Origin of the sequence: Nesterenkonia sedimenti (assembly GCF_012641515.1) — a bacterium.
Lineage (GTDB): Bacteria > Actinomycetota > Actinomycetes > Actinomycetales > Micrococcaceae > Nesterenkonia > Nesterenkonia sedimenti.
In genome coordinates this window covers 1-49,651 of sequence record NZ_JABAHY010000017.1, presented here as the reverse complement: position 1 = coordinate 49,651, position 49,651 = coordinate 1, and the positions used below count along the sequence as shown (strand labels likewise).

49 protein-coding genes, 1 tRNA gene and 1 rRNA gene are annotated in these 49,651 nt (G+C 63.8%); 27 read left to right on the top strand and 24 right to left on the bottom strand.

The annotated features are described in order from the left end of the window. Positions 1–404: 404 nt before the first annotated feature. From HGQ17_RS13180 to HGQ17_RS13135, 10 genes are all read right to left on the bottom strand, one after another. Positions 405–1,637 (bottom strand): acyl-CoA dehydrogenase family protein, encoded by a 1,233-nt coding sequence (locus HGQ17_RS13180; protein ID WP_168888411.1) that lies wholly within the window; start codon positions 1,635–1,637, stop codon positions 405–407. A gap of 61 nt (positions 1,638–1,698) precedes the next feature. Continuing rightward, on the bottom strand, positions 1,699–2,484 hold the full coding sequence (locus HGQ17_RS13175; RefSeq protein WP_168888410.1) for an SDR family oxidoreductase: 786 nt from the start codon (positions 2,482–2,484) through the stop codon (positions 1,699–1,701). Then, positions 2,481–3,305, bottom strand: a complete 825-nt coding sequence (locus HGQ17_RS13170; RefSeq protein ID WP_168888409.1) for an enoyl-CoA hydratase-related protein — start codon at positions 3,303–3,305, stop codon at positions 2,481–2,483. Before HGQ17_RS13170 ends, HGQ17_RS13175 begins: the two co-directional genes overlap by 4 nt. Further along, positions 3,302–4,504, bottom strand: coding sequence for an acetyl-CoA C-acyltransferase (locus tag HGQ17_RS13165; protein WP_168888408.1), 1,203 nt, complete (start codon positions 4,502–4,504; stop codon positions 3,302–3,304). The genes HGQ17_RS13170 and HGQ17_RS13165 overlap by 4 nt, the downstream gene beginning before the upstream one ends. Positions 4,505–4,599: 95 nt before the next feature. Then, the gene (locus HGQ17_RS13160) at positions 4,600–5,604 is read right to left on the bottom strand and encodes an NADP-dependent oxidoreductase (RefSeq protein WP_168888407.1); all 1,005 of its coding nucleotides are present in this window, start codon (positions 5,602–5,604) and stop codon (positions 4,600–4,602) included. A 72-nt stretch (positions 5,605–5,676) separates the two neighbouring features. After that, a complete protein-coding gene (locus HGQ17_RS13155; RefSeq protein WP_138253987.1) occupies positions 5,677–6,384 on the bottom strand; it encodes an ABC transporter ATP-binding protein in 708 nt (235 codons plus the stop codon). Between the two features lie 2 nt (positions 6,385–6,386). After that, a complete protein-coding gene (locus tag HGQ17_RS13150; RefSeq protein ID WP_168888406.1) occupies positions 6,387–7,202 on the bottom strand; it encodes an ABC transporter ATP-binding protein in 816 nt (271 codons plus the stop codon). Then, entirely contained in the window at positions 7,202–8,242 is a 1,041-nt protein-coding gene (locus HGQ17_RS13145) for a branched-chain amino acid ABC transporter permease (RefSeq protein ID WP_168888405.1), read from the bottom strand. Before HGQ17_RS13145 ends, HGQ17_RS13150 begins: the two co-directional genes overlap by 1 nt. Further along, entirely contained in the window at positions 8,239–9,105 is an 867-nt protein-coding gene (locus tag HGQ17_RS13140; protein WP_168888404.1) for a branched-chain amino acid ABC transporter permease, read from the bottom strand. Before HGQ17_RS13140 ends, HGQ17_RS13145 begins: the two co-directional genes overlap by 4 nt. A 62-nt stretch (positions 9,106–9,167) precedes the next feature. Next, positions 9,168–10,364 (bottom strand): ABC transporter substrate-binding protein, encoded by a 1,197-nt coding sequence (locus HGQ17_RS13135; RefSeq protein WP_168888403.1) that lies wholly within the window; start codon positions 10,362–10,364, stop codon positions 9,168–9,170. 148 nt (positions 10,365–10,512) lie between these two features. Between HGQ17_RS13135 and HGQ17_RS13130 the strand changes: the two genes are divergently transcribed. Then, on the top strand, positions 10,513–11,472 hold the full coding sequence (locus HGQ17_RS13130; protein WP_168888402.1) for a phosphotriesterase family protein: 960 nt from the start codon (positions 10,513–10,515) through the stop codon (positions 11,470–11,472). A gap of 79 nt (positions 11,473–11,551) precedes the next feature. Here the strand turns inward: HGQ17_RS13130 and HGQ17_RS13125 are convergent, their stop codons facing one another. Then, complete coding sequence (locus tag HGQ17_RS13125; protein WP_168888401.1) at positions 11,552–12,430, bottom strand: CGNR zinc finger domain-containing protein; 879 nt, start codon at positions 12,428–12,430, stop codon at positions 11,552–11,554. Positions 12,431–12,485: 55 nt separating this feature from the next. After that, a complete protein-coding gene (locus HGQ17_RS13120; RefSeq protein WP_168888400.1) occupies positions 12,486–13,001 on the bottom strand; it encodes an SRPBCC family protein in 516 nt (171 codons plus the stop codon). An 80-nt stretch (positions 13,002–13,081) separates the two neighbouring features. Here HGQ17_RS13120 and HGQ17_RS13115 point away from each other — a divergent pair, with 80 nt between their 5' ends. From HGQ17_RS13115 to HGQ17_RS13100, 4 genes are all read left to right on the top strand, one after another. Further along, a complete protein-coding gene (locus HGQ17_RS13115; protein WP_168888399.1) occupies positions 13,082–14,380 on the top strand; it encodes a hypothetical protein in 1,299 nt (432 codons plus the stop codon). 125 nt (positions 14,381–14,505) lie between these two features. After that, complete coding sequence (locus tag HGQ17_RS13110; protein ID WP_168888398.1) at positions 14,506–14,979, top strand: YbaK/EbsC family protein; 474 nt, start codon at positions 14,506–14,508, stop codon at positions 14,977–14,979. Between the two features lie 10 nt (positions 14,980–14,989). After that, a complete protein-coding gene (locus tag HGQ17_RS13105) occupies positions 14,990–15,544 on the top strand; it encodes a hypothetical protein (protein ID WP_168888397.1) in 555 nt (184 codons plus the stop codon). Beyond that, on the top strand, positions 15,541–16,146 hold the full coding sequence (locus HGQ17_RS13100) for a class I SAM-dependent methyltransferase (protein WP_168888396.1): 606 nt from the start codon (positions 15,541–15,543) through the stop codon (positions 16,144–16,146). The genes HGQ17_RS13105 and HGQ17_RS13100 overlap by 4 nt, the downstream gene beginning before the upstream one ends. A 21-nt stretch (positions 16,147–16,167) precedes the next feature. On the opposite strand, the gene HGQ17_RS13095 is transcribed toward HGQ17_RS13100, so the two are convergent. Continuing rightward, a complete protein-coding gene (locus HGQ17_RS13095; protein ID WP_168888395.1) occupies positions 16,168–16,785 on the bottom strand; it encodes a GNAT family N-acetyltransferase in 618 nt (205 codons plus the stop codon). A 109-nt stretch (positions 16,786–16,894) separates the two neighbouring features. On the opposite strand from HGQ17_RS13095, the gene HGQ17_RS13090 reads away from it, so the two are divergent. Then, positions 16,895–16,968, top strand: a tRNA-Gly gene (locus HGQ17_RS13090). 24 nt (positions 16,969–16,992) lie between these two features. Here the strand turns inward: HGQ17_RS13090 and HGQ17_RS13085 are convergent. Continuing rightward, positions 16,993–17,649 carry a hypothetical protein gene (locus HGQ17_RS13085; protein ID WP_168888394.1) on the bottom strand — a complete coding sequence of 219 codons (657 nt, stop codon included), beginning with the start codon at positions 17,647–17,649 and terminating at the stop codon, positions 16,993–16,995. 367 nt (positions 17,650–18,016) lie between these two features. Here HGQ17_RS13085 and thiO point away from each other — a divergent pair, with 367 nt between their 5' ends. From thiO to HGQ17_RS13050, 7 genes are all read left to right on the top strand, one after another. Further along, positions 18,017–19,405, top strand: coding sequence for a glycine oxidase ThiO (thiO, locus tag HGQ17_RS13080; RefSeq protein WP_324615292.1), 1,389 nt, complete (start codon positions 18,017–18,019; stop codon positions 19,403–19,405). Between the two features lie 51 nt (positions 19,406–19,456). Further along, entirely contained in the window at positions 19,457–19,696 is a 240-nt protein-coding gene (gene thiS, locus HGQ17_RS13075) for a sulfur carrier protein ThiS (protein ID WP_168888392.1), read from the top strand. Position 19,697: 1 nt separating this feature from the next. Next, a complete protein-coding gene (locus HGQ17_RS13070) occupies positions 19,698–20,483 on the top strand; it encodes a thiazole synthase (protein WP_407670806.1) in 786 nt (261 codons plus the stop codon). 124 nt (positions 20,484–20,607) lie between these two features. After that, positions 20,608–21,873, top strand: coding sequence for a molybdopterin-synthase adenylyltransferase MoeB (gene moeB / locus HGQ17_RS15105; RefSeq protein ID WP_211090668.1), 1,266 nt, complete (start codon positions 20,608–20,610; stop codon positions 21,871–21,873). Positions 21,874–21,877: 4 nt separating this feature from the next. Further along, positions 21,878–22,897, top strand: a complete 1,020-nt coding sequence (locus HGQ17_RS13060) for a carbohydrate kinase family protein (RefSeq protein ID WP_324615290.1) — start codon at positions 21,878–21,880, stop codon at positions 22,895–22,897. Positions 22,898–22,948: 51 nt separating this feature from the next. Continuing rightward, complete coding sequence (locus HGQ17_RS13055) at positions 22,949–23,893, top strand: Cof-type HAD-IIB family hydrolase (protein ID WP_168888390.1); 945 nt, start codon at positions 22,949–22,951, stop codon at positions 23,891–23,893. Continuing rightward, positions 23,890–24,915, top strand: a complete 1,026-nt coding sequence (locus HGQ17_RS13050; protein ID WP_324615289.1) for a glycerophosphodiester phosphodiesterase — start codon at positions 23,890–23,892, stop codon at positions 24,913–24,915. The genes HGQ17_RS13055 and HGQ17_RS13050 overlap by 4 nt, the downstream gene beginning before the upstream one ends. A 26-nt stretch (positions 24,916–24,941) precedes the next feature. Here HGQ17_RS13050 and HGQ17_RS13045 read toward each other — a convergent pair whose 3' ends face one another. From HGQ17_RS13045 to HGQ17_RS13035, 3 genes are all read right to left on the bottom strand, one after another. After that, positions 24,942–25,340: a hypothetical protein gene (locus HGQ17_RS13045; protein WP_168888389.1), complete on the bottom strand. Its 399-nt coding sequence runs from the start codon at positions 25,338–25,340 to the stop codon at positions 24,942–24,944. After that, complete coding sequence (locus tag HGQ17_RS13040) at positions 25,315–25,572, bottom strand: Clp protease N-terminal domain-containing protein (RefSeq protein WP_168888388.1); 258 nt, start codon at positions 25,570–25,572, stop codon at positions 25,315–25,317. Before HGQ17_RS13040 ends, HGQ17_RS13045 begins: the two co-directional genes overlap by 26 nt. Positions 25,573–25,890: 318 nt before the next feature. Next, the gene (locus HGQ17_RS13035; RefSeq protein WP_168888387.1) at positions 25,891–26,373 is read right to left on the bottom strand and encodes a VOC family protein; all 483 of its coding nucleotides are present in this window, start codon (positions 26,371–26,373) and stop codon (positions 25,891–25,893) included. A gap of 55 nt (positions 26,374–26,428) precedes the next feature. Between HGQ17_RS13035 and HGQ17_RS13030 the strand changes: the two genes are divergently transcribed. Both HGQ17_RS13030 and HGQ17_RS13025 read left to right on the top strand, forming a co-directional pair. After that, positions 26,429–26,923: an NUDIX hydrolase gene (locus HGQ17_RS13030; protein WP_168888386.1), complete on the top strand. Its 495-nt coding sequence runs from the start codon at positions 26,429–26,431 to the stop codon at positions 26,921–26,923. Between the two features lie 89 nt (positions 26,924–27,012). Continuing rightward, complete coding sequence (locus HGQ17_RS13025; protein ID WP_168888385.1) at positions 27,013–27,294, top strand: PLDc N-terminal domain-containing protein; 282 nt, start codon at positions 27,013–27,015, stop codon at positions 27,292–27,294. Between the two features lie 3 nt (positions 27,295–27,297). Here the strand turns inward: HGQ17_RS13025 and HGQ17_RS15770 are convergent, their stop codons facing one another. Then, the gene (locus tag HGQ17_RS15770) at positions 27,298–28,827 is read right to left on the bottom strand and encodes an ABC transporter ATP-binding protein (protein ID WP_324615288.1); all 1,530 of its coding nucleotides are present in this window, start codon (positions 28,825–28,827) and stop codon (positions 27,298–27,300) included. Positions 28,828–28,959: 132 nt separating this feature from the next. On the opposite strand from HGQ17_RS15770, the gene HGQ17_RS13015 reads away from it, so the two are divergent. From HGQ17_RS13015 to HGQ17_RS15765, 4 genes are all read left to right on the top strand, one after another. Continuing rightward, positions 28,960–30,372 (top strand): histidine kinase, encoded by a 1,413-nt coding sequence (locus HGQ17_RS13015; RefSeq protein WP_168888384.1) that lies wholly within the window; start codon positions 28,960–28,962, stop codon positions 30,370–30,372. Continuing rightward, on the top strand, positions 30,329–31,039 hold the full coding sequence (locus tag HGQ17_RS13010; protein ID WP_168888383.1) for a response regulator: 711 nt from the start codon (positions 30,329–30,331) through the stop codon (positions 31,037–31,039). Before HGQ17_RS13015 ends, HGQ17_RS13010 begins: the two co-directional genes overlap by 44 nt. A 102-nt stretch (positions 31,040–31,141) precedes the next feature. Further along, a complete protein-coding gene (locus HGQ17_RS13005; protein WP_168888382.1) occupies positions 31,142–31,915 on the top strand; it encodes an ABC transporter ATP-binding protein in 774 nt (257 codons plus the stop codon). Beyond that, the gene (locus HGQ17_RS15765) at positions 31,912–34,659 is read left to right on the top strand and encodes an ABC transporter permease (RefSeq protein ID WP_168888381.1); all 2,748 of its coding nucleotides are present in this window, start codon (positions 31,912–31,914) and stop codon (positions 34,657–34,659) included. Before HGQ17_RS13005 ends, HGQ17_RS15765 begins: the two co-directional genes overlap by 4 nt. A gap of 102 nt (positions 34,660–34,761) precedes the next feature. Here HGQ17_RS15765 and HGQ17_RS12995 read toward each other — a convergent pair whose 3' ends face one another. The 3 genes from HGQ17_RS12995 to HGQ17_RS12985 are packed head-to-tail and all read right to left on the bottom strand — an operon-like array spanning position 34,762 to position 37,885. After that, on the bottom strand, positions 34,762–35,568 hold the full coding sequence (locus tag HGQ17_RS12995; RefSeq protein WP_168888380.1) for a carbohydrate ABC transporter permease: 807 nt from the start codon (positions 35,566–35,568) through the stop codon (positions 34,762–34,764). Further along, entirely contained in the window at positions 35,565–36,506 is a 942-nt protein-coding gene (locus HGQ17_RS12990) for a carbohydrate ABC transporter permease (RefSeq protein ID WP_168888412.1), read from the bottom strand. The genes HGQ17_RS12995 and HGQ17_RS12990 overlap by 4 nt, the downstream gene beginning before the upstream one ends. Next, positions 36,506–37,885, bottom strand: a complete 1,380-nt coding sequence (locus tag HGQ17_RS12985; RefSeq protein WP_168888379.1) for an ABC transporter substrate-binding protein — start codon at positions 37,883–37,885, stop codon at positions 36,506–36,508. The genes HGQ17_RS12990 and HGQ17_RS12985 overlap by 1 nt, the downstream gene beginning before the upstream one ends. A gap of 125 nt (positions 37,886–38,010) precedes the next feature. Here HGQ17_RS12985 and HGQ17_RS12980 point away from each other — a divergent pair, with 125 nt between their 5' ends. Further along, positions 38,011–38,943 (top strand): sugar-binding transcriptional regulator, encoded by a 933-nt coding sequence (locus HGQ17_RS12980; RefSeq protein ID WP_168888378.1) that lies wholly within the window; start codon positions 38,011–38,013, stop codon positions 38,941–38,943. Between the two features lie 224 nt (positions 38,944–39,167). Continuing rightward, positions 39,168–40,667, top strand: coding sequence for a mannitol dehydrogenase family protein (locus HGQ17_RS12975; RefSeq protein ID WP_168888377.1), 1,500 nt, complete (start codon positions 39,168–39,170; stop codon positions 40,665–40,667). A gap of 180 nt (positions 40,668–40,847) precedes the next feature. On the opposite strand, the gene HGQ17_RS12970 is transcribed toward HGQ17_RS12975, so the two are convergent. The 3 genes from HGQ17_RS12970 to HGQ17_RS12960 all read right to left on the bottom strand — a co-directional run bounded on the left by HGQ17_RS12970 (position 40,848) and on the right by HGQ17_RS12960 (position 43,141). Further along, positions 40,848–41,024, bottom strand: a complete 177-nt coding sequence (locus HGQ17_RS12970; protein WP_168888376.1) for a hypothetical protein — start codon at positions 41,022–41,024, stop codon at positions 40,848–40,850. 154 nt (positions 41,025–41,178) lie between these two features. After that, on the bottom strand, positions 41,179–42,321 hold the full coding sequence (locus HGQ17_RS12965) for an ABC transporter ATP-binding protein (protein WP_168888375.1): 1,143 nt from the start codon (positions 42,319–42,321) through the stop codon (positions 41,179–41,181). A gap of 256 nt (positions 42,322–42,577) precedes the next feature. Continuing rightward, entirely contained in the window at positions 42,578–43,141 is a 564-nt protein-coding gene (locus HGQ17_RS12960) for a hypothetical protein (protein WP_168888374.1), read from the bottom strand. 189 nt (positions 43,142–43,330) lie between these two features. Here HGQ17_RS12960 and HGQ17_RS12955 point away from each other — a divergent pair, with 189 nt between their 5' ends. The 6 genes from HGQ17_RS12955 to HGQ17_RS12930 form a co-directional block, all read left to right on the top strand. Further along, on the top strand, positions 43,331–43,834 hold the full coding sequence (locus HGQ17_RS12955; RefSeq protein WP_168888373.1) for a CarD family transcriptional regulator: 504 nt from the start codon (positions 43,331–43,333) through the stop codon (positions 43,832–43,834). 42 nt (positions 43,835–43,876) lie between these two features. Continuing rightward, positions 43,877–45,217: a 2-C-methyl-D-erythritol 2,4-cyclodiphosphate synthase gene (gene ispF / locus HGQ17_RS12950; RefSeq protein WP_168888372.1), complete on the top strand. Its 1,341-nt coding sequence runs from the start codon at positions 43,877–43,879 to the stop codon at positions 45,215–45,217. A 29-nt stretch (positions 45,218–45,246) separates the two neighbouring features. Next, a complete protein-coding gene (gene cysS, locus HGQ17_RS12945) occupies positions 45,247–46,692 on the top strand; it encodes a cysteine--tRNA ligase (protein ID WP_168888371.1) in 1,446 nt (481 codons plus the stop codon). Then, entirely contained in the window at positions 46,692–47,690 is a 999-nt protein-coding gene (rlmB, locus tag HGQ17_RS12940) for a 23S rRNA (guanosine(2251)-2'-O)-methyltransferase RlmB (protein ID WP_168888370.1), read from the top strand. The genes cysS and rlmB overlap by 1 nt, the downstream gene beginning before the upstream one ends. Further along, the gene (locus HGQ17_RS12935; protein ID WP_168888369.1) at positions 47,687–49,183 is read left to right on the top strand and encodes a maltokinase N-terminal cap-like domain-containing protein; all 1,497 of its coding nucleotides are present in this window, start codon (positions 47,687–47,689) and stop codon (positions 49,181–49,183) included. Before rlmB ends, HGQ17_RS12935 begins: the two co-directional genes overlap by 4 nt. Positions 49,184–49,583: 400 nt before the next feature. Then, a 16S ribosomal RNA gene (locus tag HGQ17_RS12930) occupies positions 49,584–49,651 on the top strand; the annotation flags it as partial.

The window sequence follows — 49,651 nt, the reverse complement described above, 5'->3', positions numbered from 1 at the left end:
CACAAGCACCACCCACCAGACCGGGATCGATCGGATCACCCACCAGGCCAGCCCAGCGGGGTGGAGGACGAAGTCTGGTTCCACGAACTCGACGAACCGGGTGCCTACGACGTGGTGGCCACTGGCTGGGATGTTGGCCCACCACCTGACTGGGCGGTAGACGACGCTGCCTAACCCCAACCTGCCCACCCTCCACCGCTCGGCTCCCCCTCAACTGAGCCGGGGATGGAGGAAGGCAGTGGTGGCCGGACGTGCCACAAGAACTTCACTACCTGGCCCCGGAAACGGACTGGCCGCTGTAGCTTGAAAATTCCATAGTGACCCCGCTGCGAAGCCCGTGGAATGTAAATCGAGGACGGGGCGAACCCAGATGGATTGCCCCGCCCTCGTTGTGGTTGGTTGTTCTAGCCCGCGGCTACGAGGTTGTGCATCCGCTTCAGTTCCATCCTGGCGATACTGCGCTTATGGACCTCATCTGGACCATCGGCCAGGCGGAGGGTGCGCTGGTGGGCGTAGAAGCTGGCCAGCGGGAAGTCGTCGGTGACCCCACCACCACCATGGACCTGAATGGCACGGTCGATGATCTTCAGGGCCATCTGCGGAGCCGCCACCTTAATAGCCGCTATCTCAGTGCGGGCCTCACGGTTGCCGACAGTGTCCATCAGCCAGGCCGTCTTCAGCACCAGAAGCCGAGTCATCTCAATCTCGATCCGAGCCTCGGCGATCCAGTCCTGAATATTGGCCCGGTCGGCCACTGGAGCACCGAAGGTCTCCCGCTCCTGGGCCCGGCGGATCATCAGATCCAGGGAACGCTCCGCCATACCGATCGAGCGCATGCAGTGATGGATCCGCCCAGGACCCAGGCGGGCCTGACTGATCATGAAGCCTTCACCTTCACCGGCCAGGAGGTCCTTGGAGGGAACCCGGACATCCTCAAAGATGATCTCGGCATGACCCTCACGGTCCATATAGCCGAAGACCGGCAGACCACGGACAATCGTGACACCCGGTGCATCAATCGGCACCACCATCATCGACTGCTGACGGTGCGTCGAAGCCTCGGGGTCGGTCTTACCCATCACGATCAGGACCTTGGCATGCGGGTGCAGGGCATTCGAGGCGAACCACTTGCGCCCATTGAGCACATACTCATCGCCGTCTTTGACCATCTGCAGCTGTACATTCGTGGCATCCGAGCTGGCCACAGCCGGTTCGGTCATACAGAAGGCCGAGGCGATCTCCCCATCAAGCAGCGGCTTGAGCCAGCGCTCCTTATGCTCCTGGGTTCCGAAGAGCTCCAGGACCTCCATATTCCCGGTATCCGGGGCATTGCAGTTCGTGGCCTCCGGGGCCAGATGTGGACTGCGCCCCATAATCTCAGCCAGCGGAGCATAGTCCAGATTGCTCAGCCCCGGGCTGCCCCATTCGGCGTTCTCATGGGGGTGGAAGAGATTCCACAGACCCCGGCTTCGGGCCTCGACCTTCAGCTCCTCCAGAACCGGCGGCTGCACATTCGGGGAATCGGCCTCAGCCATCTGGGCGGCATAAGTCGCCTCGGCCGGATACACATGCTCGTCCATAAAGGACAGCAGCTTCTCCTGGTAGTCCTTGCAGCGGTCAGAAAGCTCAAAATCCATGACGGTTCCTTATAGATTGAGGGTGCCTAAGTCGTACTCCCATGGGCCGGCTCGACTTCGATCAGACCAATGAATCCTGGTAGCGGCGCATACCCGCCAACCAGCGTTCGTAATCGGAGCTCTTACGCCGCCAAAACTCATGGACCTCCTGATGAGGCAGGACCAGGAACTCATTCTTGGCCACGGCATCAAGGGCCGAGGCGGCGACGTCGTCGGGCTCCAAAACCTTCCCGGCGTCAGTGACTGCCCGGGTAGCAGTGGAGGGGCCGCGCAGCATATTCGTATTGACCCCCATGGGGCACAGGCAGCTGACCCCAATGCCGCGGGAACCATAAGTGACCGAAAGCCACTCGGAGAACGCCACGGCCGCATGTTTGGAGACCGCATAGGTGGCTGAGCCGATCTGGGTCAGCAGTCCCGCAGCCGAGGCAGTGGAGAGGAAATGCCCCGAACCGCGCTCCAGCCACTGCGGGACCAAAAGCCTGGCAGCACGAACATGGGCCAGAACATTCACATCCAAAGCCTGCTGCCACTGCTGATCAGTGGCCTCCAGACCGAGCCCACCGCCGACTCCGGCATTGGCGGCATAGAGATCCACCGGACCGAAACGCTGCTCCGCCAGATCCAAACAGGCCTGAATATGCTCAGACTCCACCGCATCCCCGGCCAGAGCCACGGCACTGTCCGGACGGATCGCATTGAGCTCATCGGCCCGCTGCCGCACAGCCTCCTCAGTGAGGTCCGTGAGCACCACACTGCTGCCGCGGGCATGCAAGGCCTTGGCCAATGCTGCACCGATTCCACCGGCAGCACCGGTGACCACTGCGACCGCGCCCTCGAAATTCATGATGAGGTTCCCTCATGCCAACCGGGTTTGAAGGTGGGGGTCTGCTTCTGGACGAAGGCACTGATCGCGTCCTTATGATCCTGGGTCAGACCAGTCTCCTTATGGCGGGCGACCTCCGGGCCCATGGCATCCTCCAAAGTGGAATGCGGAGCCTGCAGGAGGTTCTGCTTCATCGCACCCAATGCCGCCGAAGGCCCATGCGCCAGCTGGATGGCCAGTTCCACTGCCCGGTCGCTGAGCTGATCCTCCTCGACCAGAGTGTTGACCAGGCCCAGCTGCAGGCACTCCTCACCGCGCACCCGCGGGGAGAGGTACATCAGTTCGCGAGCCTTGGCCGGGCCCACCAACTGGTGAAGCAGCCAGGCGACCCCAAAGTCCCCACCGAGTCCGACTCCGGCGAAAGCGGTGGCGAACAGGGTGCGGGGGCTGCCGATCCGTAGGTCCGCGGCCAGGGCGAAACCCATACCGGCACCGGCAACCGCCCCGGGAAGGGCAGCCACAACCGGTTTCGGGAAGCGGTAGAGGCGACCCACAGTGGCCAACTGCCGGTCCAGCTGCTGCTGTTCGGCCTCCTTGTCCACAGTGTCACCACCGCCGCCTTCGCCGCCGCGGGCCTCAAACTCCTGGACGTCCCCGCCGGAGCAGAAAGCCCCACCGGCACCGGTGAGCAGCACCGCACCGACAGCGGAGTCAGCCTCCATATCGGTCAGGGCCTGGCTGAGCCCATCCACCATGGCAGGGGAGAGGGCATTGCGGCGATCCGGCCGGTTCAGGGTGATCGTGCCTACGCCCTGATCAACGCTGGTGAGGATATCGCTCATGAGTTCACCTCGAACAGGGCTGCAGCACCCATGCCTCCACCGATGCACATGGTGACCACCACATAGCGGGCACCACGACGGCGACCCTCGATCAGAGCGTGACCGGTCAGGCGGGCGCCGGTCATGCCATAGGGGTGGCCGATGGAGATACCGCCACCGTTGACGTTATAGAGTTCGGGGTCGATGCCGAGCTTGTCCCGGCAGTAGACCGCCTGAGAGGCGAAAGCCTCATTGAGCTCCCAGAGGCCGATATCGCCGATCTCCAGGTTGTGCTGCTTGAGCAGCTTCGGGATGGCGAAGACCGGGCCGATACCCATCTCATCGGGTTTGCAGCCGGCCACTGCCATCCCGCGGTAGGTGCCCAGCGGGGTCAGGCCACGCTCAGCGGCAGCCTCAGCGCTCATCAGCACCGAAGCGGAGGCGCCGTCGGAGAGCTGGGAGGCGTTACCTGCGGTGATCGTGGACTTCGCGGTGACATCACCATCGGGCAGCACCGGGTTCAGGCCAGTCAGGGACTCCAGTGTGGTGGAAGGCCGGTTGCCCTCATCCTTGCTGAGGGTGACCTCCTCCTGGTGAGTTTCGCCGGTCTCCTTGTCCAGAACCAGTTTCGTGCTGGGCAGCGGGACGATCTCGTCGTCGAACTTGCCCTGCTGCTGAGCCTCGGCCGTGCGCTGCTGGGAGGAGAGCGCGTACTCATCCTGCTGATCACGGCTGACCCCATAGCGCTCAGCGACCACCTCAGCGGTATGCAGCATGGGCATGTAGAGGTCCGGCACGTTCTCCACCAGCCACGGATCCTTCAGCCGGTGAGTGTTCATCTTCTCGTTCTGCACCAGGGAGATGGACTCCACACCACCGCCGATGGCGACCTCCATGCCATCGTGGATGATCTGCTTGGCAGCAGTGGCAATGGCCATCAGGCCCGAGGCGCACTGCCGGTCCACCGACATGCCGGCCACTGAATCCGGCAGGCCTGCTCGCAGTGCTGCCTGACGTGCGATATTCGATCCGGTGGAGCCCTGCTGAAGGGCCGCCCCCAGCACCACGTCGTCGACCTCCGCGCCATCAATCCCGGCGCGGGAGACTGCATGGGAGATCGCGTGTCCGGCCAGCTCCTGGGCCTGGGTGTCGTTGAACGCCCCCCGGTACGCTTTGCCGATGGGGGTCCGAGCGGTGGATACGATGACTGCCTCTCTCACGGTGAGGCTCCTCTCCTAGGTAGAACGTCCTGGTAGAACGAATCGAATGTGGGCGATGCTGCGGGGTCAGGGCCTGGTCTCAAGCCGCTGCAGCTTCAGACCTTCAGGACCAGTTTTCCGGTATTGACCCCTTTGAAAAGCCCCTGCAGCGCCTCGTTGAAGGCGGTGACCCCGCCCTCGAGAACTGTCTCACGAGCAGTCAGGGTGCCGTTGGAAATATGCTCACCGACCTTCTCCACCGCCTCCGGGTAGCGGTCGGCGTAGTCGAAGACCACGAAGCCCTGCATCTTGGCCCGGAAGACCAGCAGCGAGAGATAACGGCTGGGGCCCGGGGGAAGGGAGGTCTCGTTATAGGAGGAGATCGCACCGCAAATGACAACCCGGGCGCCGCGGCGCAGATTCGCCAGCCCAGCATCCAGAATCTCCCCGCCCACATTGTCGAAGAAGACATTAATGCCATCGGGGGCGATTTCGCGCAGCTTCTTGAGCACATTGTCGCTCTTATAGTCCACTGCGGCGTCGAAGCCGATTTCTTCAAGCCATTGGCACTTTTCAGTTCCACCGGCGACACCGATGACGGTGCAGCCCTGGGCCTTGGCCAGCTGGCCGGCAACACTGCCCACCGCACCGGCGGCACCGGAGATCAGCACTGTGTCACCGGATTTCAGTTCGCCGACATCCTGCAGGCCGAAATAGGCGGTATGGCCCGGCATGCCCAGGGCACCCAGCCAGGTGGGCGGAGCAGCCAACTGGGTATCGATGGCGGTGACCCCGGTGCCATCGCTGATGGCGTGTTCGGTCACGCCGAAGGGGCCGGCAACAGCCTGACCCTCGGAGAAGTCGGGGTGGCGGGAGGCGGTGACTTTGCCTGTGGCATTGGCCCGCATCAGCTCGCCCACCTGGACCGGCCGGATATAGGAGCGGACATCGTTGAGCCAGCCGCGCATCGCCGGGTCCAGAGAGATGTAGTCCACCGCGACGAGGAACTGACCCTCCTCCAGCTCATCGGGCAGCTCGGTGTGGCGGATCTCCCAGGTCTCCTCCACCGGCAGGCCGGTGGGCCGCTGGGCCAGATGAACAGACGTGGTGGTGGTCGGCATAATTGGGTCTCCCTCTGAATGAGATCTGTACCACAGAGCCTATCTAGAACTTGAGGTCAAGTTCAAGTTCTGTCAGACCCCCAGATAGGCCTTCTGCACCTCGGGATCGTTCTGAAGGTCTGAGGCCGCCCCGGAGAGCACCACTCGGCCCTCAGCCAGGACATATCCGTAGTGGGCAAAGCCCAGTGCGGCCTGTGCATTCTGCTCGGCAAGCAGCACCCCGGTGCCCTCAGAATTGACCTCGGCCACCGCCTGCAGCACCTGTTCGGTGACCATCGGGGCAAGACCCATGGAAGGCTCATCGAGGATCAACAGTTTGGGATCGGACATCAGCGCCCGACCGATAGCGACCATCTGCTGCTGCCCACCCGAGAGTGAGCCTGCGGCCTGGGAACGTTTCTCCTGCAATATGGGGAAAAGATCGAAGACCCGGGTCAGCAGTTCTTTGAGCTCGGATTTTGAACTGCGCCTGGCGTAGTTGCCCAGGGTGAGGTTCTTCTCCACGCTCAACTGAGGGAACAGATGCCGGCCCTCAGGAGCATGGGCAATTCCCGCGCGAACAATCCGGTTTGAGGACAGCTTGCTGATCGACTTGTCCTCAAAGGTGATGCTGCCGCTTCGGCCGCGGACCAGGCCGCTGATCGTGCGGAACAGGGTGGACTTCCCCGAACCATTTGCGCCCAGAACCAGGGTCAGGCGTCCGGCCTCGGCGGTGATGTTCACATTGTGGAGGACATCGACAGTGTCATAACCGGCGCAGAGGTCTCGTACTTCAAGCATGGCTAGGCTCCTTGTCCTGGGGTCCGTTCCTGAATGCCGTCCTCTTGGGACGTGGAGCCCTGGCTGCCGGCACCGAGATAGGCCTCGATCACGCGGGGGTCCGAGCGGACCTCCTCGGGGGTACCCCAGGCAATTCTGCGGCCCTGGTCAAGGACCAAGATATTGTCCGCCAGGCTCATGATCAGTGACATCTTGTGCTCCACCAGCCCCACAGTGACCCCGCGGGCCACGATCTGCCGGATCAACTGCCCGAATCGGGCGGTCTCATCCTCGGTGATACCGGCTGCCGGTTCATCCAGCAGCAGCAGTTCGGGTTCGGTGGCCAGGGCAAGGGCGACGGCGGCCCGCTTCTGCACCTCATGGGGCACATTGGCTGCGATCTCGTCTTTGAACTCCAGGATGCCGGTGAACTCCAGCAGCTCCAGGGTCTTATCCATACTCGCCTTCTCCTCCCGGCGATGCCGGGGGGTGCGGAAAACGGCGTCGATGAGTGTGGAACGGGATCCGGCCGCGCAGCCTGCCAGAACATTCTCGGCAATCGAGCTGTGCTCGAAGAGCTTGGTGGTCTGGAAAGTCCGGGCTACCCCAGCCTGGGCTGTCCGATGGGCCGGATGACCGGTGATGTCTTTGGCCTTGAAGGTCACCGATCCCGCTGTGGGACGGTAGAACCCGGTGATCAGGTTGAACAGGGTGGACTTCCCGGCACCATTGGGGCCGATAATCGCGGTGATCTCCCCCTCGGCGATATCGAAGCTGACGTCTTCGACAGCATGGAGACCGCCGAAGGTCTTGGACAGTCCGCGTACCTGCATCAGCATCAGCGCACCTCTGTCTTCTCATTGTGGGGATCGGCCGGGGAATTCTGCTCAGGCGCACCGACTGCGGTCTTCTGGGCTGCCGCTCTGCGGCGTTTCCAGTAGAAGGTGAGTTGATTGAGCCGCCCAATGAGCCCCTGCGGTGCGTAGATCACTAGGGCGATGATCACCGGCCCCAGCAGAATGAACCGGTAGGCCTGGAAGTCCTGAAAAGCCTCAAAGAGCATCAGGACCAGCAGGGTGCCCACAATCGGTCCCATCACGGTGGCCACACCGCCGACAAGCAAGAACATCAGCAGTTCGAAGGTGAGGTCGATGGAGGAGGAGTTGGGACCGATGAATCCTTCTGCGGAGGCGAACAGTGCCCCGCCGAGTCCGGCGAAGCCCGCCGATGCCGTGAAGGCCAGCTGTTTGTTCAGCCCCACATTGATGCCGATGGAACTGGCGAGGTCCTCGGATGTGCGGATGGCCAGCAGCCGGCGTCCAACATTGGAGACCCGCAGGGTATAGGTGACATAGGCGGCAGCGGCGAGGAAGACCAGCAGGAGGTAGTAGTAGGTGGCCGGTTCGCTGAAGTCCAGCGGGCCGATGTCCTCCGGAAGCTTGACACCCAGCACACCGGAGTAGGCATGGGTGACATCCTCCCAACGGCTGATGACCATGTAGATGATCAGTCCCAGAGCCATGGTGAAGATGGCGAAATAAGCCTCCCTGGTCCGCAGCGCCAGCAGTCCGGCCAGGAATCCCACCACAGTGGTGAGCACGATGGCGGCCAGCAGTGCAGACCAGAAGGACCAGTCGTAATCGGTGGTCAGCAGTCCCATGGTGTAGACGCCGATGCCGAAGAATCCACCGTGGGCAAGGGAGAGCTGGCCGGTGAAGCCCAGGATGATGTTGAGCCCGTAGACCGCGATGGCGTAGGTGATACCGGTGATCAGCACCCGAAGCAGATAGTTCTGCTCGGCCAGAATCAGTGGTGCGAAGAGCAGGGCCGCTGCCACCAGCAGGGCGCCGACTCCGCGGATGGAGAATGTCAGCTTCATCGTTGCACCGCCTTCGTCAGAAGTCCTGTGGGTCTGATGGCAAGCACCAGGATCAGCACCACGAAGGCGATGACCTCACCGGCTACCGCCGAGACATAGGTTGTGGCCATCACCTCGGCCAGGCCGAGGGTGAAGCCGCCGACGATGGCTCCAGGAATCGACCCCAGGCCGCCGAGGATGATGATGGCGAAGACTTTGACCATGATGACATCACCCATCGTGGGGTAGAGCAGGTTGATCGGTGCCACCAACCCTGCGGCCACGGCCACCAGGGCGGCGGCCAGGGCGAAGGTCAGCATGGAGACCCGGTTGGGGTTGATGCCCACCAGGGAGGCCCCGACACGGTCCTGCTCCACTGCCTCGATGCTCTGCCCGTGCACGGTTTTCTTGATGAACCAGGTCAGGGCAATGAGAACGACGACGGCGGTGACCACGATAGTCACCCGCTGCCAGGAGACCTGAGTGCCCAGGATCTCCACCCGGCCGGTGATCGGTGATTCCATCCGCCGGAAGTCAGCTCCCCAGATTGCCTGGACCAGAGAGTGCAGGAAGAACATTGCACCTGCGGCAGCGATCATATGGTGGGTATGCGGCGCATTGCGCAGCGGGTGGAAGACCACTCGCTCCATGCCGATGCCGATTCCGGCCAGCACCAGGGCAGCCAATGCGATGGCCAAAATATAGGGCACCCCGGCTGAGGTGAGGAAGAAATAGGTGAGGTAGGCGCCGACCATATAGAGAGCGCCGTGGGCCAGGTTGGGAATGCGCAGCACCCCGAAGACCAGGGTCAGGCCGATGGCGGCCAAGCAGTACACTCCTCCGAGTGACAGCCCGTTGAAGAACTGTTGGACAAACAGGGTCATGCGGAGTCCTCACTAGAGAGTTTGGGACTGTTCAGGACATGCTGGACTTCTGTGAGGACGAGCTACTCGATCTCAACGGGGAAATACTCATAATTCCCCTCGGAGTCGCGGTAGGCCCCTTCGAGGGTGTCGGAGATCAACAGGCCCTCGTCGGTGACCACATCGGGGAACCCGGAGACGCGGAAGACATCGTCTACCTCGGCTGTGGCTTCGGGCAACGCCTCCCGGATGGCAGCGGGATCTTCATGGGTGCCGGCGAGCTCCATTGCCTTGACCACCAAGGCGACTGCCTGGAAGTTCAGTGATGTCTCGGAGGTGATTGGGCGTTCCTGGGTGATCTCCTCGGCAAATGTCTCGATAAGCCCGTCCGTTCCGGGATCGTCGAATTCCGCCACGGGTTTCACTCCGGTGGAGTTATTGAGATTCTCGGGGTCGGTGAAGAGTTCCATCTCCTCGAACTTGGCCTGGTCCATGATCATGAACCCGCCCTCATAGCCTTGCTCCCGGGCCTCCTCGATAACCAGAGCAGTCGTTTGAGAGGGGCCGCCGACCAGGATGACGTCGGGATCCTCGGAGAGTGCGCTGGCCACTGCACTGGCGAAGTCCGAGACTGCACCGTAGTCGAAGTTGTTATTGCTCAGGACCTCGCCGCCAGCGTCTTCCCAGTCCTGGGTCATCATGGATGTCCACTGCTGTCCGTATTCACTGGCGGTGGCCAGCAGGCCCAGGCGCTCAGCACCCTGGTCCTGGAAGATCTCAATGAACGGCTCAGAGTAACTGGCGAAAGTCGGAGGGATCATGAAGGTGAGTTCATTGCCTCGTTCCACAATCTGCCGGTCAGAGCTATAGGCGCCGATGAGGAACTCACTGCGGGAGGTGTTGATCTCCTGAGCGGCGTGGATACCGCCGGCATGAGGGACGAAGACCACGCTGGCATCGTCCTGCTCCACCAGCCGTTGGGCGTTGGTGGCTGCGGCATTGGGCTGGTACTCATCATCCAGGGCGCGCATCTCGACGGTGTATTCCTCACCATCGATGGTCACCCCCTGTTCGTTGAGCTCAGCAATAGCGAGGCGGATACCTGCCTCGACGTTCTCGCCGTAGAGGGCGCCACCGCCGGACTGGGGGCCGGTAACGCCGATGGTGATCGTGCCTCCCTCGCCGTCGCCCCCTCCGTTTCCGCAGGAGGTCAGGGCTAGGAGGCTGACAGTACTCAGGGCGATCAGGGGACGAAGAGTCGAACGAGATTTCTGTGACATGACGGCTGTGTCTTTTCGGTAGGAGTGATTCTGAACATGACATCAACTTTGACCTAAGCTAACCGCCAGGGAGTGTGGTGTCAATCACATTTTGGAGAGAAGTGAACCTGTGTTCACATTCAATGGATTCTGACCTACGCTATGTGACATGGAATACATCCCCACTGCCACAGGTTTCATCGAGCCCCGCGAACTGGGGCGAACCCTGGTTCATGAGCATGTCTTCGTGCTGGGCGAGGAGTACCGCCTGAACTACCAGCAGGACTGGGATGAAGAAGAGAAAGTCGCTGATGCGCGTCGACAGCTGAGTGAGCTGCATCAGCTGGGGATCGACACCATTCTGGATCCCACAGTCCTGGGTCTGGGTCGCTATGTTCCGAGGATCCAGCGGATCGCCGAAGGTCTGGATCTCAATATCGTGCTGGCCACCGGTCTGTACACCTACCGGGATATCCCCCTCCAGTTCCACCACCAGGGCCCGGGGCTGCTCTTTGATGTCCCGGAGCCGCTGACCGATTTGTTCATCAGGGATCTCACTGAGGGGATTGCCGATACTGGAGTGCGTGCCGCATTCTTGAAATGCGCTATCGAGGAACCGGGGCTGACTCCTGGTGTGGAGCGTGCCATGCGTGCTGTCGGTCAGGCCAGCGCCCAGACTGGCGCACCGATCACCGTGCACACCAACCCACATACGGAGTCAGGCCTGGTGGCCCAGCGGGTATTGGCAGAAGAGGGTGTGGACCTCAGCAAGGTGATCATCGGCCACAGCGGAGACTCCACTGACCTGGACTATCTCACCAAGTTGGCCGATGCAGGTTCACTCTTGGGTATGGACCGCTTCGGTTTGGATGTGCTGCTGCCCTTTGAGCAGCGCATCGACACCATTGTCGCGCTGGTCGAGAGGGGTTATAGCGAGAAGATCACTATCTCCCATGACGCCTCCTGCTTCATCGACTGGTTCGATCCACAGGCCAGGGCTCAGGCGGCACCGAAGTGGAATTACCGCCATATCAGTGAGGACGTCATCCCCACGCTGAAAGATCGCGGAGTCAGCGAATCAGATCTCAACACCATCCTGGTGGAGAATCCTCGCAGATACTTCGAATAGGTTGATTGCCTTCATCCCGGACGGGGGCTCACCAGGGTCCACCGCAATGAACCCCCACCGGGATGCTGAGCCGAGACAGCTAGCTTTTCTTGCTCGTCTTCGACTTCTTCTTGCGCTTATCCATGAGCTCCTCGCGCATCCGATCACGGAACTCTTTGGCCGCTACCGCAGAGACAGAGGTCGGACGGTTGATCTCCTCGGCCTTCTCGGCGGAGGAGGGTTTCTCCAACTTCCGCTTACTGCCGGCCCCGGAGTTCGGTGAGGCCTCGGAGCTCTCGGTGACAGCGGTGGTGCCGTTGCGCTTAGCGGCCTGCCGGGCGCGGTAGGCCCGCACATGGGCGCGGTTGGCGCAGTTGCCGAAATCGCAGAAGAGCTTGGAACGGTTTCGGGTGAGGTCCACAATGGCCGCCTCACAGTCATCACCGCGGCAGATGCGCAGCCGCCCGGTCTCCTCCTCGGTGACCAGATGAGCCAATGCTGCGGCGATGGTGGCGGTCATGATGTCGCTGATCTGGTTAGACACCGGAATCGGCTCCTGACGGAACGAGGACTCAGCATCCTCGCCAGTGGTGTGGACCAGTTTGATCCCCACACCTTCCAATAGGCCATTAATGGCCTCGACCTCATTCGGCTCTGTGACCGGGGCGGAGCTCCACACAGTGAGTAGCTTCTCCCGGAGGGCCCGGACGCGTTCCAGCTGCTTGCGATTGGCCGTGCTTGTCGGCCATTCCAACTCGGGTTCACGCTCGGACAGATAGGCCTTGAGCCCTTCGGCACTGTCGAGCGTATCCGGGGTGGGTCTTGCACTTTTCAGTCCCTCGGAGGTGTTGATGAGATCCGCGGCTGCGGTGAGGGCACGATTAATTTCTGCGTTGAACATTGCAGTTTTCTCCTGCCAATTAAGGGGTGCGCCAAAAGCCGGTACGGTGACTTTGGTACGCGGTGCAACGGTGCGCACACTTTACACCTTCGTCGAGCTAGACGATAGTGTCGCGTGGACCTAGTCGACCAGTCTAGCCCGATCCGGCCTGACCTGGGGACTTATTGGACTCGAAGTGTGTTTTCACACGCCTCAACGAGGCCTTGATTGCTGTCGCGTTCTCCGCATTCACCCCGGTCAGGCCGAGGGCAGCCCGAACCGGAGCAATTTGTTCACTGGAATCATAGGATTCTGTTACGACAGTTGCGCTTGGATTCTCAGCTTTTTCGGCAAACTCCCAGCGCCAACGGTGACCGGTGGGCTGCCGCCATTCCACGATTCCGGCTCGGTCCTTTTCAGGGGCACGGGCGCGGGTGACTCGCAGCGGCAGCCGGTAGCGAATACCGAATTTCCGCATCCGAACACTGAAGCGGGCACCCTCGGTCAATTCATGGGCACCGATCGCGGAGGAACGTACAGTTCCCGATCCGTCGATCTCGTGGTGCCGGTGCGGATCGGCCAGCAGAGCATAGATCTCAGCTGCCGGGGCCTCCACGGTGATGGAGTAAGAGACCACGTGTTTGCCGGCGTCGTTCTTGACTGGTTCCATACCGCTGACCCTACCCCCGGTGGAGGGGCGCCGGAAGGTTGGACTTATCACTGTCATCCCGATCTGATAAGTCTGGATACGTGAGCTCCCACCGTGCACCCGGCAGAGCGCGTAGGCTTGCGGCCTCCGTCGCGCAAGAGGAAGCTGCACATCCGACGACGACCTCGGCCCAGCAGGCTGAGACGCAGGCGAGACTGCAGGTTCTGGTTGAGTCCCGAGCGATCTGGTCCGCTCTCGGCGGCGGTCTGCTGGGACTGGTCTTCGGTCTGGTGGTCTTCTTTGACCAGCGGCCCTCATTGGCCGGGGATGACTCCATCCAGTTCTTCGGGTCGATCATCGGGGGTGTTGCTGCCGGTGTTGCCTTCCTGTTGGGGTATTCGCTCAACGCTCGGATGGCCAATATCTGGATCGGCCAACGCCCAAAGCTGCGGCAGCTGATCGATACTGTCGCTCTGCTGGTGGTCCACTCCTCGATTGCGGTGATGGGCACTCTCGGGATCTTCAGGGTCTTTCAGGAGGCCTTCATCGGCCTGACCGTGGACCATATAGCGGGGTCGGTGCTGGTTTCGATCGTCGGCGGCGTCGCGGCTTATTTCAGCTTCAACTCTGGGGCCAGGATCACTGCGTTCTCGTTGTCGACGCTGCTTGCGGTGTTCATGGCCTCCGGGGTGCTGGTCTCAATGATCTTCGCTGAGAACCCGTTCTGGTGGCATGTGATGTTCTCCGAACTCGGCACCGGCCAGGCCGGGCTCACCAGTTTCTGGACGTTCAACACCACCCTGGTGGTATCCGGGGTGATCATCACGACCTTGACTGCCTTCATTGCCCGGGACCTGGAGATCTGGGCCGACCACGAGCGCAAGAAAGTCGCTCGCCGGCTGGTGGAACGCGCCCAGTCGAATAAGACGAAATCTGGCCGAGTGCCTCTGGGCACCAAGATCATCAATGCCTTTTCGGGACATTTCCGCACGCCACGGGTGATGGCCATCCGGATCCTGATGATTGTTATGGGTCTCTCTCTGGCCGGGGTGGGGCTGATCCCGATCAATCTGCATCATGACGGGCATGTGCTGGTCACCGCAGCTTTCGGGGCCTCTTTCCTGTTCATCCTGTTCAGCGTGCCGTATCTGCTGCCGGGGTTCCCCCGAAGCTTCTATGTGCTCAGCATCCTGGCCGCCGGTGGCCTGGTCTTCGCCTTCCTGCTGTGGATGCCGGTGGGGTATTACAACCTCACATCGCTGGAGCTGATCGGAGTGGCTATCCTCTTCGCCTGGCTGATCGTGTTCATCCGTAATATCGCGGCCCTGGTGGAACGGGTCCGCCGCATTGAATCGGCGGCCGCCTACCGCGCCGGCGGCCCACCCCCGGCCGAATACTGAAGACCCCCATGTCCCCCTCAGGCCCTAGCCTGGTTTCGTGACTCAGAAGAGCTGCTGCCGCCCATCGCGGATATCTTCAGACACCCCAACGGTATCTGCGGCATCTGCTGGATTAGGGTGAAACTATGAGCACTGAACATCCTGCAGTTCAGCGGGTCACAACTGACCTGGCAGCCCATGGTCTGCACCCGGAGATCACCTGGTTCGACGACGCCGTGACAACCGCCCAGTCGGCAGCAGATGCCCTGGGTGTTGAGGTTGGGCAGATCGCCAACTCCCTGATCTTCACCCTGGATGATGAACCGATTCTGGTGCTGACCTCAGGGGCGCACCGAGTGGATACCGAGTATCTGGGTGCCCAGTTGGGCGGGACCATCGGCCGAGCCTCCAAGGAGACAGTCAAAGAGGCCACCGGCCAGGTGATCGGCGGTGTCGCCCCGGTTGGGCACCCCGGTGCAGTCCGCACTTTCGTAGATACCGCCCTGCAGCAGTACCCCGAAATCTGGGCAGCTGCAGGTCACCCCAAGACCGTCTTTCCCACAACCTACGAGCAGCTGCTGCGGATCACCGCAGGAACAGCCACCGCCGTCGAGGAATGAAGGAGCCACAGTGAGCCAGGAACCTACCCCGAGTCCGGCACCCAGCCCGCCCCAGGACTCAATACTGAGTAACCCCACCGCCCAAGCAGCCCTCAGCGGTGCAGTCACCCTGATCCCGGCCCGGAACTATCCGGGCTGGCTGCGTGGAGTGATGAGCTGGGTTCCAGCCCTGGCCGTCTCCGGTGTGGCAATGGCACCTGGAGCGACCTCCGGGATCATCAAGAAACTCCAGGAGCGGGAGGGCACCCCAACCGACACTGAACTCCCAGAGCCCAGCCCCGTGGTGCGGGCAGGCCTTGCTGCCGGCCTGGGTGCCCTCGTCTACGGCAGTGTGCGGCTCTCATTCTTGCTCGATGAGGCCGCCGACCGGGGTCTGCGTAAGCTCCGGGTGCCCTTTCCCCGGGTGGTGATGGGTGCTGCCGTGGCGGCTGGGGCTTACCGCAGTGCTGTTACCGAGAATCAGCGGCGCGAGGCTCGGCGGGCCGAGGCAGCTGCCGCGAAGGGCGCCCAGCAGAACAGCACCCCCAGCCCCGCGACCTCGGGCAGTGAGTCCTCCTCTGCATGAGCTCCACTGCTGAGGCTGATTGGGCTGAGTACTACCGGAAAGTCCAGGGCCGCTCAGCCCGCGAATTGGTCCTGGAGGCCGCGGCCCTGGCCGAGAAGCCCGGCTCAGCTCTAGACCTCGGGTGCGGGGATGGTGCGGAGACGCTCTATCTGCTGGAACGAGGCTGGTCGGTCACCGCCGTGGACCTCGAACCAGCCGCCATCGATCTCACCCGGCAACGAGCCGGGGAATCCGCAGAGCTCAACGCCTATGTGGCAGACCTCGCCAAGTACTCACCCGAACCGGCAGACCTCATCCTCGCCTCGGTGAGTCTGCCCTTCATACCGGAGGAAGCGTTCAACCGGCTGTGGCCCCAACTGGTCGCGGCGTTGAACCCGCACGGGATTCTGGCGGTACACCTCTTCGGCGACCGGGACTCCTGGGCGCGGGGAGAGGCTGCGGTGGCTGGCATGACCTTCCACAGCCGAGCCGAGGTGGAGCAGCTACTGACCGGGCTGGATGTGCTTGATCTCCAGGAGCATGAGTTCGACGGCCCCAGCGGGCGCGGGCCCAAACACTGGCACCGCTACGACATCATCGCCCGCCGGCCAGCCGCCAACTAACGGCTCAGCAAGCGTGACCGGCTAGACCGCGAGGTCCTCCCACTCGAAAGTGGTGACAGTGCCGGACTCCCAGTCCTGACGCAGGATGCCATAGGCCACTGAAGCCACCGGTTCAGCCCCCTCAACCGGCCAGCCGCGGCGATAATGGGCTTCTTTGATAAACCCGGCGCGCAGGAACACCTTCCGCATTGCAAGATTGTCCTCGCGGGTCTGGCCCTCGAACCGGTCAACCTCGGGGTAGGTCTCGAAGACCAGGGAGGTCAGCGCTCGCAGCACCGGAACACCCCAGCCCTTGCCCCGGTGCTCCTCTGCCAGCCGCAGGTCAAACAGGGGCGCAGCGTCAGTGAGGTCCTCCAAGATGGCGATGCCGAGGCGCACGTCGCCGGCGAATACCCACCACCCCCGGTGGTCGGTGTCTTCAGCCGCCTCGGTCCCATAGTGCTCGGGGTTATATCCATAATCGCCATCGGCCAGGTTTTCCCTGATCTGGTCAGCACTGGGCCGGCTCCGCATATGGAAGGGATAGTGGTTGGTGCTGAGGAATTCGACCAGTGCCGCGGCGTCGTCGTCGTTCTCTGGTTTGAGGTGCACAAACTGGAGGGACTCAGAGGCATCCGGGGCGCTGGTTGAGGCTGTCATGTCTATACCATTTCACAATCCTGCAACTGCGCCAGGGGGCTGAGAATTAGATGTACACTAATCAGCACGCCGTCACGGTGGGATCACTCGCACTCATGACGGCGACCAAGCGGGCGTAGCTTAATGGTAAAGCTTCGGCTTCCCAAGCCGACGACGCGGGTTCGATTCCCGTCGCCCGCTCCACTTATCTCACCAGCGGTTCAGCTCTCAGAAACCGCGGATCTCATCCATATCGAGACCATCGACATCGATGGAGTCCTCGATCGCGGTGAAGGTCTCCTCATCGATCTCATCAGCGATGACCAGCACCCCCATCGCCGGTCGGTGACCGACCCCCACCACGGCTGCCTCGCAGGACTCCGCCAAGGGGCATTCATCCATCAGGAATGCCAGCTTGTGGTAGTACATGAAGTCCGGATCCTCGGGCAGGCGCAGCCATTCCGGGCGCTCCTCGGGATCCCACAGCCGGTTGGGCTCCGTGGTGGTCTCCGCCCCGAGGTAGTCCTGCACATCCCCGGTGAGGGACCGGACAGTGTTCTCCGAGTCGAAGATCGCCACCTGCCAGGTGGCGTCCTCTGCCCCGGCCGCCTCCCCATAGGCGGTGGTCACCTCATGCAGTTCGCCACCGTGGAAGCTTTGGAAGACACGCGAATCCCCGGAGATATCCTCCAGCCAGCTGATATCGGTCTCCACCCAGCCGCCCGGGATCTCCACCGCCCCGAACTCCCCCTCAACGGTCTGAGTGGTTTCCTCATCAGCGGGGGCCACGGCCTCGGCACCGTCGGAGTCCCCGTCGCAGCCGATAAGAACCAACGACGACGCCGCTGCTACTGCTAAGCCGAACCCGCGTTGTGGGTATCCCATAATCCCCTCCATTATCCGTTCCAGAACACTATTATCGCCGGCACATGAGGCGGGGAGGGGTAACTGCTGTCCTGACAAGTGGCTGGTGGATGCTGCCTGGGGCTTGTGGCGGGCTCGTGGTCGCTGGCGGCTGGTGTTTAGTGCCGGGCGGCTGGCTCGCGGTGTTTAGTACTGGGTAGCTGGGCCCGGGCCTGAGCCTGGCTTAGCTGCTGCGCCGATTCTGGCCGCGGGGCCGGGCGCCGAGCGTGCAGATCCAGTCGCTAAGAACCTGGGTCACCTCCGGATAGCGACCATATGTGGCGTCTCGATTCTCCGGATGGGTTCCGGTAGTGCCTCATGGGTGCAGAAGGCTCGGTATCCTCAACGGGTGGCCCCTTCCCAGACCGATACCGAGCAGCCTGCGCAGACCCGTACGCCCACCCGTGGGGCCGAGTCGGCCAACTCAGCGCCGCGGACCTCAGCCGCAACTGCCGCGAAGACCACCAGTTCCGTATCGCAGGCTGCCTCAGCTGCTACAGCGGGCGTCCCCCGTTCCATACAGCGGGCCCCCGAATCCGCACCGCGGACCGCAGTGGTCGGTGCCGGCGTCGTCGGGCTTCTCACCGCCTGGCAGCTGCGCCTGGCCGGGCATGCGGTGACCATCCTGGATCCTGCACCAGGTTCGGAGGCCTCCCATGCGGCAGCCGGCATGCTCGCCCCCATCGGCGAGGTCCAATACGGTCAGCAGCAGCTCTGGGACCTCATGACCGCCGCCCGGGCCGAATACCCGCCGCTGTTCCAGACATTGGCCGCGGCCACAGCGGAACCAACCGGTTACCGGGACACCCCCAGCTATCTCGTCGCCGCTGACCCCGGGGATAAGGACGCCGTGGCGGATCTCGTCAGCGTCCAGCAGGCCCAGGGCATGACCGTGGAACCGCTGACCGGCAGCCGGCTCCGCCGGGCCGAACCCGCCCTGGCCCCGGGCCTGGCCAAAGCCTGGGAGGTCCCCAGCGACCACCAGGTCAACCCCCGTCAGCTCATCCGCTGCGTCAACGCCGCCCTGACCGCCGAGCTGGACCCCAGCAGCTTCGCCACCCCCGGCCCACGAGCCAGCTGGCTGCACAGCGCAGTCACCGCCATTGAAACCACCGACGACGACGCCGGCAGCCCCCAGGTCACCATCACCACTGGTGAGGGCCCGCACACCTTCGATTCCGTGGTCATCTCACCCGGGCTGGGCTACACCGAGATCCGCGGTATCCCCCAGGAACACCCGGTGCCGCTGCGGCCGGTCCACGGGGACGTCATCCGGCTGCGAGTCCGCGAGGAACAGCTGGCTCCGGGGGAGGGCCACCTCATCAGCGCGACGATCCGGGCCAGGGTCGCCGGCAGGCCGGTCTACCTCGTGCCGCGGGCACCGGAGGACCCCCTAGAACCGCGGGGACTGGTCATCGGTGCCTCCTCCCGGGAGGACGGACTGGCCGGAACCCACACCGGCAGTGTCCAGGAACTGCTCGAGGATGCCGCCGCAGTCCTGCCGGCGGTCAGGGAATCCGAACTGGTCGAGATCACCACCCGGGCACGTCCGGGCACCCCCGATGACCGGCCGTATCTCGGTGAGGTGAGCCCCGGCGTCGTCGTCTCCACCGGCTATCACCGGCACGGTATTCTGCTGGCGCCACTGGCCGCCCGGCTCGCCGCAGCCCTGGTCACCGGGACCCAACTCAGCCAGAACGACACCGAGTACCTCGAGGCCATGCGGCTGGGCCGCTGAGCCCGAGCTCCCAGTTCCCCGGGGCCTGGTCAGCGGGACTACGATAGAGGTATGCCCACTGTTCGGATCAATGATGAGAACGTCACGTTCAACGAAGGCGCCACAGTGGTAGACGCGGTGGCCCAGACCACCGGACGTGAGCTCACCGCTGAGGGCAAACCAGCTGATGGGGGCCGGCTCGGTGTGGCCGTCGCCCTGGCCGAGGAGGTCGTCCCGCGCAGCCGCTGGGCTGGGGTCGAACTCTCCGAAGGCGACCAGCTGGAAATCGTCACCGCAGTACAGGGAGGCTGAAATGGCCGATATGTCCCTACCGCCGCTGCAGATCGGCGGCTACAGCCTCGAGTCCCGCCTGATCATGGGCACCGGCGGCATCACTGACCTCGCCGCACTGGAGGCCGCCCTGGTCCAATCCGGCACCACCCTGACCACTGTGGCGATGCGCCGGTACTCCCCGGAGACCAAAACTTCGGTGTTCAGCATGCTGGAGCGTCTCGGCATCGACGTGCTGCCCAATACCGCCGGCTGCTACACCGTCCGCGACACCCTGCTGACCGCGGAACTGGCCCGCGAGGCCCTGGAGACCGACCTCATCAAAGTCGAGGTCATCGCCGATGAGCACACTCTGCTGCCGGATGTCATCGAAACCCTGGAGGCCACCGAACAGCTGGCCGAACGCGGATTCACCCCCCTGGTCTACACCACTGATGACCCCGCGGCCGCCCGCCGTCTGGAATCCGCCGGGGCAGCCGCGGTGATGCCTCTGGGCTCACCCATTGGCACCGGCCTGGGCATCCTGAACCCGCATAACATTGAGCTGATTTGCTCCCGGGCCTCGGTGCCAGTGGTGCTCGACGCCGGCATCGGTACCGCATCTGAGGCCGCCGCAGCCATTGAGCTGGGCTGCGATGCCGTCCTGGTGGCCTCGGCGGTGACCCGAGCCCAGGACCCCACCGCTATGGCCGAGGGAATGCGCCTGGCCGTGGAGGCTGGCTTCCACTCCGCGCGGGCCGGGCGGATCCCCAAGCGCCAGCACGCCCTGGCATCCTCCCCGATGGAAGGACGGATCGATCTCACATGATGCCTGCACTTCCGCAGCGGCCAGCTTTGGCCCGCCCCCAAGTTTCCTGGGCATATTGCAGTTTCCCGGCGTTATTTCCCCCTGAAAATGCAATATCACCGGGAAGAACTGTGAGGCTGGGCCAGTGAGTGACCTCAGCAAGTACTCCCGCAGCCAGGCCGAGCGGTTCCAGCGGCATTTTGCCCTGGCCGGATTCGGCATTGAGGCCCAGACCAAACTTCTGGACTCCCATGCGGTGGTCATCGGTGCTGGCGGGCTCGGCGCCCCCATCCTGACCTATCTGGCAGCAGCCGGTGTCGGGCATATCACCGTGATCGACCATGACACTGTCGACCGCAGCAACCTGCACCGGCAGGTCATCCACTCCGAGGAGAGCATCGGCCAGCCCAAGACCGCCTCGGCGGCTGAGCGGATGCGCGGGCTGCACCCCGAGGTGGAGATCACCGAGGTGCGTGAGCCCATTACCGAGGCCAATGCCCTGGAACTGCTGAAGCCGGCCGATGTAGTGGTGGACGGCTCCGATAACTTCGCCACCCGCTATGTGGTCTCCGATGCCTGTGAGATCGCCGGCCTGCCCCTGGTCTCGGGGTCGATTCTGCGATTCGCCGGGCAGGTCAGTCTCTTCTGGTCCCGCCTGCCCGATGGCAGCCGCGGCCCCACCTACCGGGACCTCTACCCGGAGGCACCGGATCCCGGGGAGGTCCCCACCTGCGCTGAGGCCGGGGTTCTGGGTGTGCTGCCCGGGGTGATCGGTTCACTGATGGCTACTGAGACCATCAAATTCCTGGCCGGTATCGGCGAGCCCCTGATCGGCCGGGTCATCACCTATGACGCGCTGACCAGCCACTTCGGCCAGTTCCGGCTCAACCCCGACCCCGACCGGGAACCAGTGACCACAATCGGCGCCGACCTCTCCGGTATTGGCGGAGCCCCTGCTGAGACTCCCGACGACGACAGTGCCGACGAGGACCCTGCCACGCAGCACGCAGCCAGCCGCGAAGCGGAACCCACAAACGACGATGACAGCGACCAGCCGGACATCGACTTCAACCCCTTCACCGGGGAGACCAAACAGCCCCATGACCTCACCCCGGCAGAATTCCGGCGGGCACAGCGCGAGGGGCGGCTCGGCGTCGTCGTCGATGTCCGTGAACCCCATGAGCATGAGGCCGGCACTATTGAGACAGCGCTGAATGTGCCGCTGGCACGACTGGTGCATTTCGGGGAGGAGCCGCAGGGGCTGCAGGATGCCACCGAAGAGAAACCCGCGGTAGTCTACTGCGCTCACGGGGTGCGCTCGCAGCAGGCGTTGGCCGCGTTGAAGGAACGCTACCCCCAGTTACCGGTGAAAAACCTACTCGGCGGTTACGAACTCTACAAACAGGTCTGAGGCCGTGCCCGCCGGCGGAAAATTACGGTACGTTAGAGGGGTGAGTTCCCCCCTGGCAGTCATAGGCGAGTGCTTGGTAGACGTTGTCGAGTCTGAGACGTCTGCCCCGAAGTCGCACGTCGGTGGCAGCCCCTTCAATGTGGCAGTGGGACTCTCCCGCCTCGGACATGAGGTGGTCTTCGCCGGTCGGCGCGGAAATGACGACTACGGCCGGATGATCGCCCGCTCCCTGCGGGCCCAGAGCATCACCAGCCTCCTGGAGGCCGATGAGCTGCCCACCTCGGTGGCCACCGCCACTCTGGACCCCACCGGCCAGGCCAGCTACACCTTCGCCCTGGACTGGGTGCTGCCCCCGGCCGATGAGCTCCAGGAGATGTTCAAGCAGACCGCCGGAGAGATCGACCACCTCCACACCGGCTCCCTGGCCGCGGTGATCGCCCCCGGCTCCGAGGTCGTCCAGACCGTTCTGGCCCAGCAGCGCGAGACCTCCACCATCTCCTATGACCCCAACTACCGGCCCACCCTGGTGCCCAACCGGGAAGAGGCCCGCCAGCAGGTTGAGGCCTGTGTGGCCCTGGCCGATGTCATTCAGGCCTCCACCGATGACATCGAACTGCTCTACCCCGAGCGCAGCCACCTCGACACGATGAAGGCCTGGCTGGAGCTGGGCCCCGGCCTGGTGACTGTCACCCGCGGGGCCTCCGGTGCAATGGCCCTGGCCCGCTCCGGCTTCGCCGAACAGGAAGCCTTCCCGGTCGATGTGGCCGATACCGTCGGCGCCGGTGACTCCTTTATGGCAGCCACCCTCTCCACCCTGCGCCACCAGGGACTGCTGGGTGCGCAGAACCGGCAGGCCCTGCGCGATATCTCCGCCGAGGGGGTCGCCGCCGTACTGCGCACTGCCGCCCAGGCAGCGGCTATCACCTCCTCCAGATTCGGGGCGCAGCCGCCTACCGTCAAGGAGCTCAGCGAGATCCTGGCCAAGGCCGAGGGCAGCGGAGCCTCCACCACCACCGCCGCCTGAACAATGGCGATCCGCCCAGCATCGGCAGGCGGAACCTCATATGCTGGTGCCATGAGCTCGCCCCAGCCCCCCGCTCCAACCGCCGTGGGGAACGCCCCGCTGCTCAACGGTTCCGCGGTGAAACTCATCGCCAGCGATATCGACGGCACCATCCTCTCCTATGCCTCATCGCTGACCGGTGAGCTGAGCCCGCGCACAGTCGAGGCGTTCCGGGCCGCCCGGGAGGCCGGGGTCGCCGTCGTGCTGGTCACCGGTCGGCCGGTGCGCGGACTGCGCGGAATCAGCCGAACCCTGGGGCTGCTGGGCCCGGTAATCGCCTCCAATGGTGCGGTCACCTATGATCTGGCCGAGGACGCCGTGGTCACCAAACAGGCTCTGGCTGATGAGGCACTTTTCGAGGCCAAGGGGCTGCTGCGGGAACTGGATTCCACCGCGACCTTCGCCGCTGAGACCCTGGCGCATCTGCATATGGAGGAATCCTTCGCCCGGGGCTCGCTCTGGTTCGATAAGGAACGACGACGCTCCGCCGGGATCAGCGATGACGAGGTGCTCTTCGGCCCCCTGGATGACACCCTGCAGCACCGCCTGCCCGAGCCAAATGGCTCCACCGATGGCACCGTGGTGAAACTGCTGGCCAAAACCCATGCGATGGAGGCTGATGCGTTCATCGCCGAGGCCCAGGAGCGGATCGGACATCTGGTGACCGTCACGCATTCCGCCCCCGGGGTCAGCCTCCTGGAGATCTCCGCCAAGGGGGTCAATAAGGCCCAGGCCCTGCGCTGTTTCGCCGGTGAACTCGGCGTTGATGCCGCCCAGTCGGTGGCCTTCGGGGATATGCCCAATGATGTGGAGATGCTGCAGTGGGCCGGGACCTCCTGGGCAGTGGGCTCAGCACATCCCATGGCCCGCTCTGCGGCTGACCACGTCACCGCCTCCTGTGATGAGGATGGGGTGGCCGAGATCATCGAACAGCTGGTGGCCGGGGAGTTGGCGTGAGCGCAGGGGAGTCGAGGCGAGCAGGGCAGGATCAGGGCCTAGGGCAGGATCAGACAGTCCAGCAGGACCGAACCCCGTACCGGGATCACCCCTACCGCGAGGTGCCGTATCTGTTGAACTCCCAGCCGGGCCCGCTGCACCACGCGCCGCTGGCCTTCGCCCACCGGGGCGCGGATCCCGAACGAGAGAACACGATGGTGGCCTTCCGCCGGGCCATGGACCTGGGCTTCCGCTATCTAGAGATCGATGTGCGCACCAGCGCCGATGGCGAATTGGTGATCTTCCACGATGAGGTCCTGGACCGGGTGACCAATGGGACCGGCAAGCTCAGCGATCACACCTGGGCGCAGCTGACCCAGCTGCGGGTGATCGGGGCATCGGCGGCGAAGACCGCGCGGAAGACCTCGGCCGGGGAGCTCACTGACTCCCGGCTGGCGGTCGAGAAAGTTCAGGAGCCGGCGCCATCGGAGAGTGAAAACAACGACGACGACGCCCCGGCCGAACCCACCGGCGAACCACTGGTGCGGTTCGAGGATGCCCTGCGCGCCCTGCCGGAGGCCTATTTCAATGTGGACCTCAAAGATGCCGAGGCAGTGGAGCATTTCGCCGAGATTGTTGAGCGACTCCAGGCCCAGGATCGGGTGCTGGCAGCCAGTTTCAACGATGCCCGCCGGCATAAGGTCCGCCGACTGCTGTCGAAACGGATCGCGACCTCCGGGGGCTGGGTCTCCACTGCGCTGATGGTGCTCTTGGGCCCGCTGGGCGGTTTCGGGAAGCTCTCACGCCGGATCGCCCATATCGACTGTGTGCAGGTGCCGATCCGGCAGTCCCGGATCCCGATTGTGCGCCCGAAGTTCATTGACCGCTGCCATCGGGCGGGCCTGCAGGTCCATGTCTGGGTGGTTGATGACCCTCAGGAGATGCACCGGCTGCTGAATCTTGGGGTGGACGGGATCATGACCGACGACGCCGAGGCCCTGGCCGAGGTTATGCGCGAACGCTCCGTCTGGCCCCAGGTATAAGTCCCGGACAATTGATGCCTGCCGGTTCAGCGGAACTGGCGGCTGATGCTGCGGGCGAAATCGCCGGCCTGAACCCGCACGAAATGGCGCATCACCGGACGTAGCGGGGTGCCGACAGCCAGCCGGGCCAGCTTGGCCCCGATGCCCAGCCGGTGGTCGGGCCGAATCCACCGGACAGTGGTCTCAACCCGGGTTCCCTCGCCCTCAGGGGTCAGAGTGATGCCGCGCTGAAGGATATTGTTTGTCGGTGCATCCGGGAAGCTGATCTCCCAGAGGATGGCCTCGGGTTCCCGTGCGGTCAGTACCCGAATATGCAGGCGCCGGTTCTTCTCCTTGATCCGAGGAAGTTTTCCGCCGGGCATTGTCTCCGGGGGTTGAGCTTCCCAGATCCCTTCGGCCTCAGGCAGGGCGGTGACCTCTCCCATGCCCACTGGTCTGATGGACGGTGATGGGACCGGCTGCGGGGAGTCCAGTCTCGACCCTAACCAGCTGGAGTTGATGGGCATGCTGGGCCGCCACCGCTTGGCGTGCCTCCTGAAGGGTGATGCCCGCACGGCGCAGGGCGTGTCCCGGTGGGTAGTCGCTGGTGAGCATACCCAGGAAGAGGTGCTCAATATCGGCCTCGGGGGCTCCTCTGCGGGAGGCCTCCTCGACCAATGTTGCTAAACGCTCTGAGGGTCAAATCAGCCCCCAGGCGGCTGTTCCCTATGACAGCAAGGTTCGGTACCCTGGAAGAGAAGTCCCCGGCAGGGCAGGGTCGCCAAACCGTTACCCTGCCGGGGTCTCTGTTACGGTCGTTCTCTTCGCCATCGGACGACGAGCGAGTCGTCGCCCCAGACGATGGTGACGACGGCAGCAGAGATGAACACGAACTCAGTCATGTTCCACCTCCTTTAACCAACTGCTTCAGAACCTCTGGAGCAGTGTGTCCAGTCTTCCAGTGGAGGCGCTGGCCTGGACGGGGCCTGTGGATAACTAGCCGAGGTTTTCCAGGGCGATGACTGCGCCCATGTTCTTATCGTGGAAACGTACGACGACGCCGTCGTCGTCGATTTCGAGCAGACGGTTGCGCGGATTGCCCCGATCATCGAAGTCCAGCTCGCAGAACTTTGCCCGGAAACTCTCAATCCCGGTGCGGGTGACGAACTGCAGATGCCGCACACCCTCGGATTCATTGCCGGTCTTCGGCTGGGGAAGCTCCACAAAGCTCACCGACCAACCCGAGGCGCTCAGGCGACGATGCAGCTCAAAGACAGCGATCAGCCGCCCCTTGACCTCGTTCTCGCTGATCAGCTCGCCCAGTTCGGCCAACTCCGCCTTCACCTGGTCATAACGCTCATTACTGGGCACCTGCAGGCACAGAGTGTCATTCTGCACCAGCTCATCGGCGACCCCCAGCTTCTGGATCAGGGTGCTGGCTGCGGTGATGGCGGTGTCGTAGAGCTGGGCGATATTCACAAGCAGTTACGCTACATGGACCAATCGACCACCAGGGGATAGGGGTGCCGCCAGCGTGGCGTTGATCGAATACGCAACCGGGATGAAGAAGCAGTTCACCGCCACCGGATACGTGGTCAACCAGGACCGGAGCCGGATGCTGATGATCTTCCACCAGGGGCTACAGCTCTGGCTGCCCCCGGGCGGGCATGTGGACCCCGATGAATTCCCTTCGGATACCGTGGTGCGCGAGGTCCGCGAGGAGACCGGGGTCCAGGCCCGGCATGCCGGCACTCAGCCCCTCGAAATGAACCTCAACGGCAGCACCGAAGCACAACTGCCCACCCCCTTCGCGATGGCCGCCCAACTGATCCCGGAATCCGCCAAGGACATCGAGCACATCCATATGGACATGATGTACCTGTTAGAGGCCGGAGACACCGCGGACCTGACCACCCAGGAACAGGAAGTCGATGCCGCAGGTTGGTTCAGCCGCACCCAAATTCTGGAGGAACTGACCACCACCGACAGTGTCCGGGGCTTCGCCCAGGAGCACCTCCAGCAGGCCTGAGGCCACCCGGTCTGAGCCGATAACCGCAGGTCAGCGCTGATCCAGCTGGGACTGAGGAAGCTCACAGGCCCTGCGGCTAGCATGGCACCATGCTGGAGTTGCTGCCCATCCTCAGCGACACCCCACCGGGTTCGGTGGTGGTGCCCTGGTGGCTGCGCTTCGGCCTTTTGGTCTACGGGGCGCTGCTGGTGGCAGCCCTGATGATCTACATCCAGACCAAACACCCCAGGCCCTGGAACGTGATCTGGCCGCTGGTCGTCGTCCTGGTGCCCATCGTCGGGGCCATCGCCTATTTCATCGGCGCGACCATCACCTACCGGCGTCAACGAGACAGCAACCAAGGTCCCGGCAAGCAGCCACCCGGACGCTAGAACTCATCCCGCAGCAATCACCCGTTGCAGGGTCGGCCGGGTCGCCAACAGGCCACACCGGATCAGCAGCACACCGGCGGCCAGCACAGCAGCCACCACCGCCACAGTGGCCGGAGCACTGAGAATCGCCCAGCCCACAATCGGGAAGGCCACAATGGATGCGCTGACCACCGCCGTAATCAGAACCGCCGCCAAGGACCGCATCACCGAAAGCGAGCGGATCCGGTTCAGCTGCCCAGCGGTCAGCCCCATCTTCGCCAACCCCGAGTACAGATCCCGCCGGTCCAGAATCTGCGCGGTCTGATTCAGCCCCACCGAGCAGGTGGTCATCAGAAACGCCACCGCGAGATTCAGCCACACTCCGCGCTGAACATCGCCGAAGAACATCAGGTCCTCAGCATTCTGATTCGTCTCCATTCCGACCGCGATCAGTCCAGTGCCACTGCCGGCAATGACTCCAACGAATGCGGCAATCGCCATCCCGCCGACCTGCCGCCACATCTGCTGCGGGGACTCCAGTACGTTCCGGGCGGCAATCAGCCGCTGGGCCGTCGTCGCCCTCCGCGCCTGCCGGGCAGTGATGACCTTCAACAGCCAGGGTCCCACCAGCTGCACCGCCAGCAGCGGGACGGCCAGGAACACGAAGGCAACCACCAGCATCAGCCACTCGCTGCGGATCGGTACCATATTGTGCAGCACAAAAACTAGGACGACGCCGAGGCCAGCCAGTACTGCCCGACCCCGCCAGACCTTCTGGCTGCGCTGGCGAGTGCGCACGCCCAGTGGGGTGACCTGCACTCGTCGCAGCCCACTGAAAGCGGCCAAGACCGAGAAACCCAGCAGCACCGCGCAGGCCGCAGCCAATAACCCCGGGCCCAGCCATAGGCCCTCCACCCCCATCGGGGAACCGGCGAAGGGCAGCAGGCCCACAACCGGCATCCGGCCGTCCTCCAGCCGAACCACCCGGCTGCACCGGGCGGCAACTGCTGGATCATGGGTGACTACCACCAGCGGGGCGCCCCGGCCCACAGTCGACTCCAACAGGGCAGTCAGCACCTGCTCTGAGGTGGTCGAATCCAGGGCGCCGGTGGGCTCATCGGCGAAGACCACATCCGGTTCGGTGATCTGCGCCCGAGCGATCGCTACCCGCTGCTGCTGACCCCCGGAGAGCTGGGCAGGACGCCGGTCACCCATACCGGCCAGGCCGAGCCGGGCCAACCAGTCACCGGCGGCCACCTCCGCCTCAGACCGGGAAACCCCGGCCAGCATCAGCGGCATCGCCACATTCTCGGCAGCTGTCAACTCCGGCATCAGCAGCCCCTCCTGGAAGACGAAACCGATCCGTTCCCGCCGCAGCCGGGCCCGGGCTTCAGCCTTCAGCCCCGAAATCTCCACCGGAGAAGGCCCGCTCATCAGAACCTGGCCAGCATCCGGGGTGAGAATCCCGGAAAGCACATGCATCAGGGTGGTCTTTCCCGAACCGGAGGGCCCCATAATCGCCCGCGACTCCCCGCCGGCCACCAGGAGGTCCACCCCGTCCAGGGCGCGGGTGCTGCCATAGGTTTTGCTCAGCCCCGGTACATCGGAGCAGAGGTTGATTTCAGGTCCTAAACCTCATCCTGGAGTCTGAAGTTCCCCGCCGCAGAGGATCCCTAGACTGTATCCATGCCAGAGAACGACGCCGCCGTCTCACCGCCCCATGTGCGGATCATGCGGTTCTTCGAGCGGCATCTCTGGCTCGGCGACACCCTCTGGAAGGTCTTGCCCCTGGTCCTGTTGAGCCAGATGATCTGGGTGCTCAGCGGCCCCGGACGCGGTCACGGCCACGGCTTCTTCGGCACCGAGGTCTATATCCCGGCCATGGTCATCCTGGACCTACTGGCGGTGGTACCCCTGGCGCTGTCGCGGATCAGGCCCGGTCTGGCCGCCGGCATCATCGCCTTCGCCTGCATCTGCCAGCTGCTGGCCCTCTATGGGGTCGGGATGTCGGCGTTCTCAGTACCGCTGATCGTCTACGCCTGCGCCAAATTCGGCAGCCGAAGGGTCTCCCGCGGTTACCTCATCCTCGCCCTGTTCGGCGCGGTGCTGCTGGGGCTGTTCTGCTTCCTGGTGCTCTCAGTCCAGGGCGATCCCATGAACCCCCTGGACCCTGGGTGGAGCGGATATCTCGCCATCTCGCTGCTGATCACCGGGTTCTCCGCCACCACCGTGCTGGCCGCCTGGCTCTTCGGGGATCTGGCGGGGCGTCGTCGTCGTGAACGGGAGGCCATCGAGGAGAAGAACCGGCTGCTGGAGCGCGAACGTGACCAGGAGGCGAGGCTTGCCGCCGATGCCGAGCGGATGCGCATCGCCCGCGAGATGCATGATGTTGTCTCGCATTCGATGAGCGTGATGATCGCCCAGGCCGATGGCGGCCGCTATGTCATCGACCAGGATCCTGTCCGCGCCGGTGAGGCCTTTGAGACCATTGGCGCCACCGGCCGGGAGGCCCTGACTGAGTTGCGCCGGATGCTCGGTGTCCTGCGTGAGGAGGGCGAGCTGAAGAAACGCCCCGCCCCCGGGGTCAATGATCTGCCCCGGCTGGTGGAGGATGTCCGCGCCTCGGGGCTGGAGGTTGAGCTCAATATCGCCCAGGGCAGCCTCCCGGAGCTCAATGAGGGCGTGCAGCTGGCCATTTACCGGATCGTGCAGGAGGCCCTGACCAATACCCTGAAACACGGCGGGGCTGAGGCCACCGCCGAGATCTGGCTGGGCACCGACCACCGGTCCGGGGAACTTGCCCTGGAGGTCCGCGATACCGGGCAGGGTGCAACAGACGACGACGGCGCCGGCTCGGGTCTGCTGGGTATGGCCGAACGTGCCAAACTCTACGGTGGCAGTCTCGTTGCCCGGCCCAAGGGTGAGGAATCCCTGGAGAGCGGATTCGTGGTCGAAGCCCGCTTCCCGCTCTCCAGAGTGCGCCAGCCCGCATCAGGTCAATCCGGTACCCGAGCCGCCCAGCCCACCGCATCAGATCATCCCCAGGAGGCCATCAGTGACCGAGCAGAACCCGTCGATCCGAGTGCTGCTGGCCGATGACCAGACCCTGCTGCGGGCCGGATTCGCCATGGTCATCGACTCCCAGCCGGATCTGGAGGTCATCGGTCAGGCCGGCACCGGGACCGAGGCGCTCGCCCTGACCCGTGAACACGCCCCCGACGTGGTGCTGATGGATATCCGGATGCCGCAGATGGATGGACTCGAGGCCACCGCCGCGATCACCGCCGATCCGGCCCTGAAGAACACCCGGGTGATCGTGCTGACCACCTTCGACACTGATGAGTACGCCCTGCAGGCGCTACGTTCGGGGGCTGGCGGCTTCCTGCTCAAAGACGTCCAACCGGAGGTACTGCTGGACTCAGTGCGCACTGTGGTCAGCGGTGGGGCGGTGGTGGCACCGAGCACCACCCGCCGGCTGCTGAACAGCGCTCTACTGGGCGGAACCCCCGATGGTCAGGGCACCGGGGGCGCCCGGCGTGAACCCACCCCGGAGCAGCAGAAGAAACTGGAACTGCTGACCAATCGGGAACGGGAGATCCTGGCCGAAATGGCCACAGGGGATTCCAATACCGAGATCGCCGCCCGCCTCTACCTCTCGGAGGCGACCATCAAGACCCATGTCGGCCAGGTGCTGGCCAAACTCGGCTGCCGCGACCGGGTCCAAGCGGTGGTCTTCGCCTATGAGGCCGGCGTCGTCGGGGATTGATCGCACTCCCTGCTCGGGGGCCTGATCTCCTACTGCAGGATGAGGTCCAGATCAGCCCCCAGTCCGATGCAACACTGAACGGGCGCGCCTAGCGTAGAGGGCATGACAGAAACGGCGACGACGCCCGCACCAGCAGTTACGGCCCAGGGCCTGACCAAGACCTATGGCTCGGGTGAAACCACAGTTCACCCCCTGCGCAGGCTGAGCCTGAACATCCCCACCGGGGTGTTCACCGCGATTATGGGGCCCTCCGGATCCGGGAAGTCGACCCTGCTTCATGTGCTGGCCGGCCTCGACACCGCCGATCAGGGCGAGGTGGCCCTGACCGTGCAGAAAGCCACCGGCCAAACGGAGAAAGTCCAGCTCACAGGGCTCTCCGAGCGGGATCTGACCCTGGTGCGTCGCCAATATATCGGCTTCATCTTCCAGTCCTATAACCTCGTGCCGGCGATGACCGCCCGGGAGAACATCCTGCTGCCCTCCGCCCTGGGCGGGCCCGAACCCGACCGGCATTACTACGAGATGGTCATCGACCGGCTGGGGCTGACCGACCGGCTGGACCATCGGCCCTTCGAACTCTCCGGAGGCCAGCAGCAGCGGGTGGCCGTCGCCCGTGCCCTGGTGGCCAAACCCGCGGTGATCTTCGCCGATGAGCCCACCGGAAACCTGGACTCCCGCACCGGGGCAGAGGTGCTGGGACTGCTGCGGGCGGCAGTGGATGAATTCGGCCAGACCGTCGTCATGGTCACCCACGACGCCAACGCCGCCGCCCAGGCCGATCAGACCGTGATCCTCTCCGACGGCCGGGTGCTGCGCACCCTGAAACAGCCCACCGCCGGGCAGCTGGCCGACACCATGATTGGAGCCGAGGGGTGAGCTCTGCCAAGAACGCAGGTTTCGCGGTACTGCGGGCCAATCTGCGCTCCTCCGGGCGCCGGCTCTGGGCCGCCGGTGCCGCAGTGGCCGTCTCGGTGGCATTCATCGTCACCGGGCTGATGCTGGTGGACTCCATGACCCGGGCTGTGACCCAGCAGGCTGAGCAGGACGCCGCCGGCGCTGATCTGGTGGTGATGACCGATTCCCTCATCGGCGCATCGGACTCCGAGGAGGCCCTGGGGCAGGAGACCCGGATCAGTGAAGCAGTCGCGGGGCTGGACTCCGTGGAGGGCGTTGAACCGGTTCGGGAGGCCTTCATTGAGGAATGGGATGAACAGACCAATGGCCTCGACCGCTCAATCCGGACCCGCACCTTGGTCTCTGAACAGCACACCCCCGATGAGCAGGAGCTGGCAGCCGGCCGGCTGCCCACCGCCGATGACGAACTGCTGATCAGTCAATACACCGCAGAATTCGAGGACCTCAGTATCGGTGACACCGTGGCCGCTGCCGAGATCGACTGGGATGAGGAGAACGAAACCGAGGAGCTGATCGGCCACTCGGTGGAATACACCGTGGTGGGCATCAGCGAATACGGCGATTTCAACACCACCTTCATGACCCCGGCCGGAATGGACCGGATGCCAACAGACCCCGCACCCCATTTCCTCCGGGTGGAGCTCACCGGAGCGGCCCAGGGGGACAGTCAGGCCCAGGAAGATGCCCAACAGCAGATCGCCCAGGTGCTGGCCGAACTCGCTGCAGCAGGCCAGCTGCCCACCCTAGGCGGAACCGGCGAGGACACCGAAGTGCTTCAGAGCCCCGGCTCCCACGGCACCATCCTGATCGGCGAAGACCTGACCCTTCAGGTGGCCACCCACCAGCAGATCGTCAACGAATGGGTGGCCGATCAGACCGGCGACGCCCAGATCATGCAGTGGATCGCCTTCGGCTTCGGGGGCATCGCCATCGTGGTCTCCGCCCTGGTCATCCTCAACACCTTCCAGGTTATTGTGGCCTCCCGGCAGCACACAATGGCCCTGATCCGCGCCGTGGGCGGAACAGCGGCCCAACTGCGCCGGGCGACCCTGGCCGAGGGCGCCCTCCTGGGCCTGATCGGCGGGGCCGTCGGTATCTTCCTCGGCTGGGGTGTGGCCCAGGCACTGACCCTGCTCGATGACTACATCCCACCGGTAATCCCCACTCCCACCTCGGTGGGGATCGGGCTCGGCCTGGGCGTGCTGATGAGCGTGGCCTGCGCCCTGATCCCTGCCGTCCGAGCGGGCAGGACATCACCGATGGCGGCCCTGGCCCCGGCCGATGTCGCCCCACGGAAGCCCCGGCCGGCACCGGTGCGCACCACCCTGGGCGCGCTGATGGCCATCCTGGGTCTGGTCGCCGTCTTCTATGCGGCGCTGACCTCACCGGATACCAACCGGGCCGACTACGAGGACGAACCGGTCAACTACGACGCCCTGACCGGGCTCCCGCTGCCGGTGCTGGGTGTGCTCGGCGGGTTGGTCAGCTTCTTCGGGCTGTTGATGCTGGCCCGACGGCTGATGCCCCCGGCCGCCGCCTGGCTGGGCCGAACCCTGGCCGCCACCGGCATCGCGAAGGTCCCGGCCAAGATCGCCGGCGAGAACACTCGTCAGGTGCCCGGCCGGACGGCGGCGACCTCCGGGGCGCTGCTGGTCGGTGTGACCCTGGTGGTGACCATGACCGTCGGGGCGGCCACCGCCCAGAAGATGCTCTACGACGAACTCGCTGAGTCCTATCCGGTCGATGGCATCATCGCAGGGGACCATTCCGAGGCGCTCGAGGAGGAGGCTGCGGTGGCCGCAACGGCCACCGTTCCCACAGCCGAGGTCAGTATCGGGGACCAGGGAGAGAGCGCTGAGGTGTTCTTCCTCAACCGCAGTGAACACAGTGCGGTCTTCCACGGCGGCTGGCCCTTCGACTCCCCGGGCCGCGGTGAGAGCTACCAGGCCTTCGGCAGTTACTACCTCCTGCCGTTCACCGAACAGCAGGGGCAGGACGATGTGGTGAACATCGAGTTCCCCAATGGGGCGGAGGTGTCCTTCACCCTTCAGGAGGGCTGGAGCTCCATGCCGGGGATGATGATCGCCATCGACGCCGGCCAGCTGCGGGAAACCCCGGTCTGGTTCGGCGCCGAGGAGGGTGAGACTGCGACCCTGGTGAGACTGGCCGGGGAGCCCAGCGCCAGCGAGATCATGCAGCTGGAGGAGATCGTCGGCACCGAGGAGTCGGTCACCGATATCGACCAGATGTCCAATAACTTCGAAGGCGGACTGATCCGTGCGGCCTATGTCGAGGTCATCGATATGGTGCTGATGGTCGTCATCGGGCTTTTGGGCGCCAGTGTGCTGATTGCCCTGATCGGTGTCTCCAATACGCTCTCCCTGTCGGTCCTGGAACGCAGACGCGAGGCCGGGCTGCTGCGAGCCACCGGTATGACCCGCCGCTCAGTGGGCGCGATGGTCAGCATCGAGGCCCTGCTGCTGGCCGGGGTGGCCCTGATCCTGGGCACCGTGCTGGGCTCAATCTTCGGCTGGGCCGGGATCAGCAGCCTCATCGCCCGGGAGGACTGGACCGTGGTGCCCGAAATCCCCTGGCTGAGATTGGCCGCTATCTGGGCGGTGACCCTATTGGCTGCCCTGGCCGCAGCCTGGCTGCCGGCCCGGCGCCTGGCCAAAACCCAACCCGCGGCCGCCTTGGCTGGCTAAAACCCCCGTCAGCACATATACGAAGGCCCCGTACGACGACGATCCCCGCCTCAAACCGGCAGGAACAGTCTCGTACGGGGCCACCGAACGGGAGGTCTCGGCCTATTTCACGGCACCCATGGAAAGCCCGCGGACAAGCTGCTTCTGGGCGAACCAACCGGCCAGCACCACCGGCAGGGAGGCCAGGACACTGGCAGCCGAAAGCTGGGCCAGGAAGAGGCCCTCGGAGGTCATCGTGCTCATCAAGTAGATGGGCGCGGTGGCCGCATTCGCCGCGGTGAGGTTCAGGGCGAAGAAGAACTCATTCCAGGCGAAGATCACGCAGATCAGCGCGGTGGCCGCAATACCAGGAGACACCATCGGCAGCAGCACACTGCGCATGGTCTTGATCAGCGAGGCGCCATCGATGGAGGCCGCCTCCAGCACCTCGGCCGGGACCTCCAGGAAGAAGGAGCGCATCATCCAGATCGCGATCGGCAGGTTCATCGCCGTATAGAGGATGATCAGGGTGAAGATATTGTCCAGCATCCTGATCTGCCCGGCGATCACATAGATCGGCATAATGACCGCCACAATCGGCAGCATCTTGGTGGAGATGAAGAAGAACAGGGCGTCCTGGGTCCGTTTGATCGGCCGGATGCTCAGCGCATAGGCCGCCGGAACCGCCAGGATCAGCACCAGCAGGGTCGAGGCCGCAGTGGCGATCACAGAGTTCAGGAAATACGGTCCGGCATCGGAGCTGAAGATATTCCGGTACTGATCAAGGGTCGGTTCGAAGAAGAACGACGGCGGGGAGCTGGCGGCGTCGGACTCTTGTTTGAAACTGGTCAGCACCATCCACGCAACGGGTGCGAAGAAGATCAGCGCAATGACCCAGGTGATGGTGGTCAGCAACTGGCCTTTAGTCATGACTGCTCCTTCGCATTCAGGCTCTTGAAGATCAGCCGCAGGGCCAGCAGCGAGATGATGATCGTGGCGATCACAGTGACCACACCCATCGCTGCGGACTGCCCGATGTCGAAGCCGAGGAAGGCCCGCTGGTAGATGTAGAAGGGCAGGTTCGCGCTCGCAGTGCCCGGACCGCCGGCGGTCATCAGATAGATGTGATCGAAGGTGTTGACCACATAGATCACGCCCAGCAGCACGGCCAGTTCCATATAGAACCGCAGATGCGGCAGGGTCACGAACCGGAAGGTCTGCCACCGGGTGGCCCCATCCATAGAGGCGGCCTCGAGCACATCGCGCTGCTGGGACTGCAGTCCGGCCAAGAGCAGCAGCATCATAAACGGCGTCCACTGCCAGACCAGGGCCACGATGATCGAGAACACCGGGTACTGGGAGGTCCAGTCCACCGGGGAGATTCCCACCAGGCCGATCAGCCAGTTGATCAGGCCATAGGAGGGCTCGAACATCGAGATCGACCAGAGCATGGCCCCGGCCACCGGCATGATCAGAAACGGGGTGATCAGCAGGGTGCGCACTACACCGCGGCCGGCGAACTGCCTATCCAGCAGCAGGGCCAGTCCCAGGCCCAGCAGCAGGGCGACGATGACGCATCCGAAGGTGATGAGCACCGAGTTCAGGGCTGCTGAGCGGAAGGTGGAGTCGAGGAAGATATCGGCGAAGTTGGAGAACCCGACGAACTGTTCGCCCTCAGGGCGCAGCAGGTTCCGCGACCGCATGGAGTACCAGATGGTCAGCAGGAACGGGATCTGAGTGCAGATGATCACAAAGATCAGCGCCGGCATCAGTGGGGCGCGGCGGCGCCACCCCTCAGCTCGGGCGGCCCGCTTCTGGGCCTGGATCTCCTCCGGGGACAGCCCCGGTGATTTGGCAGTTGTGGTCATCATCCGTCCCATCCGTAGGTCCGGGCCACGGTCTCGGCGAAACGCTGAGACTGCTCAAGGGCCTCTTCAACAGTCTGCTGTCCGGCGATGGCCGCCGAGAGCTGCTGGCCAACGCGGGTCCCGAGGTCCTGGAACTCCGGGATGCCGACAAACTGCAGTCCCTCATAGGGCACCTCGTGGACCATGCAGTTCTCCTGGGTGGCGTTCTCCATGGAGGTCAGGGTGGGTTCGGCGTAGTGCTCGGAGATCTCGGCGTATTCGCTGAGCTCATAGGTGGACTGCCGGGATCCCGGGGGCAGAGCCTCCCAGGAGACCTCATTGCCGACCAGTTTGAAGTAGTCGGGGTGGGTCATCCAGGAGATGAACTTCCAGGCGGCTTCCTTCCGCTGGGAGGTCTCCGGAATGGCCAGTGACCAGGCGTAGAGCCAGCCGGCGTAGTCAGTTTCCATGACCGGGGCCAGGGCGTAGTCGGTATTGCCCACCACCGTGGAGGACCGGGGGTCTTCGATCCCCGAGACCATGGCGGAGGCGTCGTACCACATGGCGGCATTGCCCTGGTTGAAATGGGTCATGCATTCGCCGTAGCCGGAGGTTGCAGCACCGGGCTGACCCCAGGTGCGCACGGTATCGATGTAGGTGTTGACCGCCTCGATGACCTCAGGCGATTCCAGCGTCGGCGCCCAGTCGGGGGTGAACCAGCGTCCGCCGAAGGTGTTGATCACAGTGTTCATCGGCGCGAGGTTCTCGCCCCAGCCGGCCAGTCCGCGCAGCGCGATCCCGGCCCGGCCCTGATCGGGGTCATGCAGGGCGGCGGCGAATTCGCGGATCTCATCCCAGGTGGGCTGTTCGGGCATCTCCAGGCCAGCCTCTTCGAAGAGATCGGGCCGGTAGACCAGGAAGGAGCTCTCCCCGTAGAAGGGCACCGCATGCTGGGCACCCTCATAGGAGAGGGCCTCGCGGATGGTGGGGATGAAGTCGTCGTCGTTATATCCGGAGGTTTCTGCGATGAACGGCTCGAGATCGGTCAGCCAGCCCTGCTCCGCCCAGATGGGGGTCTCATAATTGGAGATCATCACGACGTCGAACTCCCCGCCTCCGGAGGCCACCGATGCGGTGATCTTGGCCCGGGCCTCGTTTTCCGGCAGGGAGACGAACCGGACGTCGATATCCGGGTGCTGCTGACGGAAGTGGCTGATCAGGCCCATGGCGTCCTGCATCTGAGGATTGGAGACGATGGCGACGACGAGGCTTCCGCCTCCGCCCCCGCCTGCCCCGGAGCAGCCGGTGAGTCCGCCGCCCAAGGCTGCGGCGCCGAGGCCGGCGCCGAGTCCGGTGGTCAGCAGGCTGCGCCGGGACAGCCCGCGTTTGCTTCCGGTCATATGTGGTTTATCCTCTCCCCACCCGATGATGCTCATATGAGCATAACAATCTGCTCAGCTGTCGTGTGAGCCTAGTCATATATGCTCGATAGTTGCAAGAATTGCCGTCCGGCGTGAGGGGAGAAATGGCCGAGGAGACCGAAATTGCCTTGATGGTCGAACTGGCCAGCGAGCACTTCCTGCAGGGCTGTTCCAAGGTGGAGATCGCCCAGCGCCACGGAATTTCCCGCTTCCAGGTGGCCCGGCTGCTCGATGCCGCCCGGGATGAGGGGATTGTCCAGATCCGGGTGGTCAACCCCCTGGATTCGGGCCAGGATCACGCCGAACTGGCCGAGGCCCTGGGGATCAGCACGGTCTCCGTGGTGGCCCAGCGCTCCGATGAATCCTTACGCTCTGCCCTGGCCCGCCGCGCTGCGGGTCTGCTGCAGCAGCGCCTTCAGGACGGGGCCCGGCTCGGCGTGGCCTGGTCCCGGACTCTGATGCATCTGCCGGAGCATCTGAGGTCCTTACCGGAGGTGGATATCGTCCAACTGGTGGGCCCACTTTCGGCACCCGGAACCTCGACGGCGGCCTCCACGGGGCTGATTCACACCCTGGGCTCCCTGGCCGGCGGGCAGGTCTGGCCGCTGCCCACGCCTCTGGTGGTGGATAACGATGAGGTGGCCTCCTCCCTGCGCGGAATGACAGAGGTCGGCGCAGCCCTGGAGGCTGCCGATGAACTGGATGTCGCCCTGGTCTCCATCGGCGGCTGGGGCGAGGGCGCCTCCACCCTGTGGGGAAGGTTCAGCCCCGAGGAGCAGGCCAGTGCCGAGGAGGCCGGGGTTCAGGCCGAATGTTCCGGGATCCTGATCACCGGGGATGGCCAGGTGGCCCGCTCCGGGATGGAGGACCGAGTGATCGGTGTCCGCCCTGATCAGCTGCGGCGCACCCGGGTGATCGCCCTGGCTCCGGCCCAAGGTCACCCCGAGGCAGTGCTAGCCGCGGCCCGGGCTGGGTTTGTGGATGACCTCATCCTCTCCGGGGAGCTGGCCGCCGAGGTCGCCCAGCTCATCAGCTGAGACCCCGCCGCTGCCGTGGCTAGCCTCGCGACCACGCTTTACGCCCTCCCTAATCTTCTCCGCGCCTCGTCGGGCCGTCATTTCCTGTCGCTAAAATTCCCCGCCGCGCTCGATTGGCGACCAGATTTGGCGGCTCGGTGACTGCAGCAGGCGTCAAGGGCAGGCGATGCATCAAACGAGCGCAGCACTGTGCTCATTTGAGAGTTGGGTTGTACGATGTGGTCATGGCCACACTGAACGCTGCTGCCTGCGGGCAGCTGGAATCCGCAGAGCTTGCCGTCCCCGGATATGACCTCAGCGCCCGGCGCACCGGGATCGTCCACTTCGGTGTGGGCGGCTTCCACCGTGCCCATCAGGCCTTGTACCTCGACCGGCTCTTCAACGCCGGTCACAGTCTGGACTGGGCAATCTGCGGTGTGGGGCTGATGCCCTCAGATGAGCGGATGCGTGATGCCCTGACCTCCCAGGACGGGCTCTACACCCTCGTCAGCAAGGCCCCCGACGGCAGTCGTGAGGCCCGCATTATCGGCGCCATCGCTGAATACCTCTACGCGCCCGATAATCCCGAGGCGGTGCTGGCGAAGATGGTCTCCGAGGAGGTCCGCATCATCTCCCTGACCGTGACCGAGGGTGGGTACAACTACAACCCCTCCACCGGGCAGTTCCGCTACGACAACCCCGCTGTGGCCGCGGATCTCGCCGCTGATTTCACCGACCCCGCGGCTGCTGGTCCGCAGACCATGTTCGGCTATCTGGTCGAGGCACTGCGTCGTCGTCGGGAATCCGGCATCCAGCCCTTCACGGTGCTGTCCTGCGATAACGTCCGGGGCAATGGGCATCTGGCCAAGCAGATGGTGCTGGCCTATGCCCAGCGCAAGCACCCGGAACTGGCCGAGTGGATCGAGGCCGAGGTCGCTTTCCCCAACTGTATGGTCGACCGGATCACCCCGGTGACCTCTGAGCAGGATAAGCAGATGGTCGCCGAGGACTACGGGGTCGCTGACGCCTGGCCGGTGGTCAGCGAGGACTTCCTGCAGTGGGTGGTCGAGGATGACTTCCCCGCCGGGCGGCCGGCCTTCGAGGAGGCTGGAGTTCAGATGGTCGACGACGTCGAACCCTATGAGCTGATGAAGCTGCGCCTGCTGAACTGTTCACATCAGGCAATCGCCTATTTCGGGCTGCTGCTGGGGCATACCTATGCCCATGAGGCCGTGGCTGATGCGGATCTCGCAGCCTTCACCCGCCGGGCGTATATGGACGCTGAGGGCACCCCCACTGTCCCCGCTGTGCCGGGTATGGATCTGGAGGCCTATAAGGATCAGCTGATCGCCCGGTTCGGCAATGAGTATGTGCGGGACACCCTGGCCCGGCTGGCCGCGGAGTCCAGCGACCGGATTCCCACCTGGCTGGTGCCGGTGATCAGGGAGAACCTCGCCGCAGGGCGGGATGTCACCGCATCGGCGGCGATTGTCGCCTCCTGGGCCCGCTATGCCGAGGGCGTGGGGGAGAACGGGGAGCAGTGGCCGGTGGTGGACCGGCTGCGGGATCGGGTGATGGCGGCAGCGTCACAGCACGATGGCGATATTCTCGCCTTCCTGCGCGATAAGGAATTGTTCGGGGATCTCGCGGAGAATGAGGTCTTCGCTGAGGCATACACAAAGGCCCTGGTCACCCTGCGTGAGCAGGGCGCCAGGGCCGTTATGCGCTGGTTTCACCAGCGGTGATGATGACCTGTCTGGATCAGACGAGCCAGACGATAATGATGATGATGGCGATGATGGTCAGAAGACCGCCGCCAATGTAGATACCTCCGCCTTGCATAATCACTCCTTACCTCGTGGGGTGCAACTGGTTTCGTACGGTCGTGACTCTTGCGGGGTTGCGTAGCCGCAGTTATTGCGCGGTTATCGTCTGGCTGTGACGATGCCTCGAATAACAAAGAGCGCCAGAATCACGATGATCACTGACACGATCACGCTGCCGATGATGCTGATCAGCTCGGTGAGCAACCACCAAGCCAGCCAGATCAGAACGATCGTCAGCAGGATCGTGATGATGAGGGACAACGCGTTTCTAGCCATGTATCCACACTAAAAAGCCGAATCTGGGCGTTTACTGGACAGAGCCATCAGATGGGGTGTGAATATACAAAAAGGGCGGTGGAAAATGGTGTCGAACACCACGATCCACCGCCCTGACCAGGACTGTTACATATTTCGGTCCTGAATTCTTGGCTTATTCCTCGGCGTCGGCCAGGGCCTCCACATCGGCCAGCTGCGCCTCGGGGGTTCCCTCCGGGATCTCGCCATTGATCCGCAGACCGGTCTCTACATCGAAGAGGTGGACGTAGTCGGGGGAGGGGTGAATGTAGACGGTCTCACCCTTCTGGGGAGGCCAGCGTCCCTCCACCCGCACGATCAGCGGCTGGAAGGTGTGAATGCCCTCTGGGGTGCCGTAGATGTAGGCGTCAGCGCCGAGCTCCTCGACGACGTCGACGGTCATCGGCAGCCCGGCACCGCTGGAGGATACGGACATATCCTCGGGCCGGACACCGAGGATGACCTCGGACTTGCCAGTGAGATCCACACCGGGGACCTGGAGGGTCTCGGTGCCCAGGATCAGTCCGCCGTCCTGGACGCGGACCTTGAACAGGCTCATGGCGGGGGAGCCGATGAATCCGGCCACGAAGACATTGGCGGGGGTGTCGTAGAGGTTACGCGGGGTATCGACCTGCTGGAGCACGCCGTCCTTGAGGACGCAGACCCTATCGCCCATGGTCATCGCCTCGACCTGGTCGTGGGTGACGTAGACAGTAGTGGTCTTCAGCTCGCGGGTCAGTGCAGCGATCTGAGTACGGGTCTGCACACGCAGCTTGGCATCCAGGTTGGACAGCGGCTCATCCATCAGGAAGACCTTGGGCTCACGCACGATCGCACGGCCCATGGCCACACGCTGACGCTGACCACCGGAGAGCGCCTTGGGCTTCCGGTCGAGGTAGGCCTCGAGGTCGAGGATCTTGGCGGCCTCGCGGACCCGCTCCATGCGCTCCTCTTTGGAGACCCCGGCGATTTTCAGGGCGAAGCCCATGTTCTCGGCCACCGACATATGTGGGTAGAGCGCGTAGTTCTGGAAGACCATGGCGATATCGCGGTCTTTGGGGGAGACGTGGCTGACGTCTTCGCCGCCGATGAGGATGCGTCCCTCGTTGACCTCCTCGAGGCCGGCCAGCATGCGCAGTGCGGTGGATTTACCGCAGCCGGAGGGGCCCACGAGGACCAGGAACTCGCCGTCCGCGATCTCCAGCTGGAGTTGATTGATTGCCGGTCGCGCCCCGGGGGTGTAGATGCGACTCGCGTAGTCATAGGTGACTGAGGCCATGGTGTATCCCTTTCACGGGCAGGTACGTGCCCGACGATCCGTAGTGAAGGTGAAAGACGTCACTGCATTGTGACGTCCGCCTCAGCTTATCCCATGATCGTCAGGATCAAAGCCCCCTATCAAAAAGGCACGATGACGCCCCCACGCCAACTAAGCCGCATGAACTATGCGCGCATGCCATTGCAGCAGAGGGTGAATGAGTCACCACTACCGCAGGCGCAGGGCGGCCGAGAATGTGCCCGGCCGCGGGACAAACTCAGTGGGCGTCGTCCTCTTCGTAGTGGGCTGCGCCGCTGCCCCAGGTGTCGGGGCCGTGCTCGAGGTGCTCTGACATGGACTCGTCGTAACCATCGGGCAGCAGGTCACGGTACTCAGCGATGGCGCCGTCGACGATGGTGGCCTGGAAGGTCTCCTCGGTGCCGTCAACGCTGACGGTGACTTCCTGGAGGCCTCCGGGGCCGGCTTCCATGGCGGGGACGATGAACTCTTCGTCGTTTTGCAGGTTCACTGCCTGGCCGGGCTCCACAGTGACGGTGAAGGTTTCGCCGGCGACGGTGAGGTCGACGTCGATGGGGTCATCAGCGGTGGTGTCGGTGTAGTTGACCAGTCCGATGAGTCGGCCGGGGCCGCCCTCTTCGCCGCCGACCAGCAGGATGTGGCGCAGCATGACGTCCTCGACGTCGAACATGACGCCATCCGAGGCGGAGTAGACGTGAGTGGTGGCCTGGTAGTTGATGGCCGAGCAGCCGGTTGCTGCCAGGCCGACAGCCAGCACAGCTGCGGTGGCTGAACGGCGTGCGGAGGGGAAGCTGAACTTCACCGCTGGACTCCTTTGGTACTGGGTGCGCGATGTCTTGCTACCAGACTACTCGATGCGCGTCGACTTCTACACGATGTCGAAGAAATATTGAGCGGCGAACCTTAGTACTGTTCGCTCAGCGGTGGTCTCCGACACGCCGTAAACGGCCTTCCCGTGATAAACTGATCTGTGGGAAAGGGGAATAACTACATGAATTTTGAAGTCGGCGAGACAGTTGTATACCCGCACCACGGTGCAGCCACCATTGAAGAGGTGGAGATGCGAACCTTCAAGGGTGAGGAGAAAACCTACCTCACTCTGCGGGTGTCAGAAGGGGACCTGACAATCAAGGTCCCGGCCGAGAATGTTGACCTGGTCGGTGTTCGCGATGTTGTAGACGAAGAGGGTCTGGAGAAGGTCTTCGGCCTGCTGCGGGCTGAGCACACTGAAGAGCCCACTAACTGGTCCCGCCGGTATAAGGCCAATGTGGAGAAGTTGGCATCCGGCTCCATCCATAAGCTTGCTGAGGTCGTTCGCGATCTCTGGCGCCGGGAGAATGACCGCGGCCTGTCCGCTGGTGAGAAGCGGATGCTTTCCCAGGCCCGCCGCATCCTGGTCTCCGAGCTCCGGCTGGCCAAGGAGCTGGAGGAAGAGGACGCCGAGAAGCTGCTGGACGAAGTTCTCTCCGAGAACGCGCCCGCACCTGCTGCATAAGCAGTCGGCGGCTCCCGCCAGTTTCACAATAGAATCTTGTTTATGACACGACGCCCGGACGACGCCGCAGCTGCGGAGAGTCGCCGGGCGCTCGTGGTTGTAGCGGCAGGTTCCGGAACCCGGCTTGGTCACGGAATCCCCAAAGCCGCAGTGACCATCACTGACCGCAGCATCCTGGAGCATTCCCTGGATGCGGTCACCGATGAACTCAACCTGGACCTCGTGGTGCTGGTGCTGCCCTCGGATCCCCAGTTCTTCGAACAGCTCTCCGCCCAGGGCAGTGGGCTAGCCTCCCGCACCGGCACCGATGTTGTGCTGACCACCGGAGGCAGCAGCCGGCCGGCCTCAGTGAAAGCCGGACTGGGGATGATCGCCGAATACGGTCAACCCCGCGGCTGGGCCCCAGAGCACACTGCAGTGTTGATTCACGATGCCGCCCGAGCACTGACCCCCACTGAGGTCCACCAACGGGTTGCCCAGGCCGTAGAGGCCGGGGCCGAGGCAGTAGTACCGGCAGTGGCCGTGGCCGACACCATCAAAGAGGTCCAGACTCCGGCGGAGATTACAGAGAAGAACGACGACGTCGTCGTCGAGCGGGTTGCTAAGACCCTGCCGCGCAGTGATCTCCGCGCGGTCCAGACCCCCCAAGGTTTCACCTGGTCGTTCTTAGACCGGGCATTCGAGCACATCAAAGAGATCGACGATGACGCCGCAGCCCGGCTGACCGATGAGGCGATGATCGCCGAGGCCCTGGATGTCGACGTCGTCGTCGTTCCTGGTCATCCCCATGCGCTGAAGATCACCACCGAGACCGATCTCATCACCGCCCGCGGGCTGCTGGATTCAGCCGGGGCGGCACAGAAGACACCGGAGGTCACTATCGAAGCCCCACGGGTTGGAATCGGTCACGATATCCACGCCTTTGCCCCCGAGGGTGAGCCCATCGAACTGTGGCTGGCGGGCCTGCACTGGCCCGGGCAGCAGGGCCTTGCCGGTCACTCCGATGGTGACGCGGTGGCCCATGCCGCCTGTGCCGCCCTGTTCTCTGCGGCCGGGATGGGGGATCTGGGCACGCACTTCGGTGCGGACACTATCGGCACCAGCCGCCCCGAGCTGCAGGGCGCCCATGGCACGGTCTTACTGGCGGAGGCGGCCCGGATTGTTCGTGAGGCCGGATTCAGCATCAGCAGTATCTCAGTGCAGTTCATCGGAGCCCGGCCGAAATTCGCCCCCCGACGCGAGGAAGCCCAGAAGGTGCTCAGCGAGGCAGCCGGGGCACCGGTTTCAGTGGGGGCAACCACTTCGGATGGGCTGGGGTTCGCCGGCCGGCGCGAGGGGATTATGGCCACCGCAACGGCCGTCCTGCTGCCAGTTTCAGGGTGATTCCCGGCAACACGGGTAAAGTGGCGCCCGTGGCATTGCGACTCTACGACACCAAAACCGCGCAGCTGCGCGACTTCCAGCCCATCAAGCCCGGCCAGGTGTCCCTTTACTACTGTGGCGCCACGGTCCAGGGCCGCCCCCATGTGGGGCATGTGCGCTCCGCGGTGGCCTTCGACCTCCTGATCCGCTGGCTGGAGGCCTCCGGTCATGACGTGCTCAGCGTCCGCAATGTCACCGATATTGACGACAAGATCCTGGAGAAGTCCCAGGCCTCCTACGCTGAGGGCTTCGAGCCGACTGCCGACTATCCGGCCGAGGAGCCATGGTTCGCCCTGGCCTACCGGTTTGAGCAGGCCTTCCATGAGGCCTATGACGCACTCGGTGTGCGCCGGCCCCGGTACGAGCCCCGGGCCACCGGGCATATTACCGAGATGTTCGCCCTGATCCAGCGGCTAATTGAGGCCGGCCACGCATACCGTGCAGCCGATGACTCCGGGGACGTGTACTTCGACGTACGCTCCTGGCCGAAGTACGGGGAGCTGACCCGCCAATCGGTAGATGACATGCAGGATGCCCCCGACGCCGACCCCCGCGGTAAGCGCGATTCCCGTGACTTCGCCCTGTGGAAGGGACATAAGGACGGCGACCCCGAGACTGCCTCATGGGATTCGCCCTGGGGGCGGGGGCGGCCCGGCTGGCATCTGGAGTGCTCGGCGATGTCCACCAAATACTTGGGCGAGACCTTCGATATTCACGGCGGTGGTCTCGACCTGCGTTTCCCCCACCATGAGAATGAGCTGGCCCAGTCGGCGGCAGCCGGTGATGGCTTCGCCAATTTCTGGCTGCACAACGGCATGGTCACCTATGAGGGGGAGAAGATGTCGAAGTCCATCGGCAACACCATCTCCCCGGAGGAAATGCTTCAACAGGCCCGGCCCAAGGCGGTCCGGTACTTCCTGGGTCAGGCTCATTACCGCTCCCAGCTGGACTATAAGCCCGGTGCCCTGCAGGAGGCAGAGGCCGCCGTCGAGCGTATTGAGTCCTTTATCTCCCGGGCACTGCCGGAGTCCTTCTCCTTAGTGCCCCAGCAGCACATCCCCGAAGGCTTCCGCGCTGCCATGGATGATGACCTCAACGTTCCGGCTGCCCTCGCGGTCCTGCATGAGACCGTCCGGGCCGGCAATACCGCCATCGACGCCGGGGATAAGTCTGCCGCAGAACAACGCGGTCTTGAGGCAGCAACCATGATGAGCATCCTGGGTCTGCTCGATGTCCCCGAACCGGATCTGAGCTCCGGCCCGGCGGCCAGCGCCCTGGAGACCCTGGTGCAGGCGCAGCTGGATAAGCGCGCCGAGGCCAAATCTGCCAAAGACTTTGGCACTGCAGATGCCATCCGTGACCAACTCAATGCTGCCGGCGTCGTCATCGAGGACACCCCACAGGGTGCCAGCTGGTCGCTGAAAGGAGACGCCTGATGGCTAGAGACTCCCGGCCGAAATCAGCGGCCGTCCGCAAGGACCGCAAGGGCCCCACCAAGGGCACCGGCGGTCAGGGCAAACGCAAACTCCAGGGCAAGGGCCCCACTCCCAAGGCGGAGGACCGGGTCTATCACAAGGCCCACCGGCAGAAGCAGCTGGCGGAGCGTTCAGCGGCCAAACGCCAGAACAGCCGGCCGTCTACCCGCGGGTCGGGTTATGGCGCCGATAATGTGGTCGCCGGCCGCAACGCCGTGGTTGAGGCGCTGGCCGAGCGGGTTCCGGCCAATGAGCTGCTGATCGCCCGGGATATCGATTCCGATGGCCGGGTCCGCGAATCCCTGCAGCACTGTGCCGAACAGGGCATCAGGGTCCGCGAGACCACCCGCCGCCAGCTGGATACGGTCACCGGCGACGCCGTACACCAGGGTATCGCCCTGGAACTGCAGCCCTATGACTACGCCGAGGCCGCCGAACTGGTCGATGAGATCTCGGAGGCAGCAGCCAAGGGACATATTGCCCAGCAGCCGCTGCTGGTGGCCTGCGATTCCATCACCGACCCCCGGAACCTGGGGGCGATCCTGCGCGCCTCGGCAGCCTTCGGTGCCCATGGTGTGCTGATCCCCGAACGCCGCAGCGCCGGGGTTACCGCCACCACATGGAAGACCTCCGCCGGGGCGGCAGCCCGCATTCCCGTGGCCAAGGCCAAGAACCTCACCCAGGCGTTGAAGCATGCCAAGGCTGCCGGCTATTTCGTCATCGGGCTCGCCGGCGACGGCGACACCAACCTGCCGGGACTGCATCTGGCCAATGAGCCACTGGTCGTGGTGGTCGGATCCGAGGGCAAGGGTCTCTCCCGCCTGGTGGCCGAGACCTGCGATGCCATCGTCTCGGTGCCGATTGCCGCCACAACTGAATCGCTGAATGCTTCAATGGCTGTAGGGATCAGCCTGTATGAAATCGCCACCCTGCGCAGCAGAGAAGGGCGTGAAACATGAGCGAGCACACCACAGCAGCCGACAGTGCCCCCGAGCGAATCCGCGGGGAGGCCCAGTCGGGTTTTTTCGAGATCCTCGGCAACTGGCTGGGGAACCAGCCCTGGTTTCCGACCGGCCGGGGACGCCGTAGCCTGACCCGCACCGGGGGACTGCGTCTGCCCACCCCGGCAGGGGATGCCGATACCCGGCTGTTCCTGGAGCTGCATATCTTCGAGGTCAGCGGCACGGAGGACGCCAATGGTGTCCCGGCCCGGATCTCTGTGCCTGTGGTGCTGCGCAGCCGACCCTCCGCCCTGGCGGGGAAATCGGCTTTTATCGGAAAGGTCACCACCGCTGAGGGTGAGGACCTCTGGGTCTACGACGGCGCCCGCGACCGAGCGTTCTTGGCAGCAGTCTTGGAGATGGCCCGCCGCGGCCAGGGCAGCCGCAATGGTCGCTCCCGCGGTGAGGCCCTTGCTGGTTTCGGTGACTGGGAGGCCTTCAGCATTGAGCTGCAACGCCAGAGTGTGCCGCCGATGACCGAGAACGTCACCCGGACATTGATTCAGCCTGCCGGTGCCGGCGAGGAGGATTGGGCCAAGAAGGTCATCATCGATTTCCCGCGCCGGCCCCAGGCTGAACGCACAACAGTCACCGATACTGCGGTGACTCTCACCCGTGCCTACAGCACTGCGATCCCCCGGGTCCTGGGTGTGGTCACCGGTGCCTGGGAGGACCGCAGCGATCCCAGCTGGGAATCGGTGGAGTGGGAATCCGGGGATCTGGCGATCATCCGCGAAGCTGGTGCCGAAGCACCCAATGCTCTGGATCTGGCCCGTGCTGCACTGCAGTCGGGGAAGCGGTTTAAGAACAGTGCCCGTTTCCTGGGTCTGACCCTGGGGAACTTCCATGCCGATCTTGCCGGATCCTTCGGTGCCTACCCGCAGAACACTGAGCAAGTCAAAGACATGTCCCGCTATGCCCAGCAGGCACTGACTACTCAGTGGGAGAAGGTCCGCACTGAATTCGACGAGGATGAGGCCGCCGATCTCAATGAGGTCATTGACCTGATGGTCATGCAGCTGCGGGAGGCCGATGAGCCGTTGCCGCTGCAGAGCATCCATGGGCAGATGAATGCGGCAGCCTTCCATAAGCTCGAGCAGGAGCGGTGGGTCATTGCTGAACCCCCGGCTCTGTTCGAACACTCTTTGGGTCTCAATGATGTGGTGGCGGCTTTGATGTCGCTGGCGAATCTGGTGATGGAAATTGCCAGCGAGACCCCAGAGATCACCGACGCCGAGACTGACTCCAAGGACCCAGTGAATTTCGGTCAGTGGTATGAGGAGATCAGCTCTGCCTTCATCGAGGGTTACCGAACTTCCGACGCCGACACCAAGGGACTGGATTCGGTCTTCTTCCGGGCGGCGATGCTGACCCAGGCACTGGAGCTTTTCTCCCGCTGGGAGGGCCAGTGGGTCTTCCGTCCTTCCCTGCTATTGCAGGCCGACAGCTAGCCAGTTCACGCGGAGTTTACATTCGCGGAAAAGGCGTGCTAGAGTTACATCTCGCCGCTGAAGAGCGCTGGAGATCTTCCAGGCCGGATGCGGACTCGGACCAATAGGTCCAAACCTTGATTATCGAACTTCTCGAGATCAGCGGAGTTGACACTCCAGATTGGAAGTAGTAAGATAGAAAAGTTGCTCCGGAGCGATTCAGAAGGAAACCNAAAGTTGCTCCGGAGCGATTCAGAAGGAAACCTCTGATGGTGTCGGATGCAGTCGTAGCTTGAGAACTCAATAGTGTGCCAAGTTTGTTGATACCAAATATTTGTCTTTTATAGACGCAATTATTTTGGTAAACCACAGGCGTGCACCCCCGTGTACGTAACTGTGGAATGCCAGATCAACTATTCATTCAATGGAGAGTTTGATCCTGGCTCAGGATGAACGCTGGCGGCGTGCTTAACACATGCAAGTCGAACG

What these genes read in the sequence shown, in the direction of transcription:
- HGQ17_RS13145 (WP_168888405.1), bottom strand. Translation starts at nt 8,242, where the DNA reads ATGAAGCTGACATTCTCCATCCGCGGAGTCGGCGCCCTGCTGGTGGCA.
- HGQ17_RS13130 (WP_168888402.1), top strand. Translation starts at nt 10,513, where the DNA reads ATGGAATACATCCCCACTGCCACAGGTTTCATCGAGCCCCGCGAACTG.
- HGQ17_RS12970 (WP_168888376.1), bottom strand. Translation starts at nt 41,024, where the DNA reads ATGGCTAGAAACGCGTTGTCCCTCATCATCACGATCCTGCTGACGATC.
- HGQ17_RS13175 (WP_168888410.1), bottom strand. Translation starts at nt 2,484, where the DNA reads ATGAATTTCGAGGGCGCGGTCGCAGTGGTCACCGGTGCTGCCGGTGGA.
- HGQ17_RS13005 (WP_168888382.1), top strand. Translation starts at nt 31,142, where the DNA reads ATGACAGAAACGGCGACGACGCCCGCACCAGCAGTTACGGCCCAGGGC.
- HGQ17_RS12995 (WP_168888380.1), bottom strand. Translation starts at nt 35,568, where the DNA reads ATGACTAAAGGCCAGTTGCTGACCACCATCACCTGGGTCATTGCGCTG.
- HGQ17_RS13120 (WP_168888400.1), bottom strand. Translation starts at nt 13,001, where the DNA reads ATGGAACCAGTCAAGAACGACGCCGGCAAACACGTGGTCTCTTACTCC.
- ispF (WP_168888372.1), top strand. Translation starts at nt 43,877, where the DNA reads ATGACACGACGCCCGGACGACGCCGCAGCTGCGGAGAGTCGCCGGGCG.
- HGQ17_RS13025 (WP_168888385.1), top strand. Translation starts at nt 27,013, where the DNA reads ATGCTGGAGTTGCTGCCCATCCTCAGCGACACCCCACCGGGTTCGGTG.
- HGQ17_RS13095 (WP_168888395.1), bottom strand. Translation starts at nt 16,785, where the DNA reads ATGACAGCCTCAACCAGCGCCCCGGATGCCTCTGAGTCCCTCCAGTTT.
- HGQ17_RS13135 (WP_168888403.1), bottom strand. Translation starts at nt 10,364, where the DNA reads ATGTCACAGAAATCTCGTTCGACTCTTCGTCCCCTGATCGCCCTGAGT.
- thiS (WP_168888392.1), top strand. Translation starts at nt 19,457, where the DNA reads ATGCCCACTGTTCGGATCAATGATGAGAACGTCACGTTCAACGAAGGC.
- HGQ17_RS12985 (WP_168888379.1), bottom strand. Translation starts at nt 37,885, where the DNA reads ATGACCGGAAGCAAACGCGGGCTGTCCCGGCGCAGCCTGCTGACCACC.
- HGQ17_RS13110 (WP_168888398.1), top strand. Translation starts at nt 14,506, where the DNA reads ATGAGCACTGAACATCCTGCAGTTCAGCGGGTCACAACTGACCTGGCA.
- HGQ17_RS13180 (WP_168888411.1), bottom strand. Translation starts at nt 1,637, where the DNA reads ATGGATTTTGAGCTTTCTGACCGCTGCAAGGACTACCAGGAGAAGCTG.
- HGQ17_RS13150 (WP_168888406.1), bottom strand. Translation starts at nt 7,202, where the DNA reads ATGCTGATGCAGGTACGCGGACTGTCCAAGACCTTCGGCGGTCTCCAT.
- HGQ17_RS12935 (WP_168888369.1), top strand. Translation starts at nt 47,687, where the DNA reads ATGAGCGAGCACACCACAGCAGCCGACAGTGCCCCCGAGCGAATCCGC.
- HGQ17_RS12975 (WP_168888377.1), top strand. Translation starts at nt 39,168, where the DNA reads ATGGCCACACTGAACGCTGCTGCCTGCGGGCAGCTGGAATCCGCAGAG.
- HGQ17_RS13155 (WP_138253987.1), bottom strand. Translation starts at nt 6,384, where the DNA reads ATGCTTGAAGTACGAGACCTCTGCGCCGGTTATGACACTGTCGATGTC.
- HGQ17_RS13160 (WP_168888407.1), bottom strand. Translation starts at nt 5,604, where the DNA reads ATGCCGACCACCACCACGTCTGTTCATCTGGCCCAGCGGCCCACCGGC.
- HGQ17_RS12990 (WP_168888412.1), bottom strand. Translation starts at nt 36,506, where the DNA reads ATGACCACAACTGCCAAATCACCGGGGCTGTCCCCGGAGGAGATCCAG.
- HGQ17_RS12965 (WP_168888375.1), bottom strand. Translation starts at nt 42,321, where the DNA reads ATGGCCTCAGTCACCTATGACTACGCGAGTCGCATCTACACCCCCGGG.
- HGQ17_RS13170 (WP_168888409.1), bottom strand. Translation starts at nt 3,305, where the DNA reads ATGAGCGATATCCTCACCAGCGTTGATCAGGGCGTAGGCACGATCACC.
- HGQ17_RS12955 (WP_168888373.1), top strand. Translation starts at nt 43,331, where the DNA reads ATGAATTTTGAAGTCGGCGAGACAGTTGTATACCCGCACCACGGTGCA.
- HGQ17_RS13085 (WP_168888394.1), bottom strand. Translation starts at nt 17,649, where the DNA reads ATGGGATACCCACAACGCGGGTTCGGCTTAGCAGTAGCAGCGGCGTCG.
- HGQ17_RS12980 (WP_168888378.1), top strand. Translation starts at nt 38,011, where the DNA reads ATGGCCGAGGAGACCGAAATTGCCTTGATGGTCGAACTGGCCAGCGAG.
- HGQ17_RS13045 (WP_168888389.1), bottom strand. Translation starts at nt 25,340, where the DNA reads ATGGGAGAGGTCACCGCCCTGCCTGAGGCCGAAGGGATCTGGGAAGCT.
- HGQ17_RS13140 (WP_168888404.1), bottom strand. Translation starts at nt 9,105, where the DNA reads ATGACCCTGTTTGTCCAACAGTTCTTCAACGGGCTGTCACTCGGAGGA.
- HGQ17_RS13070 (WP_407670806.1), top strand. Translation starts at nt 19,698, where the DNA reads ATGGCCGATATGTCCCTACCGCCGCTGCAGATCGGCGGCTACAGCCTC.
- HGQ17_RS13015 (WP_168888384.1), top strand. Translation starts at nt 28,960, where the DNA reads ATGCCAGAGAACGACGCCGCCGTCTCACCGCCCCATGTGCGGATCATG.
- HGQ17_RS13100 (WP_168888396.1), top strand. Translation starts at nt 15,541, where the DNA reads ATGAGCTCCACTGCTGAGGCTGATTGGGCTGAGTACTACCGGAAAGTC.
- HGQ17_RS13055 (WP_168888390.1), top strand. Translation starts at nt 22,949, where the DNA reads ATGAGCTCGCCCCAGCCCCCCGCTCCAACCGCCGTGGGGAACGCCCCG.
- rlmB (WP_168888370.1), top strand. Translation starts at nt 46,692, where the DNA reads ATGGCTAGAGACTCCCGGCCGAAATCAGCGGCCGTCCGCAAGGACCGC.